Origin of the sequence: Caldicellulosiruptor bescii DSM 6725 (genome assembly GCF_000022325.1) — a bacterium.
GTDB classification, from domain to species: Bacteria; Bacillota; Thermoanaerobacteria; order Caldicellulosiruptorales; family Caldicellulosiruptoraceae; genus Caldicellulosiruptor; species Caldicellulosiruptor bescii.
The window spans coordinates 2,372,371-2,430,041 of record NC_012034.1 but is presented as its reverse complement, the minus strand read 5'-3'; the positions used below and the strand labels follow the sequence as shown (position 1 = coordinate 2,430,041).

59 protein-coding genes, 2 pseudogenes and 3 riboswitches (2 of these 64 only partly in view) are annotated in these 57,671 nt (G+C 35.1%); of the genes and pseudogenes, 44 read left to right on the top strand and 17 right to left on the bottom strand.

Translation table 11 applies throughout. From position 1 onward, the window contains the following. The 6 genes from ATHE_RS11565 to ATHE_RS11540 form a co-directional block, all read left to right on the top strand. Positions 1 to 219, top strand: the end of a protein-coding gene (locus tag ATHE_RS11565) for an ABC transporter permease (protein WP_015908623.1). The gene continues 960 nt to the left of window position 1, outside the view; the window shows 219 of its 1,179 coding nt (coding positions 961-1,179); its start codon lies off the left edge, out of view; the stop codon is at positions 217 to 219. 21 nt (positions 220 to 240) lie between these two features. Beyond that, positions 241 to 3,465, top strand: coding sequence for an S-layer homology domain-containing protein (locus ATHE_RS11560; RefSeq protein ID WP_015908622.1), 3,225 nt, complete (start codon positions 241 to 243; stop codon positions 3,463 to 3,465). A 134-nt stretch (positions 3,466 to 3,599) separates the two neighbouring features. Then, complete coding sequence (locus tag ATHE_RS11555; RefSeq protein ID WP_015908621.1) at positions 3,600 to 4,364, top strand: Rpn family recombination-promoting nuclease/putative transposase; 765 nt, start codon at positions 3,600 to 3,602, stop codon at positions 4,362 to 4,364. Positions 4,365 to 4,436: 72 nt separating this feature from the next. Continuing rightward, positions 4,437 to 5,639: an IS21-like element ISCbe3 family transposase gene (gene istA, locus ATHE_RS11550; protein WP_013429593.1), complete on the top strand. Its 1,203-nt coding sequence runs from the start codon at positions 4,437 to 4,439 to the stop codon at positions 5,637 to 5,639. Positions 5,640 to 5,659: 20 nt separating this feature from the next. Continuing rightward, entirely contained in the window at positions 5,660 to 6,424 is a 765-nt protein-coding gene (istB, locus tag ATHE_RS11545; protein WP_015906876.1) for an IS21-like element ISCbe3 family helper ATPase IstB, read from the top strand. A gap of 79 nt (positions 6,425 to 6,503) precedes the next feature. Next, on the top strand, positions 6,504 to 6,737 hold the full coding sequence (locus ATHE_RS11540) for a hypothetical protein (protein WP_015908620.1): 234 nt from the start codon (positions 6,504 to 6,506) through the stop codon (positions 6,735 to 6,737). Between the two features lie 80 nt (positions 6,738 to 6,817). On the opposite strand, the gene ATHE_RS11535 is transcribed toward ATHE_RS11540, so the two are convergent. After that, a complete protein-coding gene (locus tag ATHE_RS11535) occupies positions 6,818 to 7,198 on the bottom strand; it encodes a Uma2 family endonuclease (RefSeq protein WP_015908619.1) in 381 nt (126 codons plus the stop codon). A gap of 247 nt (positions 7,199 to 7,445) precedes the next feature. On the opposite strand from ATHE_RS11535, the gene ATHE_RS11530 reads away from it, so the two are divergent. After that, positions 7,446 to 8,447, top strand: a complete 1,002-nt coding sequence (locus tag ATHE_RS11530; RefSeq protein WP_015908618.1) for an Rpn family recombination-promoting nuclease/putative transposase — start codon at positions 7,446 to 7,448, stop codon at positions 8,445 to 8,447. Positions 8,448 to 8,510: 63 nt separating this feature from the next. On the opposite strand, the gene ATHE_RS11525 is transcribed toward ATHE_RS11530, so the two are convergent. Together ATHE_RS11525 and ATHE_RS11520 are read right to left on the bottom strand one after the other, a co-directional pair. Next, positions 8,511 to 9,275 carry a tRNA (adenine-N1)-methyltransferase gene (locus ATHE_RS11525; RefSeq protein ID WP_015908617.1) on the bottom strand — a complete coding sequence of 255 codons (765 nt, stop codon included), beginning with the start codon at positions 9,273 to 9,275 and terminating at the stop codon, positions 8,511 to 8,513. Positions 9,276 to 9,348: 73 nt separating this feature from the next. Then, complete coding sequence (locus tag ATHE_RS11520; protein WP_015908616.1) at positions 9,349 to 9,720, bottom strand: CBS domain-containing protein; 372 nt, start codon at positions 9,718 to 9,720, stop codon at positions 9,349 to 9,351. 183 nt (positions 9,721 to 9,903) lie between these two features. Here ATHE_RS11520 and ATHE_RS11515 point away from each other — a divergent pair, with 183 nt between their 5' ends. The 8 genes and pseudogenes from ATHE_RS11515 to ATHE_RS11480 all read left to right on the top strand — a co-directional run bounded on the left by ATHE_RS11515 (position 9,904) and on the right by ATHE_RS11480 (position 16,539). Then, positions 9,904 to 10,692 carry an Mrp/NBP35 family ATP-binding protein gene (locus tag ATHE_RS11515; protein WP_015908615.1) on the top strand — a complete coding sequence of 263 codons (789 nt, stop codon included), beginning with the start codon at positions 9,904 to 9,906 and terminating at the stop codon, positions 10,690 to 10,692. Between the two features lie 206 nt (positions 10,693 to 10,898). Beyond that, the gene (locus ATHE_RS11510) at positions 10,899 to 11,129 is read left to right on the top strand and encodes a hypothetical protein (RefSeq protein WP_015908614.1); all 231 of its coding nucleotides are present in this window, start codon (positions 10,899 to 10,901) and stop codon (positions 11,127 to 11,129) included. A 93-nt stretch (positions 11,130 to 11,222) separates the two neighbouring features. Beyond that, positions 11,223 to 12,185: pseudogene (locus ATHE_RS14810) on the top strand (SLAC1 anion channel family protein). 21 nt (positions 12,186 to 12,206) lie between these two features. Then, the gene (locus tag ATHE_RS11500) at positions 12,207 to 12,689 is read left to right on the top strand and encodes a hypothetical protein (protein WP_015908613.1); all 483 of its coding nucleotides are present in this window, start codon (positions 12,207 to 12,209) and stop codon (positions 12,687 to 12,689) included. Then, entirely contained in the window at positions 12,661 to 13,059 is a 399-nt protein-coding gene (locus ATHE_RS11495) for a NifB/NifX family molybdenum-iron cluster-binding protein (protein WP_015908612.1), read from the top strand. The genes ATHE_RS11500 and ATHE_RS11495 overlap by 29 nt, the downstream gene beginning before the upstream one ends. Positions 13,060 to 13,248: 189 nt before the next feature. Continuing rightward, positions 13,249 to 13,671: a DUF134 domain-containing protein gene (locus ATHE_RS11490; protein ID WP_015908611.1), complete on the top strand. Its 423-nt coding sequence runs from the start codon at positions 13,249 to 13,251 to the stop codon at positions 13,669 to 13,671. Positions 13,672 to 13,852: 181 nt separating this feature from the next. Continuing rightward, a complete protein-coding gene (locus ATHE_RS11485) occupies positions 13,853 to 16,282 on the top strand; it encodes a heavy metal translocating P-type ATPase (RefSeq protein WP_231503443.1) in 2,430 nt (809 codons plus the stop codon). Positions 16,283 to 16,329: 47 nt separating this feature from the next. Then, complete coding sequence (locus ATHE_RS11480) at positions 16,330 to 16,539, top strand: heavy-metal-associated domain-containing protein (RefSeq protein ID WP_015908609.1); 210 nt, start codon at positions 16,330 to 16,332, stop codon at positions 16,537 to 16,539. 51 nt (positions 16,540 to 16,590) lie between these two features. Here ATHE_RS11480 and ATHE_RS11475 read toward each other — a convergent pair whose 3' ends face one another. Beyond that, a complete protein-coding gene (locus ATHE_RS11475) occupies positions 16,591 to 17,670 on the bottom strand; it encodes a DUF1646 family protein (protein WP_015908608.1) in 1,080 nt (359 codons plus the stop codon). Positions 17,671 to 17,685: 15 nt separating this feature from the next. Next, positions 17,686 to 17,883, bottom strand: a complete 198-nt coding sequence (locus tag ATHE_RS11470) for a hypothetical protein (RefSeq protein WP_015908607.1) — start codon at positions 17,881 to 17,883, stop codon at positions 17,686 to 17,688. A 184-nt stretch (positions 17,884 to 18,067) separates the two neighbouring features. Between ATHE_RS11470 and ATHE_RS11465 the strand changes: the two genes are divergently transcribed. From ATHE_RS11465 to eam, 3 genes are all read left to right on the top strand, one after another. Then, positions 18,068 to 18,376, top strand: coding sequence for a hypothetical protein (locus tag ATHE_RS11465; RefSeq protein WP_015908606.1), 309 nt, complete (start codon positions 18,068 to 18,070; stop codon positions 18,374 to 18,376). Then, a complete protein-coding gene (locus ATHE_RS11460) occupies positions 18,349 to 18,630 on the top strand; it encodes a type II toxin-antitoxin system RelE family toxin (RefSeq protein WP_015908605.1) in 282 nt (93 codons plus the stop codon). Before ATHE_RS11465 ends, ATHE_RS11460 begins: the two co-directional genes overlap by 28 nt. 39 nt (positions 18,631 to 18,669) lie before the next feature. Then, a riboswitch (cyclic di-AMP (ydaO/yuaA leader) is annotated at positions 18,670 to 18,817 on the top strand. A gap of 151 nt (positions 18,818 to 18,968) precedes the next feature. Beyond that, the gene (eam, locus tag ATHE_RS11455; RefSeq protein ID WP_015908604.1) at positions 18,969 to 20,192 is read left to right on the top strand and encodes a glutamate 2,3-aminomutase; all 1,224 of its coding nucleotides are present in this window, start codon (positions 18,969 to 18,971) and stop codon (positions 20,190 to 20,192) included. Between the two features lie 180 nt (positions 20,193 to 20,372). On the opposite strand, the pseudogene ATHE_RS14125 reads toward eam, so the two are convergent. Beyond that, positions 20,373 to 21,351, bottom strand: a pseudogene (locus ATHE_RS14125) (transposase). Between the two features lie 196 nt (positions 21,352 to 21,547). Between ATHE_RS14125 and ATHE_RS11445 the strand changes: the two are divergent. The 4 genes from ATHE_RS11445 to ATHE_RS11430 all read left to right on the top strand — a co-directional run bounded on the left by ATHE_RS11445 (position 21,548) and on the right by ATHE_RS11430 (position 23,526). After that, entirely contained in the window at positions 21,548 to 22,072 is a 525-nt protein-coding gene (locus ATHE_RS11445) for a DUF3794 domain-containing protein (RefSeq protein ID WP_015908603.1), read from the top strand. Positions 22,073 to 22,103: 31 nt separating this feature from the next. After that, positions 22,104 to 22,625, top strand: coding sequence for a DUF3794 domain-containing protein (locus ATHE_RS11440; protein ID WP_015908602.1), 522 nt, complete (start codon positions 22,104 to 22,106; stop codon positions 22,623 to 22,625). Between the two features lie 75 nt (positions 22,626 to 22,700). Next, entirely contained in the window at positions 22,701 to 23,171 is a 471-nt protein-coding gene (locus ATHE_RS11435; protein WP_015908601.1) for an SPOCS domain-containing protein, read from the top strand. A 7-nt stretch (positions 23,172 to 23,178) separates the two neighbouring features. Beyond that, positions 23,179 to 23,526 carry a hypothetical protein gene (locus tag ATHE_RS11430; RefSeq protein ID WP_015908600.1) on the top strand — a complete coding sequence of 116 codons (348 nt, stop codon included), beginning with the start codon at positions 23,179 to 23,181 and terminating at the stop codon, positions 23,524 to 23,526. A 42-nt stretch (positions 23,527 to 23,568) separates the two neighbouring features. On the opposite strand, the gene ATHE_RS11425 is transcribed toward ATHE_RS11430, so the two are convergent. Further along, the gene (locus tag ATHE_RS11425) at positions 23,569 to 25,056 is read right to left on the bottom strand and encodes a sugar ABC transporter ATP-binding protein (protein WP_015908599.1); all 1,488 of its coding nucleotides are present in this window, start codon (positions 25,054 to 25,056) and stop codon (positions 23,569 to 23,571) included. A gap of 7 nt (positions 25,057 to 25,063) precedes the next feature. Further along, positions 25,064 to 25,843 (bottom strand): DeoR/GlpR family DNA-binding transcription regulator, encoded by a 780-nt coding sequence (locus tag ATHE_RS11420; RefSeq protein WP_013429442.1) that lies wholly within the window; start codon positions 25,841 to 25,843, stop codon positions 25,064 to 25,066. Positions 25,844 to 26,132: 289 nt separating this feature from the next. Here ATHE_RS11420 and ATHE_RS11410 point away from each other — a divergent pair, with 289 nt between their 5' ends. From ATHE_RS11410 to ATHE_RS15285, 17 genes are all read left to right on the top strand, one after another. Beyond that, positions 26,133 to 27,632, top strand: a complete 1,500-nt coding sequence (locus ATHE_RS11410) for a sugar ABC transporter ATP-binding protein (protein WP_015908598.1) — start codon at positions 26,133 to 26,135, stop codon at positions 27,630 to 27,632. A gap of 37 nt (positions 27,633 to 27,669) precedes the next feature. Continuing rightward, the gene (locus ATHE_RS11405) at positions 27,670 to 28,656 is read left to right on the top strand and encodes an ABC transporter permease (protein ID WP_015908597.1); all 987 of its coding nucleotides are present in this window, start codon (positions 27,670 to 27,672) and stop codon (positions 28,654 to 28,656) included. 115 nt (positions 28,657 to 28,771) lie between these two features. Continuing rightward, entirely contained in the window at positions 28,772 to 29,809 is a 1,038-nt protein-coding gene (locus ATHE_RS11400; protein ID WP_015908596.1) for a substrate-binding domain-containing protein, read from the top strand. Between the two features lie 154 nt (positions 29,810 to 29,963). Beyond that, complete coding sequence (locus ATHE_RS11395) at positions 29,964 to 30,224, top strand: hypothetical protein (protein WP_015908595.1); 261 nt, start codon at positions 29,964 to 29,966, stop codon at positions 30,222 to 30,224. Positions 30,225 to 30,285: 61 nt separating this feature from the next. Further along, the gene (locus tag ATHE_RS11390; protein WP_015908594.1) at positions 30,286 to 31,569 is read left to right on the top strand and encodes an HD domain-containing protein; all 1,284 of its coding nucleotides are present in this window, start codon (positions 30,286 to 30,288) and stop codon (positions 31,567 to 31,569) included. A gap of 18 nt (positions 31,570 to 31,587) precedes the next feature. Next, a complete protein-coding gene (locus ATHE_RS11385; protein WP_015908593.1) occupies positions 31,588 to 32,169 on the top strand; it encodes a hypothetical protein in 582 nt (193 codons plus the stop codon). Positions 32,170 to 32,260: 91 nt separating this feature from the next. Then, positions 32,261 to 32,339: riboswitch (Fluoride riboswitch) on the top strand. A gap of 83 nt (positions 32,340 to 32,422) precedes the next feature. Next, entirely contained in the window at positions 32,423 to 33,049 is a 627-nt protein-coding gene (locus tag ATHE_RS11380) for a DUF6062 family protein (RefSeq protein ID WP_231503442.1), read from the top strand. A 39-nt stretch (positions 33,050 to 33,088) separates the two neighbouring features. Then, positions 33,089 to 34,423: a dynamin family protein gene (locus tag ATHE_RS11375; protein WP_015908591.1), complete on the top strand. Its 1,335-nt coding sequence runs from the start codon at positions 33,089 to 33,091 to the stop codon at positions 34,421 to 34,423. A 31-nt stretch (positions 34,424 to 34,454) separates the two neighbouring features. Next, positions 34,455 to 35,219 (top strand): hypothetical protein, encoded by a 765-nt coding sequence (locus tag ATHE_RS15060; protein WP_015908590.1) that lies wholly within the window; start codon positions 34,455 to 34,457, stop codon positions 35,217 to 35,219. Next, positions 35,216 to 35,620, top strand: a complete 405-nt coding sequence (locus tag ATHE_RS11365) for a HEAT repeat domain-containing protein (RefSeq protein WP_015908589.1) — start codon at positions 35,216 to 35,218, stop codon at positions 35,618 to 35,620. The genes ATHE_RS15060 and ATHE_RS11365 overlap by 4 nt, the downstream gene beginning before the upstream one ends. 444 nt (positions 35,621 to 36,064) lie before the next feature. After that, positions 36,065 to 37,012, top strand: coding sequence for an Rpn family recombination-promoting nuclease/putative transposase (locus ATHE_RS11360; protein ID WP_015908588.1), 948 nt, complete (start codon positions 36,065 to 36,067; stop codon positions 37,010 to 37,012). Between the two features lie 71 nt (positions 37,013 to 37,083). Further along, positions 37,084 to 37,162: riboswitch (Fluoride riboswitch) on the top strand. A gap of 127 nt (positions 37,163 to 37,289) precedes the next feature. Continuing rightward, positions 37,290 to 37,424, top strand: coding sequence for a hypothetical protein (locus tag ATHE_RS15160; protein ID WP_256861290.1), 135 nt, complete (start codon positions 37,290 to 37,292; stop codon positions 37,422 to 37,424). 168 nt (positions 37,425 to 37,592) lie between these two features. Next, the gene (gene gltX / locus ATHE_RS11355; protein WP_015908587.1) at positions 37,593 to 39,050 is read left to right on the top strand and encodes a glutamate--tRNA ligase; all 1,458 of its coding nucleotides are present in this window, start codon (positions 37,593 to 37,595) and stop codon (positions 39,048 to 39,050) included. Positions 39,051 to 39,091: 41 nt separating this feature from the next. Continuing rightward, complete coding sequence (gene epsC / locus ATHE_RS11350; protein ID WP_015908586.1) at positions 39,092 to 39,796, top strand: serine O-acetyltransferase EpsC; 705 nt, start codon at positions 39,092 to 39,094, stop codon at positions 39,794 to 39,796. Beyond that, entirely contained in the window at positions 39,753 to 41,150 is a 1,398-nt protein-coding gene (gene cysS / locus ATHE_RS11345) for a cysteine--tRNA ligase (RefSeq protein WP_015908585.1), read from the top strand. The genes epsC and cysS overlap by 44 nt, the downstream gene beginning before the upstream one ends. A gap of 164 nt (positions 41,151 to 41,314) precedes the next feature. Continuing rightward, positions 41,315 to 41,680, top strand: a complete 366-nt coding sequence (locus ATHE_RS11340; protein ID WP_015908584.1) for a type II toxin-antitoxin system Phd/YefM family antitoxin — start codon at positions 41,315 to 41,317, stop codon at positions 41,678 to 41,680. Between the two features lies 1 nt (position 41,681). After that, a complete protein-coding gene (locus ATHE_RS15285) occupies positions 41,682 to 41,819 on the top strand; it encodes a type II toxin-antitoxin system RelE family toxin (RefSeq protein ID WP_015908583.1) in 138 nt (45 codons plus the stop codon). 302 nt (positions 41,820 to 42,121) lie between these two features. Here ATHE_RS15285 and ATHE_RS11330 read toward each other — a convergent pair whose 3' ends face one another. Genes ATHE_RS11330 through ATHE_RS11320 form a run of 3 tightly spaced genes read right to left on the bottom strand, consistent with a single transcriptional unit; the run spans position 42,122 to position 45,388 of the window. Continuing rightward, complete coding sequence (locus tag ATHE_RS11330; protein WP_015908582.1) at positions 42,122 to 44,131, bottom strand: DUF6449 domain-containing protein; 2,010 nt, start codon at positions 44,129 to 44,131, stop codon at positions 42,122 to 42,124. Continuing rightward, on the bottom strand, positions 44,106 to 45,005 hold the full coding sequence (locus ATHE_RS11325; protein ID WP_015908581.1) for an ABC transporter ATP-binding protein: 900 nt from the start codon (positions 45,003 to 45,005) through the stop codon (positions 44,106 to 44,108). The genes ATHE_RS11330 and ATHE_RS11325 overlap by 26 nt, the downstream gene beginning before the upstream one ends. Further along, positions 45,002 to 45,388: a GntR family transcriptional regulator gene (locus ATHE_RS11320; RefSeq protein WP_015908580.1), complete on the bottom strand. Its 387-nt coding sequence runs from the start codon at positions 45,386 to 45,388 to the stop codon at positions 45,002 to 45,004. Before ATHE_RS11320 ends, ATHE_RS11325 begins: the two co-directional genes overlap by 4 nt. Before the next feature lie 216 nt (positions 45,389 to 45,604). Here ATHE_RS11320 and ATHE_RS11315 point away from each other — a divergent pair, with 216 nt between their 5' ends. Beyond that, complete coding sequence (locus ATHE_RS11315; RefSeq protein ID WP_015908579.1) at positions 45,605 to 46,111, top strand: DUF421 domain-containing protein; 507 nt, start codon at positions 45,605 to 45,607, stop codon at positions 46,109 to 46,111. A gap of 9 nt (positions 46,112 to 46,120) precedes the next feature. Here ATHE_RS11315 and ATHE_RS11310 read toward each other — a convergent pair whose 3' ends face one another. Further along, on the bottom strand, positions 46,121 to 46,477 hold the full coding sequence (locus tag ATHE_RS11310) for a gamma-glutamylcyclotransferase family protein (RefSeq protein ID WP_015908578.1): 357 nt from the start codon (positions 46,475 to 46,477) through the stop codon (positions 46,121 to 46,123). Between the two features lie 55 nt (positions 46,478 to 46,532). Next, complete coding sequence (locus ATHE_RS11305) at positions 46,533 to 46,919, bottom strand: winged helix-turn-helix transcriptional regulator (protein WP_015908577.1); 387 nt, start codon at positions 46,917 to 46,919, stop codon at positions 46,533 to 46,535. Between the two features lie 146 nt (positions 46,920 to 47,065). On the opposite strand from ATHE_RS11305, the gene ATHE_RS11300 reads away from it, so the two are divergent. Continuing rightward, positions 47,066 to 48,253 (top strand): iron-containing alcohol dehydrogenase, encoded by a 1,188-nt coding sequence (locus ATHE_RS11300; RefSeq protein WP_015908576.1) that lies wholly within the window; start codon positions 47,066 to 47,068, stop codon positions 48,251 to 48,253. Positions 48,254 to 48,336: 83 nt separating this feature from the next. Here ATHE_RS11300 and ATHE_RS11295 read toward each other — a convergent pair whose 3' ends face one another. Next, positions 48,337 to 50,226, bottom strand: a complete 1,890-nt coding sequence (locus ATHE_RS11295) for an APC family permease (protein ID WP_015908575.1) — start codon at positions 50,224 to 50,226, stop codon at positions 48,337 to 48,339. Positions 50,227 to 50,588: 362 nt separating this feature from the next. On the opposite strand from ATHE_RS11295, the gene ATHE_RS11290 reads away from it, so the two are divergent. Beyond that, entirely contained in the window at positions 50,589 to 52,547 is a 1,959-nt protein-coding gene (locus tag ATHE_RS11290; protein ID WP_015908574.1) for a glycoside hydrolase family 127 protein, read from the top strand. Positions 52,548 to 52,559: 12 nt separating this feature from the next. Here ATHE_RS11290 and ATHE_RS11285 read toward each other — a convergent pair whose 3' ends face one another. The 3 genes from ATHE_RS11285 to ATHE_RS11275 all read right to left on the bottom strand — a co-directional run bounded on the left by ATHE_RS11285 (position 52,560) and on the right by ATHE_RS11275 (position 55,320). Continuing rightward, complete coding sequence (locus ATHE_RS11285) at positions 52,560 to 53,453, bottom strand: polysaccharide deacetylase family protein (protein WP_015908573.1); 894 nt, start codon at positions 53,451 to 53,453, stop codon at positions 52,560 to 52,562. A gap of 210 nt (positions 53,454 to 53,663) precedes the next feature. Continuing rightward, on the bottom strand, positions 53,664 to 54,716 hold the full coding sequence (locus tag ATHE_RS11280; RefSeq protein ID WP_015908572.1) for a DUF2092 domain-containing protein: 1,053 nt from the start codon (positions 54,714 to 54,716) through the stop codon (positions 53,664 to 53,666). Positions 54,717 to 54,792: 76 nt separating this feature from the next. Then, positions 54,793 to 55,320 carry a UPF0236 family transposase-like protein gene (locus ATHE_RS11275; protein WP_015908571.1) on the bottom strand — a complete coding sequence of 176 codons (528 nt, stop codon included), beginning with the start codon at positions 55,318 to 55,320 and terminating at the stop codon, positions 54,793 to 54,795. A 363-nt stretch (positions 55,321 to 55,683) separates the two neighbouring features. Here ATHE_RS11275 and ATHE_RS11270 point away from each other — a divergent pair, with 363 nt between their 5' ends. Both ATHE_RS11270 and ATHE_RS11265 read left to right on the top strand, forming a co-directional pair. Beyond that, entirely contained in the window at positions 55,684 to 57,399 is a 1,716-nt protein-coding gene (locus tag ATHE_RS11270) for a putative bifunctional diguanylate cyclase/phosphodiesterase (protein ID WP_015908570.1), read from the top strand. Positions 57,400 to 57,547: 148 nt separating this feature from the next. Next, a protein-coding gene (locus tag ATHE_RS11265; protein WP_015908569.1) for a methyl-accepting chemotaxis protein crosses the window boundary here: on the top strand, positions 57,548 to 57,671 show its 5' end (the start). 1,772 nt of this gene lie beyond the right edge of the window; only the first 124 of its 1,896 coding nucleotides appear in the window; it begins with the start codon at positions 57,548 to 57,550; its stop codon lies off the right edge, out of view.

Here is a 57,671-nt window from a genome sequence, read left to right as displayed (position 1 = left end):
GCATCTGTTGTGACAGGACTTGGTGGAGTGGTGGGTATAATACTGGGATTTGTGACAATAAGAGTAATGTCAAAACTTAATATTGCAACAGCCATATTCTCAATACCATGGGCTATTCTTGCGTTTACAATTTCACTTGCTATAGGGATAGTCTTTGGACTGTTCCCGGCATCAAAAGCATCGCGCCTCAACCCGATAGAAGCGTTAAGATACGAATAAGCTTGGAGGGGATATGAAAAGATGAGAAAAAAGTTTTTAGCAGTCATTTTGTTACTTTGCTTTGTGGTTGTAAACTTTGGTTTGTCTTCTGCTTTTGCTGCATACAAAGACATTCCATCAAATGCAAGTTACAAGCAGGCAGTAGAAAAGTTAAATAAGCTTGGGATTCTTGTTTACAAGGACTATTTCAAGCCAAATGCTGCTGTCTTACGCGGTGAGTTTGCAGCTGCGATTGTAAAGATTTCAAACGTAGAGGATGAGGTGAATCTGCTAAAAGGATATTCTCAGTATCCAGATATAAAGCCAAACACCACACTTTGTGGATATGTCAACTGGGCGGTAAAGAAAAAATACATGACACCAATGGCAGACAATAAGTTCCATCCAAATGACCCGCTTACCTTTGCCCAGGCAACAACTGCTATTGTGAGGATGCTTGGGTATTCCGACTCAGATCTTTCTGGCATCTGGCCGCAGAATTATATCGACAAAGCATCAGAGCTTGGGCTTATAAAAGGAATAAACCTTTCTGCGTCGCAAAAGGTTCCGCGCTGGGCTGCGGCACTGATGCTATCAAGGCTTCTTGATACTTATGTCAAAAGCGGTGGAAATCAAGCTCAATCTGGCCAGTCAGCTTTAAGTGGAGTATCAGCTTCATCCCAAAGCAACGGCACAAAATTTTCTGAGTATGTTGGGCTTTACAAATCGTATGTTGTGCTTGATACCGGCAAAACTTCTTCAAAGCTTCTTCCAAATGAGGTTTTGACAGACAGCGGAGTGCTTGTGAATGCAACAAAGACGCAACTTGAAGTTGGGAAAAAGTACATGCTTCAGGTTGATACCAATAAAATCACGAAAGTGTTTGGCACTGAAGCTGATTCTTTCCAGATTGTCAGCACAAAGGTAAGCAGCAGGACTGTATATTACAAGGAAAGTGGAAAGACAAAATCAATAACTTTGCCATCTTCGGCAACATACTATTACAACGGCTCAAAGCAGAGCTATGATGCAATAGAAAATGTACTTAAACCGAACCAGAAAATAAGCTTTATCTATTCTGAAGATAGGAGCAAAGTGGACTATATTGTAATTAAAGACATATATGCACAAGAGGTTTATGGAAACTACGATGAGGTGCTGATTTTGGCAACTCCTAAAACATCATCGTCGTTAGAGGCAAACCAGGTTCAGACAGACAAGGGAATATACTTTGTTGCATCTTCAATAAAACCTGAAAACCTTGAAATTGGAGCAAAGTATGGAGTGTATATAAAAGATGATACAATCACTGCAGCTTTGCAAAAAGTGTGGGTATCAGAAAAGTTTACAATTACAAATATAGATGATTACACACTTGATGCTGCTCAAAACGGCAAAACACAAAGGATTCAGCTGACAAGCAAACCTTTATATTACTATCAAGGAACAAAACAGAGCTATGAAAATTTACCAAACATTTTAAAAGAAGACCAGATACTCTATGTATCAAAAGACCCTGACACAGGCAAGGTTATGGCATATGTTATTCAAGACCCATACGGCACCCAGTATGGAAACTATATTGAGGCAATAATCCTGCAGGATGCACTTTTAAACCCTGCTTTAGAAAACAATCAGGTTTTAACAGACAAAGGTATATTTTATTTACCTAATATAAACACAAAACTGGAGATTGGCTCAAAGTATGGTGTTTATGTTAAGGATGACAAGATAACATTAGTTGTAAAAAAATTAAATACTGTGAATTTGTATGAGATTACAGATGTTGTTAGTGATACAAATGTAAAGTTAAAATCATCAAAAGGCCAGGAGAACATAATCCTGCCACAAAAACCTGTTTACTACTATAACGGCAATAAAATTAGCTACAGTGATTTGAAAAACGCGTTAAAATCAGGTCAAAAAATCTATTTTGGATACTCAAAGGATGGGAAAACTTGCGAGTATATTGTTCTTCAGGACCCATATTCATCTGAGTACGGTGCATATACTGAGGTTATCGTTCTGGCAGATGCGGTTGTATCTGATAAGTTATCTACAAACGAGGTTTTAACAGACAAAGGGATATACGCGGTAAAGTCCACAGCAGGCAAGCTTACAGTTGGTGCAAAATATGGGGTATATATCAAAGATGATACAATCACAAAGGTTGTAAAGAAGCTCAACAGCGTCGATACAGCAGAGATTACAGAGGTTATAAGCGATACAAATGTTGTTCTCAAAAAAGGCAGCACAAGCAGCTCTACTTTCCTGCCACAAAAACCTGTTTATTATTACAATGGAAGTAAGGTTGACTACAATAGTTTGAAAAACATAATAAAATCAGGGCAAAAGATTTATTTTGGATACAACGCAGCAGGAAATTCCTATGAGTATGCAATAATTCAAGACCCATACTACGACAGCTATGGAAAATATGTAGAGACAGTGATTTTGGGGACATATTCAACTACAAAAGGGCTTGATGTGAATGAAATTTTGACAGACCAGGGAATTTTAACATTGCCAGAAAACCAAAATGTGAATTTAGAACTTGGTGCAAAATATGGGTTTTACATCGACCAAGACAATCAGATAACCCTTGTGTACAAAAAACTAAATTCAACCGAAGGTGTGACAGTACTTTCTGCCATTTCAAACAAAGTGACAGTTGACAAGGGTGGTAGTCAACTTGATATGATATTGCCTCAAAATATAACATATTACTATAATGGTTCAAAGATTGATTTTTCAACAGCACTTAGCAGACTTCAGATGTCAACATCGCTTGTGTTTGGACTGTCAAGTAAGAAAAAAGGATATGACTACTGTGTAATATTTGACCCTGTATACAGCAAGCCATACATTGCAAATGAGCAGACATACTTAACGCTAAAAGCAGGTGATCTGGATATAAGTGGTAGTAGCAAAGTTATAAAAGATGGGGATGTTGTGGACTACAGCTATATTCAGAAAAACGATGTTGTATATGCTGTGACAGATATCTGGGGCGGCAACAAGTTCATACTTGTTGTAGATAGCAAAGTTGAGGGTTACGTCAAGAGCTACCAACCAACAAGGTTTACACCAAAGTCTATTGTTGTGAACGTATATGACCAGGTATCAGGAAAGCTTGTAGACAAGACATATGAGGTGAGCGAAGACTTTGACCCATCTGTGCTTTTGGCAGATACATTTAAAGTTGGTCAGAGAGTGTACCTCATCTTAGGATACGATGGCAAGGTTGTGAGCATTGTAAATCCGTAAGTGAATTGAACAATTGCTTTCAAAAGGCCGCCAATTCGGTAGAGAGGGCGGCCTTTTCTCTTAAGACAAAATAAAGAATTTGTGGTATAATAATAATTGTGTAATAAAATCAGTTTGGAGCAAAAAATGTAAAAATGAAAGGAAAAAATGTTTTGAGTGAAAATTTGCCTCCAAAAGAACATGATTCCACATTTAAATTTTTATTTGAAGAGAAAAAGGATATACTTCTTTTAATAAAAGATATACTAAAGTACAAATGGGCAGAGATGATAGATGAAGATTCAATTAAGCTGGTAAAAACAAACTATGTAACACAGGATTTTATGCAGATAGAAGCTGATGTCATTGCAAAAGCAAGGTTGAGGGAACGGGAAGTATATTTTTACATATTGATAGAGAATCAGTCAACAGTAAAGAGGGATATGCAACTTAGAATATTAAAATACATGATAAGCTTATGGGCACAAGAGATAAGAAAAGGAGTAGAAGTTTTGCCCGCAATTATACCGATAGTTGTTTATAACGGAATTGACGAAAGATGGAATATATCAACAAACTTAATGGAGGCTTTTGATATATTCAGGGATGATATATTTAAATACCGGGTAGTTGATATTATAGAGCTTGATATGAAAAAGTTTTTGGAAAAACAAGAAGATGTCCTTGGTCCAATAGTATTCTATTTAGAGCAGGTAAGAGAAGACAAAGATGAGCTTGTGAAGAGGCTATACGAAATAGAAGCAAATTTAAAGAGTTTGAGCAGAAGAAATATTGACCGATTTTTTAACTGGGCACATTATATTATACGGCCAAGACTTGCAGAGGATCTCAAAGCAGGGTATGACAAAATAGTAGCAAGGATAAAAGAAGGTGTTAATGATAAAATAAAAATGTACTGAAAGTGGAATATAATGATGTACAAAATTGTACATTGATATGATATCCTTTCTCATAGTGAGGAGGGATATCAAATGCAGAACTTAACAGCACATTTAAACATGATAAGGGCGATGAAAATGAAACCTAACTTTTCAGAACTTGCAAGAATATATGGGATGGATAGAAGAACAGTTAAAAAATATTATGAGGGTTATGAAGGAAAACCTAAGAATAGAAATAAACCAAGTAAATTGGACAAATACTATGATGAGATAAAATCAAAGCTTGCTATCAAAGGAGTTACAGTCAAGGGTGTTTATGAGTATTTAAAATCAAAAGATGAGACAATAGGAACATATTCAAACTTCAATAAGTATGTTAAGAAAAAAGGATTAAAGCCAGAGAAGAAAATAAAAGGTCACCCAAGATTTGAGACAGATCCAGGTGAGCAAGCGCAAGTTGATTGGAAAGAGAATATAAAGCTTGTCTCAAGAAATGGAGAGGAGTTTATCATTAATGTTCTTGATTTTAAATTAGGTTATTCAAGGTATTGCTGCTTTGAGATAAACAGGACAAAAACTCAAGAAGAATTAATAGAAACTCTAATAAGAATATTCAAAGATATAGGCGGAGTACCGAGAGAGATTTTATTTGACAATACAGCAGCAGTTGTTGATATAACAGGTGAGAAAATTAAAGTAAATTCAAGATTTAAAAGTTTTGCAAAAGACTTTGGGTTTGAAGTAAAACTGTGCAAACCAAGACATTCGTACACAAAAGGAAAAGTTGAAGCAGCAAACAAGTTTATAGATTGGATACTGCCATATCAGGGTGAATTTGAAACAGAAGAGGACTTAGTAAGGATAATAAAAGAGATAAACGCAAAGGTCAATATGCAGCCAAATCAAACAACTCAAGTTCCACCTGCTCTTCTGTTTCAAAAAGAAAAAGAGTATTTACAACCCTTGCCAGACAAAAGGTTAATAGACAGTTACCTAAATTCCTACAAGTCAGTTAAAGTCCAAAAGGACTCTCTGATTTACTACAAGGGAAGTAAATACTCTGTTCCACCCGAATACATAGGAAAGACAGTCCAAGTAAAGGAGGTGGAAAACAAAATTTATATTTATTATAACACAAACCTGTTAAGGATACATGTTATTGATGAAAAAAATATCAATTATCACGATGAAGATTACAAGCAGCTAATGCTAATGAGAGTTGGTCAAAGAGAAGAGCTTAACAAGATATGTGAGGAAAACCTAAAGAAATTTGATAATCTGTTGAAAACCTAAAGAAAGGAGAAAATCTAAAAATGAGCAACTATGTGAAACTACTTAACAACTTAGAAGAGTTAGGTCTTCACAACATAAAGAATAACCTTGACAAATACTTAGATTTAGTGGCAAGCGGAGAAAAAAGTATGACAGATGCATTATATGAACTTAGTAATTTAGAGATAAAAGCCAAAGAAGAAAGGGCGATATTAGGATGTGTGAGGGTGGCAAATTTCCCATTTATAAAAGGTATAGAAGATTTTGATTTTTCATTTCAGCCAAGTATAAACAAGCAACAGATAATGGACTTAATGAGTTTGAGATTTTTAGAGGGTAATGAAAATATACTATTTGTCGGAACACCAGGGGTAGGGAAAACGCATCTAGCCACAGCAATAGGTATAGAGTGTGCAAAACGAAGGTATTCAACATATTTTATACATTTTCAAGAGTTAATAGCCCAGCTAAAGAAAGCATTATTGGAGAACAGATTAGAGTACAGACTTAAGCATTTTTCGAAATACAAAGTTTTAATAATAGATGAGATAGGTTATTTGCCAATAGACAATGATGGAGCAAATTTATTTTTCCAGCTGATATCGAGCAGATATGAGAAGAGCAGTACAATAATAACAACTAATGTTGTATTCTCAGAATGGGGAGAGATATTTGGTGGAGCGACAATAGCAAATGCAATTTTAGATAGGCTACTGCATCATTCTTACGTGATTTTCATAAAAGGTCCTTCATACAGATTACAGTCAAAAACAGCATATTTTAGCAATACAAACCAGCAAAGTTAAGTTTATTTTTTGTACATTTTTATTTTCGATTTTTTGTTCATTTTGATATTGACATTTACAAGAAGGGGGTGCAGGCAGAATGGGTGATTTTGTATCCAATGTTGCAAGGCTGCTTGATGAGACAAAGACAAAAGAGTTTAATATGGGAATTCAGCAGGGAATTCAGCAAGGAATTCAGCAGGGAATTTACAGAGCCAAGGTTGAAATGGCAAAAAAGCTTGTTAAAAAAGGTTATAGCGATGATGAAATTGCAGAACTTACAGAGCTTGAAGTTGAAGAGATAAGAAAGCTTCGAAGAGAGCTTGTTCCTTGATGGCCGCTTTGCCATCAAGGGGTTTATTTTTAACATTACTTTGAAAATAACCTTTTTTGGAAAGTCCATTGTCTTTTTGATTACTTTATCACACTAAATATTTCATCAACATCCAAAACAAGATCATCAAATACTTTTATTGTCATACCTTTTTTGTATTTATTTATTGAGCAATATTTCCCATTGATATTGTTGCTATAGACTTCAATGCACTCATTTGAAATGTCAACTATCCAGTACTCAGGTACTTGAAATTTTTCATACACAGACAGTTTAATTGTTCTGTCGCGGTGTTCTGTCGAATATGATAGTATTTCAACAATCAAGCGGGGAATTCCCTTGTATTTAGGTCCGTGGAAAAGTTTAGGGTTGCAGCATACCATTATATCTGGCTGAAATTCGTAAATTTCATTTTGATTTTCAAAAACAACAGCAATATCACTTGTGAAAACTTCACACATGCCACCAAACCCAAGATGATTAATAGACGTTGGTGCGATTATGTTGTAAGTTTTTGCTGGAAATATTTTGATTTTCTAAATGATATTATGTAGACTTTCACCGCAGTCAATTGTTAAGTTGCTATGTCAAAAAGCAGGAGAGTGTGGTATAATAAAATTGAAAATACAAAGGAGCTTTCAGCGGCAGCTCAGACTATCATCCAGTGTTTAATTTCAGTTTATTATTTGAAGATGGGAGTAAATGAAAGTGGAACAAAAACCTCCTCACAACCAGTATGATCTGACTTTCAAAAGGATATTTAGTTTCAAAGAAGTATTCTTGAACTTTCTAAAATCAACTATCAAAAGACCATGGGTTGATAAAATAGACCTGCAGAGTCTTGAGTTTGTAGACAGAAGCTTTGTAAAAGATGAGTTTGTTGAAAAAGAGGCAGATGTCATCTACAGGGCAAAGATTGAAGATACTGACATATATTTTTACGTCCTTTTAGAAGCCCAGTCAACAACAGACAAAACTATGCCAAGAAGACTTTTTGAATATATGAACCTGATATGGCAAAGGCATATTGAAGAGACCAAAGATGATCTTCTGTCCCCAATTGTCCCAATAGTTTTGTATAACGGCAGAAGCAATTGGAATGTACCAACGCTTATATTCAAAGGCTGGGAAATTTTCAAAGATGACATGTTCAACTATTTTCTTGTTGATGTGAACAATATTGATGATGAAACACTTAAAAATAGACTTGACCTTTTGAGTGTAATATTGTATTTAGATAGGTCAAGGAAAACAGCAAAGGAATTTATAGAGAAGCTAAAAGAGGTGACAGAGTACATTAGTTGTTTGCCGACAGAACAGGTGAAGGTATTTGCGATGTGGCTTTTGAGGGTGATAAGACCGCAGATGATGGAAGAGGTGCAAGGGGAGATAGATGAGCTACTTAAAAGAATAGAACAGGAGGGGGTGACTGATGTGGGTGATTTTGTATTTAATGTTCAGCGACTGATGCAGGAGTATTACAAAGAAGCTGAAGAAAAAGGAAAAGAAAAAGGGTATGAGGAAGGAAAGCTTGAAGGAAAACTTGAAGGAAAACTTGAAGGAGAACTTGAAGCTACAATCAGAATAGCAAGAAACATGATATTGGCAGGAGCAGAAGACAGCTTTATTTCAAAAGTCACAGGACTTGACATTGAGAAAATAAAAGAATTGAGGCAAAACATGACAGATAAAGAATTTGGGCAATTTTGACAAAAATTAGCCACAGATAGCTTGCCGTGGCAAAACTATCTGTGGCTTTTATTTTTGGCAGTATCACAAAATCTTCCTTGCAAAAATCATATAAGCAGTATGCCCTATCATTCTATCGTCAGGTCTAAGGCGCTCAGGCACAGGCTTGTACTGGCGCATCATAATTTCAACAACTTCGGAGACATAAAATCTGTGCGCTTGCAAGGCTGTGAGCGTCTCTGCCACTTGATTTGTTGTTGGAACAAGTATTCCCAAGTGCCCAGCAGGTTTTAGAGCCTCTCTCACAGCGCTAATTGCTTCTTCAGGTTCTCTGATATCTAAAAAGAATGCATCCAAATCCTTCTCTTCAATCCCTTCTACGATTGATTTGTTGTGCATAACCACATTGTCAAACTTTGAAAAGTTTTTTATATTCTTCACAGCCATTTTGTAAAACTCTTCTCTTTGTTCATATGTATACACTTTTCCCTCTGGGCCAACAGCCATCGAAAGGTAAAGCGTAAACGCACCAGAGCCTGTCCCAGCCTCACCTACTCTTTTTCCAGGGTGTATGTCAAGTCTCATCAGAATATATGCTCCATCTTTTGGATAGACTATCTGTGTGTGTCTTTTCAAAAAGTGCATAACATAATCAAAAGTGTCACATGGGAAGACGTAATACTCAATATCGTTTGCAAAAAAGCTTCCGCCAGGCGAAATCTGCGCAATTTTGTCTGTTTCAATGTATCCTGTTGGAAGGTTAACTCTCTTTGGTACAGATATATCAACAACCTTTTTAAACCCTTCTGGACCAATGATTACTCTCTTTGTATCAAATGATTGCTCCATCTTATGCCTCCTTTAGCACAATGTACTAATATATTGCTTTTGAATTTGCAATGTTTTCTGAGAATATTTAATACTACTTGTTGATAAAATAGTCAACTATGTCTTCAAGTCCAATTAGTCCAATAACTTTGCCATTATCCACAACAGGAACAGCAGAGATATCATGTTCACGCAGAAGTTTTGCCACCTGTTTTATATCATCATTTTGGGAAGCTGTAATAACAGCTTTTGTCATGGCAAGCTCAACAGGGTATGTTTCGTAGTGTCCCGGCTGACTTAAAAATCTGTAAATATCTACCTTCACTATAATTCCTTTGAGAAAATTATTCTCATCAACAACAACTGCAACACTTTTTTTTCTTTTTTGCATCTGTTCAAGTGCATATTTGACTGTGTCAGTTGGCAAAAGCTTTATAAAATCATGGTTAATGATATTTGAAAGCATTTTTTCTCCCCCAAAATCGATATTTCATTTACTGAAAATTTTTTATCCTGCTATTTATTATATACCCAAATTAATCTTGGAAGACAAAAAATTTTCCTTATAAAATGTGGCAATAATTATTATTGACATATGCCAAAAACAAGAGTAAAATAAAGAGAAAAACAAATAAGGGAGAGAGAAAAATTGCGACAAAATACAATGCACCCAATTCCCAAAAATGAATTTACAGATATAAAAAAGATGTATGCCATTGTCAGCGGCAAGGGTGGAGTAGGAAAAAGCTTGGTTACATCTTTGCTTGCCGTGGGTTTGAGAAGAGAAGGATTTGAAGTTGGAATCCTTGATGCAGATATAACTGGACCGTCCATTCCCAAGATGTTTGGTGTGAGTGGTGCTAAAATTGACTCAGATTCAAAAGCAATCTATCCTGTGAGAACTCACAATGATATAAAAGTTATGTCAATGAACCTGCTTTTAAGCAAAGAAGATGCTCCTGTTATCTGGAGAGGACCGCTCATTGCAAAAACAATAGAGCAGTTTTGGACGGAAGTTGGCTGGGGTGTTTTAGATTATCTTTTTGTTGACATGCCCCCCGGGACAGGTGATGTGGCACTCACAGTTTTTCAATCTTTGCCAATTGACGGGATCATTATTGTAACATCGCCTCAAGACCTTGTTTCTTTGATAGTCAAAAAAGCTTATAACATGGCAAAGCAAATGGATATACCAATTATAGGTATTGTTGAAAATATGAGTTATGTAATATGTCCTCATTGTGGAAAAGAATTTGATATTTTTGGCAAAAGTAAATTGGAAGATGTGGCTGAGCAATTGGATTTGAGGATTTTAGGGCGGATTCCAATAGATTCGGAACTGACCAAACTTTGTGATGAGGGCGAAATTGAAAAGGCGAGGAACTTGTACTTGGATTCCTGTATAGGGGTTTTAAAAAGGGACGTTGTAGAAGGATAAGAAAATTTTTGACAACTTTTGTATTATAGAACTGCAAAATTTCTGGGACAGGACAATAATTTCTTTTTTGGTAGAATTATTACCCTTGTGAAAAGCAAGGGTAAAAATTTTTCAAAAAAGTTATTGACATATGCCAAAAACAGAGTATAATTATAATTAGCATATGCTAATAACAAAAATAAAAATGGTTTTGGAGGTGAAAAACGATGCCTTGGGGTTTTGGACCAGGATTTGGCGTGGGTAATGCTGCAAGAGGCTTTGGCAGAGGTTTTGGCGGTGGCTTTGGCAGAGGTCTTGGGATTTGCAAATGGCTGTATTTGACAGGCTCAGGTGAGGTTCCTTTTGCTAAGGAAGCTTTGGAGTATGAAAAGCAGGTTTTAGAGCAAAGGTTAAAACTAATTGACAAGCTTCTTTCAAAAGAACAAAAACAAGAATAAAAAAGTAGAATTGCTTTGAAGGGGGGCTTTCAGAAGGCAAATTTTTCATGCCCCCCATCTGTTTTCAGAGTTTTGAAAGGAGGCAAAATTGTCATGGAAGCTAAAACAAGCAGGATAAAATATTTTCCCGTATCATTTTTTTCAGTAGTCATGGGTTTAGTAGGATTTACTATTGCCTTGCAAAAAGCTGAGAAAGTTTTAAAAATAAGTAGTTATATCCCCAAAATAATCTTATACGTAAGTATAATGGCTTTTGTTTTAATTGCTTTTATTTATGCGTTAAAAATATTAAAATTTCCTGAAGAATTCAAAAAAGAACTTTCCCACCCCGTAAGAATAAATTTCATACCAACTTTTTCAATAAGCATTCTGCTTTTTAGTATTGCTTATTTAGAATATTCAAAAGTAACATCCAAACTTCTATGAATAGTAGGCACTATTTTACATTTAATGATTACTCTTTTTGTTCTTTCACAGTGGATTGATCAAACTCATTTTACTATTCAGCATTACAATCCTTCCTGGTTTATACCAGTTGTTGGCAATATATTAGTACCAGTTGCAGGAGTTGAACATGCAGACAAATATTTTTCATGGTTTTTCTTTAGTGTAGGAATAGTTTTCTGGATCGTGTTGTTTACAATACTATTTTATAGAATAATTTTTCATCATCCAATACCTCAAAAGTTAATTCCCACATTTTTTATAATGATTGCACCACCGAGTGTAGGACTTATTTCTTATGTTAAGTTAACAAATAGTCTTGATGCTTTTGCGAAGGTTATTTATTTCTTTGCAATGTTTTTGATACTTCTTTTGATAGTCCAAATTAAGAAATTTCTTAGCACAAAGTTCTATCTTTCCTGGTGGGCATATTCTTTTCCGCTTGCAGCCTTTTCTATAGCAACTTTTGTGATGCTAAGTAAGACCCACTTGAGTGTTTTCAAATATATTTTTGGTGTTTCTTTGGTAGTTTTAAGTTTTGTAGTTATTACATTAGCAGGTGCAACAATTGCGAATATTTTAAAGAAAAACATTTGTATTGAAGAAGAGTAGGGTTAGCTATGGTGAGAGTATATGTCAAATTATAAAAAAAGAAATTTAAAGAATAATCAGATATGTGAAATGATAATATACTATTTAAAAGAAAATAACAATTTTGAGAAGAAACAAAGTCTTATTCGGAGCCTAATAAAATGGGCAAGTTTGAGCACTATTTATAGAGGTATAAGTAGATTAGAGAAAAAAGGATTGACAGTAGCGTTTGATGTAGACAATGATAAATATATTGCCTATATCGGTAGTAGACCAAATAAAAGTTTAAATTTAGTCTTCTTTGTATGCGATGTTTGCAAGCAGAAATTTTGGCTAAAGTTGAACGATAGCGCGCTTGATAAGATTTGCAGAAAGATGAAAAAATTTTATGATTTTGATTCAAAATTTGTATTGTACGAATTTCACGGGGTTTGCAGAAGTTGCTTGCTGTCCAAAAGTTCAAATCCATTGAGTTTAAAAAAGGAGGAGACAAATTATGAAAATAGCAGTTATGCTAATAGGTGACAAAATAAGCCCTCACTTTGGTGGGAGCGAAAAAGTTTGCGTTTATACAATTGAAGATGGTGCTATTGTAGCAAAAGAATATTTTAACATGCCAGAGCACAGGGCTGGACTTTTTGCAAAGTTTATAAAAGAAAAAGGTGCAGACGTTGTAATTGCAGGGTCAATTGGTGAGCGGGCAAGATATATATTTGACAATCTTGGTATTAAGTATTTCATCGGTGTCTTAGGCAATCCAGATGAAGCAGTTGAAAAACTATTAAAAGGTCAGCTAAAGTCAAATGAAGCACTTGCAAATGAGATACATGAGCATGAAGAGGAATTGCATCATCATTTGCATGAACATTCTCACCGGCACCGTCATATTTCATAGTCATTATAAATTACTGTTAGAGACGTTTTGAAAATAGATGAGAAAAATTAATGACATCGGCTCTTTAGTTTATGGTATAATTGAAATGAGCCGAAAAGAGATAAGAAGAAAACACAACAATTAAGAGGGGCAGGGTTAAAATCCTGCCTTTTTGTTCATAATAATTTTCAGACAAAGGAGGCATTTGACTTGCCACGACCAATAAGATGCAGAAGAGTAGAGTTTTTGCCAAGGTTTAATTATTTTTCACCACGTGAAGGTTCAAACGATGAGGTTCAGCTGAAGGTTGAAGAGCTTGAAGCAATAAGACTTAAAGACTTAGAAGGGCTCATGCAGGAAGAATGTGCGCAAAAGATGCAAGTTTCCCGCCAGACATTTCAGCTCATATTAGAAGAGGCGAGAAAGAAGGTTGCCGATGCGCTTGTCAATGGCAAAGCTATCAGAATTGAAGGTGGGAACTACGTTTTTGGAAACTGCAAGTATACTTGCTTAAATTGCGGAAAAGTTTTTGAATTAGACAAGGATGAATGCCCAGAATGCCACTCTTCTCAGGTTGTATGTCACAGAGGAAAAGGAAGAGGACACTGCTTCAGGCACCACAGAGGGTGGTGATGATAAGCAAAGATAGCTGATAGTATTTTTTAGTAGTTGGGTATAATAAAAGCGAAAGAAAACTTTATTTTTTAAATAATTCCTACTTGACATATAGAAATAGTTGAGTATAATGAAATTGGGTTGGCATATGCTAAAAAAGAAGGTGTTACATGTGAAAAAAACTTTGAGTATAACGGGTATGACATGTAGTTCTTGTGCAAGGGCAATTGAAAAAAGTGTAAGCAAATTAGAAGGAGTGTGTAGTGCGTCGGTTAATTTTGCCACTGAGAAACTTATTGTTGAGTTTGATGAGAACAAAGCCAGCATTGAGATGATAAGAGAAGCTGTTGAAAGAGCCGGCTATGGTGTTTTGGATGATGAGGAGACAACTATCAGGGAAGTAACTATTCCCATTTCAGGCATGACTTGTGCTTCATGTGCAAGAGCAATCGAAAAATCAATTTCAAAGCTAAATGGAATAAAAGAGGTAAGTGTTAACCTTGCAAGTGAAAAAGCAAAAGTTGTGTATGATTCATCTAAGTTGAGACTGTCTGAAATAAAAAATGCGATAATAAAAGCCGGATATACGCCACTTGAGATTGAGAAGACATATTATGGAGATTTGCATCAAGAACGAAAACAAAAAGAAATAAATAGTCTTTTTAGAAGGTTTGTCATTGCAAGCATATTTGCAGTTCCACTTTTATTGATTGCTATGGCACATTTAGTGGGACTTCCGCTGCCAGAGATAATTTTGCCTGAAAAACATCCTTTGAATTTTTCTCTTGTACAAGCAATATTGGCAATTCCAATTGTCATTGCAGGGTATAAGTTCTACACGGTAGGCTTTAGCAGGCTTTTCAAGTTTCACCCAAACATGGACTCATTAATTGCAGTTGGGACAGGAGCTGCTTTTCTTTATGGACTTTTTGCTATATACCAAATTGCAATTGGTCACTACCAGTATGTAAAAGAACTGTATTTTGAGACTGCAGGTGTAATTATAGCCCTTGTTTTACTGGGCAAATACTTAGAAACAGTTTCCAAAGGCAAAGCCTCGGAAGCCATAAAAAAATTAATGGGACTTGCCCCAAAAACTGCGGTAGTTATTCAAGGTGATAATGAAATAGTCATTCCAATAGAAGAAGTTGAAGTAGGGGATATACTCTTAGTAAAGCCCGGGGAAAAGATTCCCGTTGATGGAGAAGTAATTGAAGGTAGAAGCTTTGTTGATGAATCAATGCTGACAGGTGAAAGCATCCCAGTTGAAAAAACACCTGGAAGCAAGGTTATTGGGGCTACAATAAACAAAAATGGCACGCTAAAGATAAAAGCTACAAAGGTCGGCAAGGATACAGTCATAGCACAGATTATAAAACTGGTTGAGGATGCTCAAAGCTCTAAAGCACCAATCGCAAGGTTGGCAGATGTAATCTCAGGGTATTTTGTACCAATTGTCATTTTCATTGCTGTAATTTCAGCTCTTGCATGGTACTTTGCTGGCAGTTCATTTATTTTTGCTTTGAGAATATTTATTACCGTCTTAGTTATCGCATGCCCGTGCGCTTTGGGACTTGCAACACCCACTGCTATTATGGTCTCAACAGGAAAAGGCGCAGAACATGGAATTTTGATAAAAAGTGGTGACGCATTAGAAACCTTGCACAAGATCACAATGGTTGTATTCGACAAAACGGGAACAATCACTGAAGGTAAGCCAAAAGTAACTGACATAATTCCAGCAAATGGGTGGGAAAGAGAAATGCTGCTGCAAATAGTAGCGTCGGCAGAAAGGCTCTCTGAACATCCTTTAGGTGAAGCAATAGCTTTGGCAGCAAAGGAAAAGAATCTGCAGCTTTTTGAAGCAAGTCAGTTTGAAGCAATTTCAGGGCATGGAATAGAGGCAGTGGTAGATGGACAAACAGTTCTTGTTGGTAATGAAAAACTTATGAAAGATAAAGGCATTGAGATAGATTTCTTACTTGATGTAGAAAAGCTTTCACAGCAGGCAAAGACGCCTATGTTTATAGCGCTGAATGGAAAGTTTGCTGGAATCATAGCAGTATCAGACGTGATAAAGCCAAATGCTAAACGGGCAATTGAACTTTTGCATAGCATGGGTATTGAGGTAGCAATGATAACAGGGGATAATAGCAGAACAGCAAAAGCAATTGCAAAACAGGTTGGAATAGATAGGGTTTTACCAGAGGTCTTGCCACAGGATAAGGCAAATGAAGTAAAAAAACTTCAGGGAGAAGGTAAAAAGGTTGCGATGGTGGGCGATGGTATCAACGATGCACCAGCTTTAGCTCAAGCTGACGTGGGTATAGCAATTGGGTCTGGAACAGATGTTGCAATCGAGTCTGCTGATGTGGTTCTTATGAAAAGCGATATATTGGACGTTGTAAATGCAATACTGCTTAGCAAAAAGACAATACAGAACATCAAACAGAATCTATTCTGGGCATTTTTCTACAACACATTGGGCATTCCGATTGCAGCAGGAGTTTTACACATATTTGGTGGCCCACTTTTGAATCCAATTATAGCGGGTCTCGCTATGGCGTTTTCTTCAGTCTCTGTGGTTTCAAACGCTCTGAGGCTAAAAAGATTTAAGCCTGTAAGTTAAAATTTTAATATAATATAAAAAAAATAAAAGAAAGGATGAGTCTTGAAATGACAAAGAAAATTTATATTAAAGGCATGACTTGTGACCACTGCGTAAGAAGAGTGGAAAACAGTTTAAAAGCCATAGAAGGTGTAAGCTCTGTGAAGGTTGATCTGCAGGGCAAAGTTGCAACTGTGGAGCTAAATAAAGATGTAAAAGATGAAGAGTTTGTTCGAGCAATTGATGATGCAGGGTATGAGGTTGCGAGGATAGAATAGAGGCTGGCAATAAGCCAGCCTCTATATTTTTTAAACTATTCTTCTTCCCATTTAAACTACAAAAAGGAGCAAGTAGAATGCAAGGAGCAATATTAGTCCCAGTGGCAGTCCCAGCTGTACCCATTCCTTGCTCTTTATTTCCAATTTATTTGCTGCAATTATGTTTGGAATGTTGCCCTGAATTAAAATACCGCCACTTGCAAGAAGGCTGAGCAGTATTGCTTTTACTTGACCAGTTGAAAGGCTTGGTGTGATCTCAGCAGCTGCAATGGTTGCATTGTCGAGGGCTGCTGAGATGATGTTTATCCAGAACAATAGTCTATCTCCCAGCTTCACAATGTACTTATCAATAAAAGGCTTAAAACCATTGCACAATAGTTCCAATGCAACTATGAACATAAAAATTTTTCCAGCACGCAGTATCACATCTTTCCTTGCTTCAAGCGCTAAAATAGCACTCTCTTCAGCTTTCACAATAGCCTCTTCTTCTGTCAACAGTTGTTCGTAAGTAGGTAAAATATGCCCTTTTTTTCTTTCATGCAGCAGAATAAAGTAGCTTAAAAGTGATAAGATGATTATTGTGGGTACTATATACATTCCAAGATTTTTAAGTATATACAAAAATTCAGCATTCAATGAACTTACCACAATTGTTGAAAGTGGCTCTCCAAGGGGAGTTAAAGCTGCACCAAATCCTATAGAAAAGCAGCCTATTATTGCTACTTTAACCTTTGTTTTGTGTTTCAGTGGCAGAAGGTGAATGATTTCCACCAGTATCAATGTGGCAACAATTGCAGTGATGATACTTGATATAAGCCCAAGAAATAAAATCACAAGGGACACGAAGAGCTCTATTTTTATCCTGCTCAAAATAGAGTTTATTGCAGTTTTAAGTTTGCTGACTGTGAGGTTAAACACAAAACCCATTACAAGAACAACTGCGGTAACAAGATAAAGAAGATAATTGCTAAATACATGTCCCAGAAGATGAAATGATAAGGTTTTAGAAACTACAGTTGCCAACAAACCCATTACAAGCAAAAATAGCTCCAAATTGTGCTCAATTTTCCGAAAAATAAACGGCAGTAAAAAGACAAGCAACAGGATTATTATCAGCAATATGTCAACCATGGTAGGGAATCCTCCTTATCTATATTGAGACTCATGATGATTTCTCTCCTTTAATTCTTCATAGAATTTCCTGTAAAAGTACTCATGGTCTTGATACAAACCCAGGACTACTTCTTCAAAGTCTGCCTCCCCCACTATCCAAACGGCTACTATATCATCTCGCGCTTTGAAAAAACTAATAAGATCAGGAAGTTTATTATCTACGTTTAGCATGGTCTCTTCAACTCCATATTAAGAATCTTATATAATGATACCATGAAAAAATTATGCGTTGCAAGATATTGGTAGACAGAGTTTTATTCAAAAACTATATGATTTGCAGAGGGTTGTTAATTGAGCTTCAAATGTGGTATAATTAAAATTAAAAGAAGTCAACTTATTTTTTGAGGTGTTTAAATTGATTTCAAGAAAAAAAATGAAGATTCACATTGCAGAATCAGACGTACCAAATTTGGAATTGATTAAGAAATATTTAGAAACTGAAACGAAGGAAAATCTCCTTTCTTTTGTAATTTCCTTGTTAGATACTTTGAAGGAGATACCTTTTGATTTACTCCCTGCAAGCCTAAAAGATATGTTAATTGAATGGGCGGAGACAGCTGAAATTTGCCTTGATGATAAACTTATGGACAGAATAAAAGAAGCAGAGGAAGAGTTCAAATCAGGTGGCGGTATTAAATGGGAACATCCGACAAATTCAATATAATACTTTCTAAAAGTGCATATAAATATTTGCAAAGGTTACCGCAAAATATCAGGAAGAGAATTGCAACTATTATAGAAGAAGAATTATCACAAGATCCATTTTCCTCCTCTAAAATTAAACCATTACATGGTAAATTAGAAGGTTTTTATAGATACAAAGAAAGTGATTTAAGGATAATATATAAGGTGGAAAAAGAACAGCTTACAGTTTACATATATGAGATTGGTCCAAGAGGGGATATATATAAAAAGTAGAGACCAAAAATATAAAAATAAATATAAAATCTTAGCACTCCTTTTGAAAAGCTGAATTCCCAGGTAAGCCCTGGGATACGGGGGACCCAACCTTTTTGGGGTGAATCAGAAGCCAAAAGCTTCTGTAGGGCTAACCCTTTCGGCCCGAACCCGTCAGCTAACCTCGGAAGCTTTGAAAGGGGAGGCAAAAGGAGTTTTTTTATGCCTTTTTTTAAAAGGGAAGGCATTCCTTTGCCTTTGATTTCAAAGCAGCCAAATTCCGAGGTTATGGAGTTTGGCTGCTTTTATTTTTGCTGATAAACCTGTGTGTCAAGATTTTGAAAGGAGGTATTTAGCAAATGGAAAGGTTAGATATTGTTAACAACAAGGAGAGGTTTGAAAAGCTAAAAGAAGCAATTCAAGACTATTTAGATGTCAAAGACACAATCAAGACTGGTATAGAGGATGAGGAAAAAATTGAATATCAAAAGAAAAAAATACTTTCTTACTTTGGTGCCAGTGAAAATGACTGGGGAAATTATAAATGGCAACTGAAAAATAGAATTGCCTCAGCCAAAATATTAAAAGATCTTCTAAACCTTGATGAAAAAGAAGCACAGCAAATAGAGCAAGTGGGTAAGATTTATCGCTTTGCAATCTCACCTTACTATTTGTCGTTAATTGACCCAAATGACCCAAACTGCCCAATAAAAAAGCAATCTGTTCCAAGCAGTTTAGAGCTGATAGAAAAAGGAGAGCTTGACCCAATGGACGAAGAGCACACATCACCTACCAAGATAGTAACTCAGCGCTATCCAGATAGGCTCATAATAAAGGTTACAAATATATGTGGGATGTTTTGCAGGTTTTGCCAGCGAAGAAGGCTCATTGGTGAGACTGACACACACGCATCCTTAGATGACATTACTGATGCAATTGAATATGTGGCACAAAATCCAAATATCAGAGATGTACTTATCACAGGTGGCGATGCTTTGATGCTTTCTGATGAGGTTTTGGAGTGGATTTTAAGGTCACTCAGGCAAATACCTCATGTTGAGATAATCAGAATTGGTACACGAGCACCTGTGACTTTGCCACAAAGAATTACAAAAGAACTTGTTGATATGCTAAAAAAGTATCATCCTATTTATATAAACACTCACTTTAACCACCCACGTGAAATAACAAAAGACTCAAAAAGAGCTTGCGAGATGCTCTCAGATGCTGGGGTGCCACTTGGCAACCAGATGGTTTTGTTAAATGGGGTCAACAATGATATGTATGTTGTTCGAAAACTCAATCAAGAACTTTTAAAAATCAGAGTAAAGCCATACTATATCTTTCATCCAAAAAGAGTAAAAGGGACATCCCACTTTTGGGTGACAATTGAAGAGGGTATGGAGATTATTGAGAGCCTTAGAGGAAGAACCTCAGGCATGGCAGTTCCAACATATATCATAAATGCACCAAAGGGCAAAGGAAAAACTCCAATCATGCCAAATTATCTTCTTTACTTTGGTAAAGACAAAGTGGTTTTTAGAAACTGGGAAGGTGAGATGTTTGAAGTGGAGAATGGATAGAAGTTTGTAAATCTGTGTTAAAAGTATTACAGTAATATTACAAAAATGTGAAAATATTAATGCGAATTATGCAAAATTATGCTTAAAAATGGTGCTTAGTGTAAAATATTTATAGGACATTAGATGGAAAAAAGCTCCCTCCTCTTGGTAGAAGAGAAAAAATGAAGTAGAAGAGACTTGTCAAGAATTTTGTGTTTCCACATCAATAGCGCATATTGTAGAGCTGTAATATATTGTAACTGCATTTTTTAAGAATAGGTATTCCGTTTTTCCACTTGCCACGACGCAAGTTTTCTCTTTGTAAGTAAATGTTTATTTCTAAAATTTCTACAGATTGAAAATAACCGCCTGATTTTATTCTTATTTTTTCAATTATACTGTTAACACTTTCTACTGCACAGGTAAGTATAGATATGCTTTCTTAAATCTTCAGGATACTTCATATGTGCAAGATAGAACTCTGCTTTTTCGCAAATACCCTTTAAGAATCTGGGGTATTTTGAGGAATATTGATTACAAAGTTCTTTAAACTTTAAAACTGCAGAAAGAGCAGAATACGAAGATATCTTTTTTGCCTTCTAAATCAATACCGAGGACAACATAGCAAGTAGCTTGTTTAACTTTTGAGTTATCTTTAATTTCGCTTTTGAATAACCGTCAATGATGAGAGCAAAAGTACTTTCAGGAAGTTCTCTTTGTTTAAAGAGTTGAAGCTCGTTTTTTAGATCGTTTTTGATTTTTTCGATTTCGTCTTCAGAATAAGGCAAATTCATGCTTTTAAGAGTTTGGACAAGAGAACGCTCAAGAGTAACCATTGAGGTACTTGCGACATAAGCAGGGAAGTAGATAAGCTATCAACTCTTTTGTAGCGGAAAGAAGAGAATAGAAGGTCGGAAATTCTAAGGGCGTCTGCGAGGGACAGAAATTTCAAACTACATAGCAGGTGTTGCAAGTTTTCTTTCATAGAAGCCATTGCCTTTGTCGTTTTCGTTTTTAGCAAGGTAAACAGTTCTTTCTGATAACATAAAGCAATCGAGCAAGTTTTACTTTTAGCTGTTTTAGAGCTGGGCGAGTAGGATCATCACAGGAAGCAATACATATTTAGCACTTGTTCGATAGCCATATTTTTAGCGGTTTCAAAAATTTCATTTTTCTCCATAATCGTGAACCCCCTTTGGTGATTATTTCAATACTCATTATACAGTGGACACAATTTTATTTTAACTCCCAACCCATTTCATTTTTTATGCTATTTTAGAATTATATTTTTTCTTTCTAAAAATTCCTATCACACATTTTTGCTCCATTTCATATTATGCTTATGTAAACACAATAAAAACGGAGATGATGGTTTGATGCTCAAAAACTTTATCAGTATCGAAGGGATTGCAAATGTATCTGAGTTTCCCACACTTACAACTCTTGACAGATACAACCAGTTTGAGGTAGAGGAACAAGTTACAATACCTGCAGAAAAGCCTGAGATGGAACAAATTGTCTCTGTTATGGTAGAGGCAAGTATAAAAAACTACTATGCAATTGCAACACCAACCGGGCTAAAAGTAATTATCGAAGGTGAACTTAAGCAAAAGATAACATATGTTGCAAATGAGCCAACACAGTCTATTCACTCAGCAATGTTTATAACAGGCTTTTGCAACTTTATAGATATACCACTCAATCTTCCATCTGGTCAGAATGTGCTAAACCTTTTACAAACCCTTGGAATTACCTTAGATGATGTAGTCAGCGCACCACCAAATATCATTATAGAAGACTTTTCTATATCCCAGATTGACACAAGAAAAGCCAAAAAATGTGCAATACTTTTTGCATGGGTAAGAGTAAACGCGCTATTGGCAACCTACTTGCCAGCTTAGAACAATTGATTTTATGGAGGTGTGAGAAAGAATGCTTAGAAATTTTGTTGACATAATCGGAATTGCTGATGCGTCAAGCTTTCCAACTTTACTTCCGACAAATCCTAACACAGAATATATTGTAGAAGAAAAACTCACAATTCCTCAGGAAAAACCTGACGTTGAGCAAATAAACACAGTTTTGATTGAAGCAAAGGTGACAGACTCGAGAGTAATTCCAACACCTGTTGGACTGAAAATTGTTGTTGATGGTGAGCTCAAACAAAAGATCATATACACAGCCAATGTCCCTGAGCAGTCTGTTCACTCAGTTTTGTATGTTGAACCATTTTGCACATTCATTGAAGTGCCACTTAAGCTTCCTGCTGGTACAAACACATTACAGCTTCTGCAGACATTGGGTATCACTTTAAACGATGTTTTGGTTGGGAAACCTAACGTGCTGATTGAAGATGTGACAGTATCACTTCTTGACCCAAGAACAATTGAAAAATGCACAGTCCTTTTCATCTGGGCAACATTAAATAGCGCACTATCATCTGTACTTGGCTAAATTTAGTATCATAAAATAGGAGAAGTTGCCATAAAATCAACATTAGAACAATGTTAAAAAGGTCTATAGGAAAAGATGGAAATACAAAAAGGTTGTGCATACTTAGGGATAATTGAGCCACATGAGTATGACGATGTAAAAAAGACACACGTTTATAAACAAGTGCTGACAAAGGCAGAGTTTGAAATTCCAGAGTCAAAGCCAGAGATAGAAGATTTTTCGTCGGTAGTGATGCAAATTACAAGAAAAAAGTGCAAGCTAATCTGCGGGCCACTTGGTGACAAAATAGTTGTCACAGGGACAATAAACTTAAATGTGATGTACACAGCTGCAAATCCACAGCAATCTGTCCACAATGTACATTTATGCCATGATGTTGATGCTTTTATAAACATCAAATGCTTGGAAGAAACTCACAAAAGCTTTTGTGGCTGCTGCGATGTTAAGATGTATATTGAGTGGGCTGATCTTGAGGTAGTAGACAAAAGAAGAATCAAAGGATGCTTTTTAGTGTTGATAACTGCCAAGTGCAAGTCTGTAAAGTAAGGAAGTGATGATAGCTTTGAGTGGTCCAGAGTTTGTCAGAAAGCCAAGGGATGAAATTATAAATGAGATTTTAGAGTCTATTGCAAAGGAAGAGATGGCTATTGCAAATCTTATGAACGCTGAGGCTGAGAAGATAAAAAGAGTTGTTGGGAGCCATGATCTTCCAAAAGCTGAGGATTTTTCGCAGCTACTTAGTCTTCAAAAGCTTGTTGCAGAGATTTTAGAAAAGCTCATTCAAAAGCAAAATATCATAATCAAAAAGCTTGATATGATAAGAGAGTTTAAGGCAACTATAATAAAGAAAGAAAAACCTCATCCTTATCATGCTATGCCGCAATATGACAATGAAGAGTGAAAAGTTTTAATCTTGGTGGTGTTATACCATCAAGATTTTTTGTTATTTGCTTTCTAAAATTCCCATCGCACTTTTTAAAATTCTATCATAATCCATTTCCTTCTTAGAAAACTCATGAACTTTTTTGCCTTCTCTCAAAACCAAAATCCTATCGCACATGCCAATTAGCTCTGAAAATTCAGAGGAGATGAAAATAATTGCACAGCCAATTCGCGCAAGCTCGTTTATGATGTTGTACACCTCAACCTTAGATGCCAAATCCAAACCCTTTGTTGGCTCATCAAGAATAAATACTAAAGACTGGGAAAATAACCACTTGGCGATCAAAACCTTTTGCTGATTACCTCCAGATAGAGTTGCTATCTTTTGTGAGATTTCCTTTGGCTTTATCCCAAGCCGCTTTATAAAAAAATTTGCAATCTTCTCTTGACGTGATGAGTCAATGAAAAACCCATTTACAATATTCCAAATATTAGATGAGATGATGTTATCTGCAATGTTCAAAGTCTTAAAAAGTCCTGTGCCAATCCTATCTTCGCTCATAAATGCAATGCCATTTTTTATTGCATCAGATGGGCTTGAAAGCTTCAAAAAATTTCCTTTAATAAAAATCTCTCCCGAGTCTACTTTTTCAGCACCAAAAAGTGCTTTTGCCAAAAAGCTTCGACCAGAGCCAACAAGCCCTGCTATTCCATACACCTCGCCGCTTCTTACATCAAATGATATGTCCTCAATTATCCCAGACTTTGTTAAATTTTTGACGCTAAAAATGACCGGCCCCTTTTCTACTTTTAGCTTTGGATATGTTCTGTTTATGCTTCCAAAGATGAGGGAAATTGCCCTGTTCAGATTAAAGCTTGTTACTTTATCAGATGCCACAACCTCGCCGTCGCGCAGGATTGTTATTCTATCAGCAATGGAGAGTGCTTCCTCTACCATATTTGTGACAAATATTATGATGATTCCTTTTTGCTTTAGCTCCTTGATAATTCTAAAAAGGTTTTCTATCTCATACGAAGTAAGACCGGCTGTTGGCTCATCGAATATAATAGCCTTTGCATCTTGCACAAGTGCACGGCAAATCTCTATCACCTGAAGCTGAGATGTGCCAAGGTTTTTGCAACTTGCCTCTGGATTTATGTTAACACCCATTTTAGCAAGGATTTCAGAAGAGAGCTTTATCATCTTTTTAGTGCTAATAAATCCAAGGCTATTTTTCGGCTTGTTTTCAATGAAGATATTTTCTGCAACAGAAAGGTGCGGAAAGTACAAAAGTTCCTGATGCACAGTGAAAATCCCAAGCGACTTTGCCAAAAGCGGATTTAGACTTGAAAAAGCCTTGCCGTTTATTATAACTTTTCCTTCAGATGGCTGGTATGTTCCGTTGATAACCTTTGTTAGAGTAGTCTTGCCAGAACCGTTTTTACCTAATATTACATGCACTTCGCCCTCAAAAAATTCAAGGTTAATTCTCTTTAAGGCATAAAATTCTTCAAACTTCTTTGATACGTTTTCTAAGACAATTGACATAACAGCTTCAAACCTCTCTTTCAAGGTCAGAAAAGTCAAAACTGCAAAATATCTGTGTGCCGTTTTCAAAGAAAAATGATTTATACTCATCAGGTACATTTGTGTCGCTTATAACCTTTTTGATCTCATCAACCTTTGCAATCTGAAAAAGTGAAATTTTATCAAACTTGGAGGAGTCAGCAACAATAATTGTTTCTTTGGCAATTGACTTAAAATACTTATATGCATTTGCAAACTCAACATTGTTGACAGTAAAACCACGCTCTAAAGACACTCCGTCAACCTCAATAAATGCCTTGTCAACAAAAATATCAAGATTTGGATTTACAAGCATAGGCCCTGCCAAGGTGAAGGTATTTCCAACAATATAACCACCTGTCACAATTGTCTGGATGGAAAGCTTTCCACACTCTATTGCCAAAAGAAGGTCGTTTGTCAAAACTATTATGTTTTGTTTTTCCTTTATATACTTTGGAACAAGCCTTAATATATTTCCACCAGCAAGGATTATCGCCTGATTACTTTCTATCATGTAAGAGCATACTTTTGCTATTGCTTCTTTTTCAGAGTCTTCTGATATTGTAGGTGATAGAATCTTTGCTGCCTCTTCTTTCAAGATTGCCCCGCCGTAAGTTTTTATCAAAAATCCTTCGCTCTCAAGCCTGTCTAAGTCACGCCTGATTGTTACCTCTGAAACGCTCAGAAGTTCTGCAAGTGTTGCAACGTCAATGTGCTTTTTCTGAAGAAGTATTTCCTTTATCTTTTTTAGCCTTTCTGCAACAAGCATCAATATTCACCACTTTTGCAAGTTATATGAAAATTATATCACCGAAAAAGTTGTATGTGAACAAGTTTAATACGTTTTCTTTTCTTCAGTGTATTACATTTTATCAAGCCTGTCAACAATCTGAACACTTTTGATAACATCGTTCAAAATAATAAAAATTTTTTGATTAAAAAAGAAGGATTTTTGATTTTGGTGTAGAATATATATAAATAGAAAAGCAAATGATAAATCAGAGTAAATAGATTTACCAAAACTACAATAATTTTTAACAAAGCGAGGTGAGATTTGCATGAAAAGCTCCACTGATAGCGAACTTTTAAGGCTGCATGGAATTACAAAGATTTTTCCAGGGACAGTTGCACTTTCTGATGTTTCGTTTTCTGTAAACAAAGCTGAAATTCATGCGATAGTTGGTGAAAACGGTGCTGGAAAATCAACTTTGATGAATATCATATCAGGAAGTCTTCTTCCAGACAAAGGTGAGATATACCTTGAAAGCAAGAAAGTCAACATAAGGTCACCAAGGGATGCACAAAATCTTGGCATTAGCATAGTTCACCAGGAGCTTGCGCTCTGTCCGCATCTTACTGTTGCTGAGAATATATATATAGGGAGGCTTCCAGAAAAGTCAGCAAAGATTGTGGATTATAAGACGCTCAACAAGATGTCGCAAGAGGTCTTGTCTTTGTTTGATGAGGTGAACATAAAGCCAACTGACAAGGTTGCAAACTTGAACGTTGCGCAACAGCAGATTGTTGAGATTGCAAAGGCAATTACATTTAACTGCAAACTTTTGATTTTGGATGAGCCAACATCGGCTTTATCTGAAGCTGATGCAGCAGTGCTCTTTAAAATCATAAAAGATTTAAAGGCAAAAGGAATAAGCATTCTTTACATTTCTCACAGGCTACGTGAGATTTTTGAGCTTGCAGACAGAATCACTGTCCTTCGCGATGGCAGATACATCAAAACGCTGAATACGTCTGAGACAAACCCTGACCAGGTTGTAAGCCTGATGGTGGGAAGAGAAATCAAAGAGATGTACCCGCCAAAGAGCACATATGTTGGCAAAGAGATCTTCAGGGTGGAAAACATTAGCTCTGACAAGGTTTACAATGTTTCATTTTCGCTCAGAGAAGGTGAAATTTTAGGTTTTGCAGGGCTTGTAGGAAGCGGAAGAACTGAGCTTGCCCAGACAATCTGCGGAATTTTGCCAAAGCATTGTGGGGAAATTTATCTTGAAGGAAAAAGGATTGAGATAAGCTCGTTTGAAGATGCTATCTGGCATAAAATCGGTTATGTTACAGAAGACAGAAAACAGTTTGGTCTTTTTCTAAAACTTCCTGTTGCGCACAATGTCTCGGCAATACATCTCAAATATGATTACAAAAAGTTTTTGATTGACAAAAATCATGAACTTTCGCTTGCAGATAAGTATGTTAAAAAACTAAATGTAAAAACTTCATCATATGTACAGCTTGTTATGAGTCTTTCAGGTGGGAATCAGCAAAAGGTAATGATAGCAAAATGGCTTGCTATAAATCCAAAGATTTTGATTTTGGATGAGCCTACACGTGGAATAGATGTTGGTGCAAAGGCAGAAATTCATAGTCTTTTAAGAGAGCTTGCAAAAAACGGAATAGGGATTATTCTAATCTCATCTGAGCTTCCCGAGATAATTGGAATGTGTGACAGGGTACTTGTCATGAGAGAAGGAAGGATAACTGGAGAACTCTCTGGAGAAAAAATCACAGAAGAGAACATCATGCAGCTTGCTGCACACAAGTAATTTAACTTAATTGCGAGAAAGGAGGAGTATTTTAAAAATGTCAAATACTACTTTAAATACATCATCTAACAAAAGCTTACTAAAAAAATTGATGGGATTTAGGGAAATTACTTTGATTTTCATCATAATTGTAATAAGTGCTATTATATCGGTCCTAAGTCCAAACTTCTTGACTGCAGAAAACTTGATAACAACAGCTTTAGGTCTTGCAGCAGATGGTATCTTGGCAATAGGGATGACAGTTGTACTTGTCTCAGGCGGGGTAGATCTTTCTGTTGGTTCTGTTCTGGGGCTTTCGGCTGTCATTGCAGGTGGGCTTTATCTTAGCTATGGTGTGAACATCTGGATAGGTTCTTTGATAGCTCTTGTTATCTGTGCTCTGATTGGGCTTTTCAATGGATATTTTATAGCGCGAATTGGAATTCCACCTCTTATTGTTACGCTTGCTATGATGGGTATTGCAAGAGGTGCTGCGTATGTTCTGACTCAAGGTTCGCCTCTTTCACTTTACGGGAACTTAAAAGGCTTTGATTTTCTTGGTCAGGGTAAGGTTTTGGGGATTCCATTTTTCATCCTGTTTTTTATCATACTCATAATCCTATTTGACTTTTTGATGAGAAAGTCAGCACCGTTCAGGCTTGTGTACTATGTTGGTAGTAACGAAAATGCAGCAAAGCTTTCTGGTATAAATGTTCCAAAGGTAAAGATTTCTGTATATGTTTTAATGTCAGTCTTAGCAGGAATTGCTGGAATATTTACACTTTCAAGGTTTTCGGTTGCTGCACCAACAGCTGGAAATGGCTCAGAGCTCAATGCTATTTCAGCATGTGTCATTGGCGGAGCATCACTGGCAGGCGGTGAAGGAACAGTTCTTGGCGCAATTCTTGGTACAATCCTGGTAGGTATTATCAACAACGCGCTTGTGCTTTTGAACGTCTCTGTCTACTGGCAGAACTTAGTAAGTGGTGTAATTTTGATTGCAGCTGTGACAATTGACTATCTTACACATCAGAAAAAATCATAGAAGATTTTAAAATTAAAGGTTTGGTTTTAGCTTCTTGTTGCCTACATTGAGAAAAGTTTGTAGGCAACAGGGGTTAAAATAAATAAAAATTATATTTGAGGAGGTTTGGTAGGCTATGAAGAAGAATTTTTACAAGTACCTTTCGATCTTTTTGGCGATTGCGCTCATTGTGTCTTTAGCTTATGCTCTTGTTCCAAGCTCAAAGGACATTACTCAAGCAAGCAGCGGCAATCCAAAGTTAAAAGGAAGTCCAAATGAAGAGTATTACATGGTGACATTTGTTTCTGGTATTGAGTACTGGAAAGGTTGCTTTAAAGGTATGAAGGCTGCAGCAGACCTGTACGGTGTAAAAGCAATCTACACAGGTGCACCACAGTTTGATGTAAACCAAGAAGTTACTGTTCTTCGTCAGGTTATTGCTAAAAAACCAGCTGGAATTTTGGTCACTTGTGCAAACCCTGACGCTCTAAAAGCCCCAATTGATGAGGCGATTAAGAAAGGAATTCCTGTTATAACATTTGACGCAGATTCACCAAAGTCAAGCAGATATTCAGTTTTGGAAACTGGAAACTATAACGCAGGTGCAATGGCTGCAAGATATCTTGGCAAGCTTTTGGGTGGCAAAGGCGAGGTTGGCATCTCAACAGTTGCTGCACAGCTCAACCATGAGCAGAGAAAACAAGGGTTTATTGATACTCTCAAGAAAGAGTTTCCAGGAATTAAGGTTGTTGCAATTGTAAACGATGAAAACGACCAGACAAAAGCTGCAAGACAGATTTCTGCTATGCTCCAGGCTCATCCAAATATCAAAGGAATTTTCTGCACAGACGCACTTGGTGGTGTTGGTGCTGCAACAGCCATCAAAGAAGCTAACAAGGTTGGCAAGGTTAAAATAGTAAGCTTTGACACCGACAAAGGAACACTTGACCTCATAAAGCAAGGAATCATTGACGCATCAATCGCGCAAGGTACATGGAACATGGGATTCTGGGGCATGACATTCCTGTTCTATCTCAAACATGGTATAGTAAATCCTGTTGACAACTGGCAGAAGTATGGTATAAATCCACTCCCACCATACGTCGACACAGGTACAATGGTTGTAACAAAACAGAATGTGGATGCGTTCTATAAGGTTAATGTGATTAAGTAAATGAACTGAGATGTATCTTAAAAAGCCTTCTACCCATTTTGGGTAGTGAGGCTCTTTTTGTTATATGTTAAAAGTGTATAAAGGTTAATAATGTTTATTTTGGAATAAAAAGAGTTATAATAAAAGTGAACAAGAAAGATGGTGGTGAAAAGAAGTGCGTAATTTGTTGAAAAACAGGTTGATAGAAGTTATTGATAATGTTAGTGAGGGCGAATTTGTGGGAGTTGTTAATTTTATAAAAAATTTAAAATTTAAAGATGAAAAAGAAGAAAACGAGATTCTTAATGATGTAGAATTAATTGCATTTAATTTTACAACGAGCATGATAATTTTTTCTGTTTGTTTTTCAACAAACCTATTGCTCAGGTGTAAACCTTTTAGTATAATAAAAATAGTGAACAAATTTTCACTTTGATTTATGAACAAAATATTATAAAAATTGGAAATTTCTGAAAATTAAAAATTTGATAGAAAAAATGAGTGAAAAATTATATGAGTTTCGTGACCCAGTTCACGGTTTCATTTATGTTCGACCTTTAGAACTTAAGCTCATTGATTCTTTTCCATTTCAGAGATTGCGAAACATAAAACAGTTAGCCTTTTCACATTATATCTACCATGGTGCTGAACATTCGAGGTTTGGACATTCATTAGGAGTTATGCATCTTGTTACAAGAGCTTTTAATACAGTAACTGAAAAAACAAAAATCTTTGATATTGCTACGAAAGAGTGGTATACTCAAATATTGAGAATTATAGCATTAGTTCATGATTTGGGACATGCACCATTTTCTCATGCTTCTGAAGAGCTTTTGCCGGATGGTTTTTCACATGAAGACTATACCCATATGATAGTAACACAAACGGAAGTTGCTGATTGTATTAGTGAGATTGGGGAATGGTTTAAAAAGCAATATGGTGAAGAGTATGATATTACACCAGAATTGATATCTTCCATATATAAAGGAGAAAACATAGAAAATCCTGATTTTATATTTCTGAAGAAGTTTATGGATAGCGAACTCGATTGCGATAAAATGGATTATTTATTACGAGACTCATTATATTGTGGAGTTAGTTATGGAAAATTTGATTTAGAAAGGCTTATTAATACTCTCACTGTTTGGGAAAATGAAGAAGGAGTGCTTTACCTTGCTATTGAAAAAGGTGGAATGCATGCTTTCGAAGAATTTGTTCTTGCAAGATATTTTATGTTTACCCAAGTTTATTTTTATAAAACAAGAAGGTTTTTAGATAATGCTCTTTTGTATTTTTTAAAAGGAGTGCTTCCAAATGGAAAGTATCCAGAAGATATTCAAGAATTTTTGAAGTACGATGATATTTATGTGTTAGAACTTATGAAACAAAATATAAAACAAAATGAATGGGCAGAACGAATTTTAAAAAGAAAAATACTAAGCAAAGTCTATGAAACTCCTGTTCATGCTTCTGAAAAAGATCAACAAATTTTCAACTTAGTTAAAAACAACTTGGTGGAAAGGATTGGCGAAGAATATCTTATTTTAGATTCAGCCGATAAACTTGTACATCAAATGCCAGTGAGGTATGAGCTTGATAGCGAGAAAGCAATTCCTGTAATTACTGAAAATGACAAAAAAGTGATACCAGTTAGTGTTGCCTCTGAAGTTATAAGAAAAATGACAGAGCCTATAAACATAAAAAGAATATACGTTTACGAAGATAAGAAAGAAGAAGCAATAAAAATTGTGAATGAGATGATGGAAAAAATGAGTAAATAAAATGAGGGGGAGAAGCCCATGACAGATGTTCGCATAGAAAGACTTTTGGGATTAATAAGTGAAATTTCAAAGTATTGCACACATACAGGGAATAAAGTTGGGAAAAAACTGCTTCAAAAGATTATATATTTGCTCCAGAGGAAGGGTTTAAATTTGGGGTACAATTTTTCCATTCATTATTACGGACCATACAGTAGTCAGCTGGAATATGATGTTTATAGATTAGAGATACATGGTTTGGTAAATGTTGAAAATAATGGATATACTCATAAGATAACTCCTGCCCAAAATATAGTAGATAATTTAAAATTAGCTGAGGTAATGGAAGATAAAAATAGAGATCTGATAAAAAAATTATGTAGCTTTAGTGCTAGAGATTTAGAACTTATTGCGACTGTAGACTATATTATTAATCAAATGAGGATTAACAAAATTGATGAGGAGAATCAAAAAGTAGTTATAGAAAAGGTTATTAAATTAAAAGGCAATAAGTATTCTGAGCAACAAATAATGGAGGCAATTACATTTTTGAAGCAACAAGAGTTTATAAATGGTGTAGATAAAATTAAAAAGGGAAAGTTGCAGCCTTTGTCGAAGTAAAGAAGATGTTTAAACTAAATTTGTAAGTGGTAAAATGCCCATATTGATTTATCTTTCAAAACCTCATATAATAAATATAGAGGAAAAAAGTAAATACTAAGGCGATGGAGTTCGCCTTAAATTGCCACAAGAAGTTCAAATACCTTGTGGCTGATAACTCCTGTCCGTATAGGATGCGGGCAGGAGTTTTTTGCTTTCTTAAAGAGTTTTAAGCCTTTTTAAAGGCTTTTTGGGGGGATGGACCTTGGATATCGTGTATTTTGAAATGATAGAAAACTTTAAAGAAGATAAGTGTATTATATGCCATCTTAAAAACAAGGCAATGAACAAATTCTTTGACGATTTTCTGTACGAATCCGTAAATGACTATAGTCTGCGAAGCAGAATTAGGGAAGGTGGAATTTGTCCTATACATGCAAGAAAGTTAGAGTCGTTAGGTGATGTACTTGCCCATGCCATTATATATTCTGATTTGCTAATTAATTTTAAAAACAACCACCATATTGAAACATTACCCCGTAAAAGAAAAATTCAAGATCAAAATGTGTGTGTCTTTTGTGAAAAGGAAAGTGGCTTTGAAGATACTTACACAAAAGCGTTTTCTCACTACTTTACAGCACAGCCGCAATTTAAATCAGCATTTTCAGAAAAAGGTTTTATATGTCAAAGGCATTTAAAACAAGTATTAGTAAAAATTACATCAATAACTGCTCAAAAAGAACTATTATCAGTTGTAAGTCACAAAATTGATATAATCTTGTATCACCTTGAGAAAATAAAAGAAAAGAACGACTATCGAAACATTCATGAAAGCTATACTCCTGAAGAGGTAAGAGCATGGCACATGGCTGTTGAGTTTGTTGCAGGGTCTAATGAGTAAGTGTATTTGAGCTGACATTTCAAAATGAGGTGAGAGGCGATGAGGGACACAGCGTATGATATCATGCAGGAGAATATTAAAAACTTTCTCAAGCAAATTAAAAACCTATCAGAGGAGATTGATTCAGAATCTATCAAGAGATTGGCAAGTAGCATTGAGGAAAAAATAAAAAAAGATGCATTTTACCTTGTTGTGTTGGGTCAGTTCAAAAGAGGAAAATCTACGCTAATAAATTACATGCTTGGAACAAATTTATTACCAACAGGGGTTCTTCCTTTGACATCAAGTATAACAAAGATTTATTACAGTCCTGAGGTTAAAATAGATGTAATTTTTAACAATGGTGTAAAAAAAGAAATTCCAGTTGATAAACTTGAGCTTTACTGCACAGAAAAAAGGAATCCTAAGAATCAAAAAGGTGTTGATACAATTGAGATAGGGTATCCGTTTGATTTTTTGAACAGGGATGTTGTAATTGTTGACACACCAGGAATTGGTTCTATATATCAGCACAACACAGATGTGACATATGAATTTATTGACAAGTCAGATGCAGTCATATTTGTATTGTCTGTTGACCCACCAATTACTGAAGTTGAAAAACAGTTTCTACTTAAGATTGCTGAAAGTGTAGATAAGATATTCTTTGTAATTAACAAATGTGACTTGACAAACAGAAATGAATTAGAGGAGATAGTAACTTTTACAAAAAATGTAATCAGAGATATAACAAAGAAAGAAAATATAAATATCTTTCCTCTTTCAGCAAAGATGGCACTTGAAGGCAAGGTGCAGGATAGAAGAGAAGTTATCAAAAAAAGTGGCATAGAGATTTTTGAAGAGGAACTAAAACGATTTTTAAGAAATGAAAAAGAAAAAGTGCAATTCTTAAGTAATTTGAAAAGTTTAGATAGCTTTTTAGAAGTTTGCAGAACATTTTTGGAAAGTGATATGAAACTCAAAGTTATGCCATTAAAACAGCTTGAAGAAAACATTGAAAAGTTTGATGAGTTTTTAGATAAAATAAATCGGAACAAGATTGAAATCTATAAGTTATTTAAGGTGGAGATGAATGATATTCTGACAAGTTTTGATGAGCAAATAGAAAAAATAAAGAAAGAGATTACAATAAATATTACAAAAAAGGTAAAAGATTATTATCCCTCAATTGCAAGATTTAAAAGGCTCAAACAGAAAGAATATCTTGAAAGGTATCTTGAGGAGGCTATTGTGCAAGAGTTTGAGTTTCAAAAAAGAGGTCTTGAAAAGTATGTAGAAGACCAGTTTGCCTTTCTTCTTTCAAGATATTGCGAAAAGATAAATGAGCTGATAAAGAGTATCAAAGACACGGCAAAAGAGCTTTTTTTCTATTGAGATTAGCTACTATGAGGGACTGCAGAGGCTTGTGGCTCAGAGCAAGTTTACTTATAAAATAGGCTATGAAGCTGGTGCGCTTGAGATTGATCCTGTGTATTTTACTTATCTTTTGCCTAAAAAACTTGCTCAAAAGATTATTTTAAAGAGAGTACTTGACAGGGTTGAAATTGATGTTGACAGAAACATTGGCAGAATCAGGTATGATCTTTTGAGGAGAATGGAAGAAAGCTTCGAGGCTTTTAAAACTGATATGGAAGACAAAATATCACATGTTTGCTGTCTTATATCAGATCTTCTGAAAAATACAAGAGATGATCTTAACAAAAACAAAGATGAACTTGAGAGAAAAATGGTACATAATAGGAAAATTATAGAAAAAATTTTACAACTTAAAAACGGAATTTTCCAAGTAATTCTCGACTTAACAAAATATAAATTAACTGAGTTTAAGGTGGTAATTGTGGTAAGAATTTCTTTTGAAATTAGTGAGGAAGGCTTGGAAAAGATTAAAGAGTTGGTAAAAGATTTTGAAGAGGACTCGTACACTGAAGAAGATGCCTATCGAGCTATTTTTGAAATGGGGATAATGGCATATCAATTACAGCAATGTAATTATGAGGAAGATGATTTAAGAAGGCAGCTTCTCCTGCTTTCTTCACAGTATTCAGTTATCAAGTTTAAAAACTTTCAATTAGAAAAAGAAAATAGATTACTTGAAATGAGCTTAAGCAGCTGCGAGGCAGAAAACAGATTTCTTAGAAAGCTCTTAGGTATAAAGAGTGAGAAAAAATGAGATATATATGTCCTAAATGCTTTAAAGTAGCAGATGTTGGAGAAAAATTCTGTTCAAACTGCGGCTATGATTTTGAGCATATATCAAATGAAAAGTACACTGAAAAGCTAATCAAAGCCTTGAGACACCCAGACTATAATGTGGCTTATATGGCTGCAAAAATAATTGGAGAATTGAAAATAAAAAGAGCAGAAAAATCATTGATAGAACAGCTTTGCAAAAATCTTTTAAATAAAAAAGACCCCTACCTTGAACAAGTTATGGTCTTTGCTCTTGGGGAGATTGGTGGAAAAGAGGCATATAAGTTTTTATTAGAAAATAAGGATAAATTTTCAGTTATAACAAAAACTACCGCTGAGATTTCTTTGGAAAAAATTAAAGGCAGAATATACATTTCTTAAATTTTTGCACAAGTTCCTTTATTAATGGATTAAAATATTTATAAGGCTTTAGATGGGAAAACTTCCTCATTTTAAAAAGAAGAGAATAATATAAAATGATAGATAAAAAAGAAAAGTAAAAAGGAAACAAAAGGAAGAACAAATCAAAGAAAGGTGCAAAACGACTATGAATATTATAGCAAAATTTAGGAAACTTTAGATAATTTTTGAGAAAAGAAAGTTGAGATATTAAAAGGTGAGAAAAAATGGCGATGTATTCAATGAAATTGAAGGGAAGAGATATAAAAAAGATATGAGGTTGTAGGGCAAGATGATAGGAGTATTAAAATAATTTTTAAGACTTCCTTAGATGCAAAAGTTTATTGTTATCGATAATTGAAATGAGGTATAATAAAAATATCCTGGTTTTTGCAATAAATATGACTTTGCAAAAAGGAGAAAAGTATGAAGACTTATAAAAAGTATGATGAAGGATACAAAAAATTGTTTTCTAACAAGGAAAATCTAATTTGGTTTTTACAGAATGTTTTAAATGAAGAGAGATTTAAGAAAATAGAAAAAAGTGATGTAGAGATTATTGCAACCGAGTCGATAAATAAAAAGTGGCAAAAGAAAATCTCAGACATAGTGTATAAGATAAAATATAAAGATTCTTTCTTTTGTTTGACCATTGAATTTCAAAGTAGAGAGGACAAGAAAATTTTACACAGATTATATGAATATATGCATCTCATTCAACTCAAGAACAAAGTGAATGGTGAAATACCAGTAGTTGTGCCAATTGTGCTGTATAATGGTATAAGTCATTGGAAACCTAATGAACAGTATAACGAAATTATTCTATTTGCAAAAGATTTTCCAGAGTATGCACAAAATTTCAAGATAATATTCTTAGATATCAAAAGTATACCTGAGGAGAAGTTAATTAGTGCGGCAAACGTATTAGCAATAGCAGTGTATATTGACCAGGTATCTAATAATCCTGAAAGGGTACTAAATAGGATATTGAATTTAAGAGGGAAAATACATCTTAACTGGGAACAAAGAGAAGAATTAGCTGATTGGTTGTATGAGGTTATTTTAAGATCTTATGGTGTTAGTGAAGAAGAAGCAGAAGAAATGTTTAAAAAATCAGGACTGGAGGTGGATGAGTTGTTTTCGAGCACAGCTGAAAAGATAAAGCAAGGAATTGAGAGAGAAAAGAAAAAAATTGCTAAAGAGGCAATGAAGCAAGGCATGAAGCAAGGCATGAAACAAGGTATGAAACAAGGTATGAAACGCGCAATAAAATTAATCGCAAAACAGATGCTAAAAGATAATCAGCCTATAGAGCTTATTTCAAAGTATACTGGTCTTACACCTGAAGAGATAAAAAAATTGAAGAAGGTATAAATTGAAAAAACAAGTTCCTAAATTGACTTGTTTCTCAAAACTTGGCATAATTAATTTATAGAAGAAAAGTTAAATACTAAGGCGATGGAATTCGCTTTAAATTGCCACAAGAAGTTCAAATACCTTGTGGCTGATAACTCCTGTCCGTAAAGAGTGCGGGCAGGAGTTTTTTGTTTTCTTAAAGAGTTTTAAGCCTTTTTGAAGGCTTTGGGGGGATGAACCTTTGATATGTGTATTTTGAAATGATAGAAAACTTCAAAGAAGATAAGTGTATAATTTGCTATTTGAGAAGATTGAAGAAAAGAACGACCATCGAAACATTCATGAAAACTATACGCCTGAAGAGGTAAGAGCATGGCACATGGCAGTTAGGTTTGTTGCAGGGTCTAAAGAGGAGTCTCATTTGAGGTGATATTTCAAAATAAAGAGAGAGTTTTAAGTTTAGCCCTTATTTTTTTGATTGACTGCAGATTTTTCAAAGTTTATACTTTAAAAAGAGAGATGTTTTGCTCGTGCAAAACAAGATAAATAGCCTTTCGATAGTCTTTAAAATCTCAAGAAGAAAGGACTGAAGTATACAGTGGAAGTAAGAACAAGGTTTGCACCAAGCCCGACAGGGCACCTTCACATAGGAGGCGCAAGAACTGCTCTTTTTAATTACCTTTTTGCCAAAAGATATGCTGGAAAGTTTATATTAAGGATAGAAGACACAGACTTAGAAAGATCGTCTATTGAGTCCGAGAAGGTTATCATCGAAAGCTTAAGATGGCTTGGGATTGAGTGGGATGAAGGTGTTGAGGTAGGGGGACCTTATGGGCCTTATAGATCAACAGAAAGAGTGGATATTTACAAAAAATATGTTGATGTTCTTTTTGAAAAAGGCTACGCATACTATTGTTACTGCACAGAAGAGGAGCTTGAGGCTCAAAGACAAGAGCTTTTATCAAAAGGTCAGATGCCAAGATATCTTGGTAAGTGCAGGAATTTAACAGAGGAGCAAAAAAGAAGATTTGAGCAGGAGGGGAGAAAACCAACTGTCAGGTTCAAAGTGCCAGAAGGTGTTAAGATAGTTGTCCATGACCTTGTGCGTGGAGATGTTGAGTTTTTGTCAGATGACATAGGCGACTTTGTAATTGTCAAATCTGATGGAATTCCCACATATAACTTTGCAGTTGTCATAGATGACCACTTGATGAAGATTTCGCATGTTATAAGAGGCGAAGAGCATCTTTCAAACACTCCTCGACAGATTCTAATTTACAATGCGCTTGGATTTGGACTTCCGCAGTTTGCTCATGTTTCGCTTATACTTGGAAAAGACAGAACAAAGATGTCGAAGCGTCACGGCTCTACTTGGGTTGAGCAGTACAAAGAGCAAGGGTATTTAAAAGAAGGACTTATAAACTTCTTGGCTCTGCTTGGTTGGTCACCACCAGAGGATAAAGAAATATTTGACATGAAATATCTAATTGAGAATTTCTCATTAGAAAGAGTTTCTAAAAATCCTGCAATATTTGACATTGATAAGCTAAATTATATAAACTCTCAGCACATTAAACTAAAATCATTGGATGAACTTACCCAGATGTGCATACCGTACTTTGTTGAAGCAGGATATATCAAAGAGGATGAGGCAAAGTCCAAATTTGAATGGCTCAAGAAGATAGTAAAATCTGTGTATGAAGGACTGGATTATCTATCTCAGATCAAAGACAGGGTTGATATCTTCTTTAACAATGAAGTCAAAATAGAAGAAGATGAGGCAAAAGAGGTCTTAAAATGGGATCATGTGAATGATTTAATTAATGTGTTTGAAAATAAGATAAGGCAGATGAATGAATTGACTCCTGAAGCTATTAAGCTACTTTTCAAAGAGATTCAAAAAGAGACAGGTTACAAGGGCAAAAACCTGTTTATGCCAATAAGAGTTGCGTTGACTGGCAAAACTCACGGACCCGAGCTTGTTGAGATAATAGAGATTGTGGGTAAAGAAAACATACTAAAACGATTGGAATTCTTCAAAACGTGGTATAATTAAATTAAGAATTTTTATAGGTTTGTAAAGGAGTTTTTGAGAGTATGTTTAGATTTTTCAAGATGATTAAAGAAGAGATGGATGTTATCATGGAAAAGGACCCGGCTTGCAAGAGCAGGCTGGAAACTCTTTTATATCCAAGCCTGTGGGCTATTATATACCACAGAATAGCTCACTGGTTTTACAACCGCAGAATGTACTTCATTGCAAGGTGGATTTCCCAGCGTGCAAGGCACAAAACTGGTATTGAGATACATCCCGGTGCCAAGATTGGTCGAAGGGTATTTATAGACCATGGCATGGGTGTTGTAATTGGTGAGACAGCTGAGATTGGCGATGATGTGCTGATTTATCAAGGCGTTACATTAGGTGGAACAGGAAAAGAAAAAGGTAAGCGTCATCCAACAATTGGAAACAACGTCTTAATTGGTGCTGGTGCAAAGGTTTTAGGACCATTCAAAGTAGGAGACAATACCAAAATCGGTGCAAATGCAGTTGTTCTTCGTGAGGTTGAAGACAACTCAACAGTAGTTGGGGTACCAGGAAGAGTTGTAAGAAAAGAGAAAAAGGAAAAGCCAACTGTTGAAGAACAGCTTGACCAGATTAGATTTCCCGACCCGCTTGCAATGCAGATTTGCAGGCTTGAGGCCAAGATAGAGGCTTTGGAGAAAAAACTTGCCGAGTACGAAAGGAGATTAAAAGAGTATGAAGCTTTACAACACTCTGACAATGACAAAAGAGGAGTTTGAACCCTTAGAAGAAGGCAAAGTAAAGATGTACGTATGCGGTCCAACTGTTTATGATTTTATCCACATCGGCAATGCAAGGCCTTTGATTGTGTTTGATACTTTGAGGCGGTATTTTGAATACAAAGGATATGAGGTTATCTACATTCAAAACTTTACAGATGTAGAAGACAAGATGATAAACAGAGCAAACAAAGAGGGCATAACCGTCTTTGAACTTGCTGAAAGATTCATACAAGAGTATTACAAAGACGCAGACAGGCTAAATGTCAAGCGAGCAACCAAAAATCCAAGGGCAACAGAAGAAATTGAAGATATGATAGCCCTGATACAAAGGCTGATTGACAAAGGTTATGCATATGTTGTTGATGGTGATGTGTATTTTAGAACAAGAAAATTTGCTGAGTATGGAAAGCTTTCTCACAAGAACATTGAAGAGCTGATGGCTGGCGCGCGCGTTGACCCGAACGAAAAGAAAGAAGACCCGCTTGATTTTGCTCTGTGGAAGGCTAAAAAAGAAGGCGAGCCTGCATGGAGTTCACCTTGGGGTGAGGGCAGGCCCGGCTGGCATATAGAGTGCTCTGTTATGGCAATGAAATACCTTGGGCAGACTATAGACATTCACGCAGGCGGGCAGGATTTGATCTTTCCTCATCATGAAAATGAGATTGCACAGAGCGAGGCTGCAACAGGAAAACCTTTTGCACGTTTTTGGCTTCACAATGGGTATGTGAATATAAACAATGAAAAGATGTCAAAGTCGCTTGGGAATTTCTTTACTGTGCGTGAAATCATTGAAAAATATCACCCTGAGGCACTGAGGCTTTTTATGCTCCAGGCTCATTACAGAAAACCTCTTAACTTCAGTATAGACCTTATTGAACAGGCAGAGGTGGCACTCAAAAGAATTTATACCTGCTATGAAAATCTTGAGTTTTTGATTCAAAATGCAGCCTCTTCATCTGAAAATGATGATAAGCTAAAAGCTGCGATTGAAGAGCTAAAAGCAAAGTTTATAGATGCAATGGAAGATGACTTGAATACTGCCGAGGCAACAGGGTATTTGTTCGAAATGGTAAGAGAAATTAACACATATGCTAATTCTTGCTCAAAAGAAACTTTAACTTTTGCAAAAGATACATTGAAAGAGCTTTGCAGTATACTGGGAATCTTGGAGCAATATAGCGCAAAAGAAGAGGCTATTCCACAACAAATTCTGGAACTGGTTGAAAAAAGAAATCAGGCACGAAAGGCGAAAAACTTTGCCGAGGCAGATAGAATAAGAGATGAGCTCAAAAGCTTGGGCTATATCGTTCTTGACACCCCTCAGGGGACAAAGATTGAGAGGATAAAATAAAACAAAAAAAGGCTGCCAGTATATCAAATATCTTAGCTCTGGCGGCCTATTTTTTTAAAGTATTATCTTAAAAAATCATGAAAATTTTCATTAACTTTTTATTGAAATTCTTGTGTCCTTCATGTATAATTTCAAATAGAAGAGCGATGAATGGTGGTATGAAAATGTCGGAAGTCAAATTAAGTACTCAACAAATGAAATTCTACAACTTGAAAGAATTGGTTTCGCATATGATTTCGATAAGTGAACTTTCGAGAGGCAGAGCTTCAAAAATTATTGATGAAGTTGCTAAAAAGAAAAAGAATTTTCTCGTTATCAAAAACAACAAGCCACAGGCAGTTATAATACCTATTGATTTATATGACCAACTTATACAGGCACATGAGGACTATAAGCTCCTGCTTCTGGCCCTCAAAAGAACTGAAAATTTAAAACAAGAAGATTGTTCTACTTTCGAACAAGTGGTTGAAGAAGCTGGCTTTACACTTGAAGAAATTGATAAGTTAGCAGAATCGGTGGAGATAGAATAAAATGTGGCAAGTAACTTTTTTGCCAGAAGCTAAAAAAGAACTTTTTAAACTTGATAAACAAACTCAGAAAATAGTCTTGGCTGGTATATGGAAAGTTAGCAAAAATCCACTTTCTCACTTATTCCATCAAAGAAAGTAATGAATATTGTTGTAGTGTTGCCAAGAGAGGATGAATATTGCTATAAGGTGGCAGAAAAGCGAAAGAAAAAGTATGGTAAAGATTTGTTTACAAAAAGCTTTGAAAATTTAGAAAATAAAGATTTACACTGATTTTATCAAGTTTTAAGGGAGTTACAATAAAATAAAGAAAATAAACGGGGCTGTCCAAAAAGATAATTGGATAGCCCCTTTCTTAAAATATATAGTTTTTGATTTATTTAGTTTTACCTATATATTGCGAAATAAGAATTTTAAAATTTTGTTTTTAGACAGCCTCTTTTTTTATAAATCTTTCAAAATCCCTACGTGGAGGATTCTCGGAGATTTTCCAAAAAAGATAATGTAATATATCTCCTTTTTTGAAGTCATATAACTACCAAAATGATATGGATTTTCACACATGCGCAGATATTTGTCTATCAAGACTTTGTCTATTATCTTTTTCCCACCTTTGATTTTCTCCAGATTTATGTTACCCATTAGTGTATTTTTCAGTTTATCTGGATTGTTTGATTTTCCTATGATAGCATAACTTATCTCATCTGGCATGATGCGGGCAAATCTAATGTATCCTTTTTTAGTCAACCATTTTTCTAACTTTGTAAAGTTTTTTTCAAATAATATTGGAATGTACGAAAATGGAGTTTTGCCATGGTAAATAGGTGTTTTCAAGTCAATTACAATGTCACCCCATGGGTCTTTTGTATTGTTTATAATATCTTCAAATTTCCTATTGTATATCTCTTCTTTTAGAACCTCTAATAGTTCAGGTATATCAGAGGATTTAATAGTAGGTTTTGAAGAAGTATCTGATGTTGAAGAATAGTTACCGTATTTACTCAATGATACCGATTTAACATTTGTAGGAAATATCTTAAAAATACCGTAAAGGTTATATTTGAAAGTACGATTTTCATAAAGAGGTTTTAAATAATGAGAAAGCTTTTGAATATCAACATCATATATTCTTTGTATCTTTTTCCCATTTTTCAAGTTATAGCTTATATAAAGAGTAGTTTTGTATGGAGAATTTGAATCTTTTTCCTTTGTAATTTCCTGTTTTTGTTTAATAATCTGCCTGTGAAGGTTTACAACCATTTTTACTATTTCGGGATTTTCAAAAGTACTTATATCTTCAGAATAATTTCCTATAAAAAAGTAGTCTTTAAACACAACACTTTTTATTTCCCTTTCCTGCGGGACATACTTTTCAAATCCGAACAGGTCCAGTTTTATAATCCCTATTACAAAGAACAAAAATATTACAAAATAGCCATATCTCAAAAGAGATTTATTGAAAACATTGATTTTTTTGTTCAGAATCATTTCAGCAATTAAAAAGCATACGAAAGAAACAATCAAATATCCTGATATTGCCAAGCTGTAAGATTTTCCTTGTTCAATGTAAGGAAAATAAAGTCCTACCAAAAGTGCACCACACAGAGCAGCTCCATATCTGAAGATGTGTTTGAAAAACTCAAATACTATGGATTGCCCAGCACTTTCAATTTTGCGAAAATTATATAATATGCTACCGAGGACAATCAAAAAAAAGGCAATACTAAAGAAGCCGGTATATTCCATAGGCTTTAGTGGAGAAGAAGGTGGTACAGGTGTAAACATTCTTAAAAGAGGATTTATTCTTTCAACAACAGCGCTGCTTGGTGAGGGATAATAGCCATATAACCAGTTTTTGAGATTTGAAATGAAAGTATAGTATAAAAATGATGGCAGCATAAGTACAACAAAGCTCAAGAAAATTTGGACAAAAGGTGTGCCTGTGATAATTGCGCAGCACGTTGCAATTGAAAAAAATAAACTTGAGACGGCAGTTATATTTAAGCCCCAGAAGAATATCTCTTTTAACTGTATTTCAAATTTATCTGCCAGATTTAATTTCAATATTAATAAAATTACTGTGTTGAGTATAATGGGAAGTAAAAGCAATAAAAAAGAAGCTAAAGTGTTGGAGATATAAAGTGCTATTCGCTTTGGAGGAAGACTATGAAGCTGGTCTGCGGCATCTTTTGAATGAAGATAGTTAAATACAAGTGCACTGAGAGCAAAACAGATAAGTAAACTTACAAAAATACAGTATCCTTGAGTTTTTGTCACAATAGACTTAGAAACTATATAACTGTCGGGATATTTTGAAATTGAAGGCAAATCGAATAGAATAATAGAAAATGGAATTACTGACAAAGCCAAAAAATATATTACTCCTACGAACCAAAACCTTTTAAGAGTCACAAAAAAGAATCTTTTATTAATCCAAGATTTGGACAAGCTCATCTTTCAACCCTCCCATTTCGTAGATAAATATCTCCTCAAGCGAAAGGGGCAGTATATCAAGTACCATCGGTTCAAACTCTTTTAATGTATCTAAGATTTCTTCTCTGTTGCCCTTTATAATGATTACCTCAATATTACTTTTTTTAGAGTAAGAGATTACCTTGAATCTACTCAAACTTTCAGGTAGAAAATTCTTTTTGAACACAGCTTGAATTTTGCAAGTATCCAATTTCAACTCCTCTATATTGCTGCAAAGCAACACTTTTCCTTCATGAAGAATTGCAATAGTGTCGCAGAAATCTTCAAGTTCTCTTAAATTGTGGGATGATATTATTACTGTTGTGCTTCTATCGGCAACATCTTCTATTAGCAGCTTTTTTACACTCTGCCTTATAACAGGGTCAAGACCATCAAAAGGTTCATCCAGCACAAGCAGCTCTGGACGTGAAGAGAGAGCAAAGAGAATTGCGCATTGTTTTTGCATACCCTTTGAGAATTTTGAGATTCTTTTTCTCAATGGAAGATTAAAAATCTTCAAAAGATTTTCAAAGTGGCGGCTGTCCCAGCTATTATAAATTCCTTTATAAAAATTTGCCATATCATAAATTGAAAAGCTTCCAAAAAAGTATGGATTGTCTGGTACAAAAAATATTTTTGACTTTACCTGCGGATTTTCAAACACAGATTTGCTCTCAATAGAAACTGTGCCACTGTCCTGTTTGTACACCCCTGTCAGAATTTTTAACAAGGTAGTTTTGCCAGCACCGTTTCTCCCGGCAATCCCAAAGATAGAACCTCTTTGAATTTTCAGAGTTACTCCCTTTAATGCCTCAACCTCGTCAAATCTTTTATAAACATTTTCTACATTTATCAAGAGTTATCGCCTCCTTTTAGCTCTTTTTCAATTTCCTCAATAAGTTTGATAAGTTCATCCTTCGAAATTCCAATGAAAAATGCCTCAAAAACAATTTTTTTGAACTGAGATTTTATCTTTTCTTCCTTTTCGGCTTTTATCTTTGATTTTACAGGGGCAACAAAGTTTCCTTTACCAGGGATTGAGTAAATATAACCTTCTCTTTCAAGCTCTTGATATGCTTTTTGGATTGTATTTGGATTGATTGTGAGCTCTTTTGAAAGAGACCTCACCGATGGTAACTGTTCATTTTCTTTCAAAACCTCCTTTAAGATTAGCTCTTTTATCCTCTCTACAAGCTGTTTGTAGATAGGCACTCTACTTTTCCAGTCAATCTCGAACATTCACTTCACCACTTTTCTGTATTAACTGTACCATGAGTATTAATACAGTTATATTATAAATGATTTTTTGCAAAGTGTAAAGCTTTTTGTAGAAACTTTTTGAAAGTATTGTAGCTTGAAGGGCGATTTGATAAATTAGAAGAAAAAGAATATTTCAAAGTCAGACAAGATGAGAAGATCACCATTTAAAACTTGGGGAAGAGGAGTCAAATGAAAATGTTAAGATATCTCTATATAGCTTTTAGTTCAATTTCAATATACCTGTTTATTATCTTTGCCATCAGGCTGTTTGGCAAAAAAGATGTTTCGCAGCTCTCAATTAGCGATTTAGTTTTTGTCCTGCTTCTTAGCAATTCTGTGCAAAATGCCATGGTGGGAGCAGATTCGAGTCTGGCAGGCGGGCTTGTTGCTGCAACATCATTGTTTGTTGTAAACTATATTATAAAGCTCATTGTGTACAGGTTTCCCAAGATAGAACGTTTGATTGAGGGAGAGCCTCTATTATTGGTGTATAAAGGAAAAATCAATGAAAAAAATTTAGCTAAAGCAAAGATTACAAAAGATGAGCTGCTTGAGGCAGTTAGAGAGCACGGTGTTGCTTCACTTGACGATGTTGAGCTTGCTGTTTTTGAGATGGATGGCAATATCAGCATTATTTCTGAAAGAGCTGAAAGTGAGTATGTTAAAAAGAAAATACCAGTGAGAATAAAAAGGAGAGAATAAGGTATTTACCTATTCTCTCCACGGCTGTTTTTCAAAAGGAATGTAATTTTTTTCATCAACATCAAGTAAATACACATATGTCCACGTCCTCAGAACTTCAGCATCATTTAGAATGACATCTACCTCTTGCCGTCTGTAAAGCACACCTTCATCTTCAAAATTGTCTATTTCCTTTATTGTTTTCTCATCAACCTCATATACCTCTCCTGCTACTTTTGAGTCCTCTTTTGGTACAATTGCAGGGTACCAGCTGACTTTGTAGAGTCCATAGCCTTCTAACACCGCTTTTCCAATAAATTTACATCTGCTTAAAAGATAATTATGGCTGTTATGAGAAAGAAGAGAACCGTATACAAAAAGGTACATTTTTGTGAACTACCCCCAAATCTTCTTTGTTAAGATTTTTTGCATTTTAAAGAAACTACTCTTCTTGTAGATTGCACAGCTCTTCATTGCATAAATTGTACTTTATCTTATACCCAAAGTAATCATACTTGTCAGCCCAGTCGCACATCAAATCCAAAATTGGCAAGACTTCTTTTCCTTTTTCAGTGAGGCTGTACTCTACTTTCACAGGGACTTCAGGATACACCTTTCTTCTAATTAGTCCATGCTCTTCAAGTTCTCTCAGCTGCTTGGTTAATATGCGGTGAGTGATGTCAGGAATAAGGTGCTGAATCTGAGCAAATCTAAGTGTTCCGTATTCTCCCAAATACCACAAAATCAAAGGTTTCCATTTTCCACCTATTACTTCAAATGCAACTTCAATCTCGCACGTTGCTTCTTTGACCTTCTGCTTTTGGGACATAGAAAAAACACCTTCCTTTGGTATCATCTATGATACTTAATATTAAAAAAGTGCGCTCTTTGTAAATGACATCAAGTATATTATACTAAACTTAAAAGAGATTGTGTTTTGGCATTTACAGATTAAAAATTTGGAGGGAATACGTAATGGAAAACTTGGTTTTCAATTATTTTATACCCACAAAGATCTTGTTTGGACCAAGAAGTTTGAACAGACTCAAAGACGAAAATTTGCCCGGAAAGAAAGCTCTGATTGTAATATCTGCTGGAACATCTATGAAAAAGTATGGTTATCTGGACAGGCTTACAGCGATATTAAAAGAAAAGGGAATTGAGTATGTTGTATTTGATAAGATTTTGCCCAATCCTATCAAGAAACATGTTATGGAAGGGGCAAAATTAGCAAAAGAAGAAGGCTGCGACTTTGTAATTGGTCTTGGTGGAGGAAGTAGCATTGACTCTGCAAAAAGTATTGCTCTGATGGCAAAACACGATGGTGATTACTGGGACTATATAGTAGGCGGGACAGGCAAAGGCAAAGTACCTGTAAATGGTGCACTTCCAATTGTTGCAATAACCACAACAGCTGGAACTGGAACAGAGGCTGACCCTTGGACTGTTATAACAAATGAAGAGACAAACGAGAAGATAGGTTATGGCAACCAGTACACATTCCCAACTTTGTCGGTTGTAGACCCAGAGCTTATGCTAAGTGTACCTCCGCACCTTACTGCTTACCAAGGGTTTGATGCTTTCTTCCATGCAGTTGAAGGGTATATTGCAAAGATTGCAACTCCAGTCAGTAGCATGTTTGCACTCAAAAGCGTTGAGCTTATAGCAAAGTACTTGCCGATTTGTGTAAAAGATGGGACAAATATAGAGGCAAGAACATATGTTGCACTTGCGAACACGTTGGCAGGGTTTGTTGAGTCGACTTCCAGCTGTACATCAGAGCATTCAATGGAACATGCCCTCTCTGCATTTTATCCAGATTTGCCACATGGTGCAGGACTTATAATGCTATCTGAAGCTTATCATACATTCTTTGCATCAAAAGTGCCTAAAAAATACATTCAGCTTGCAAGAGCAATGGGTGTTGATGTAGAACAACTTCCAGAAGATGAAAGACCGTTTGCATTTGTCAAGGCAATGAAAAAGCTTCAGGAAGAGTGTGGAGTTGGGAATTTAAAGATGTCTGACTATGGAATTAAAGAGGATGAGATTGAAAAGCTTGCTGATAATGCTATAAAAACAATGGGCGGACTTTTTGAGGTTGATCCATATAAGCTTTCTTTTGAAGAGACAGTAGGAATTATGAGAAAGGCTTATAAATAAATGTGTGTAGAGAGTTGGCAGAAAAAATTAAAAAGACATAGCCAGCTTGCGCAAAGCAGTTGGCTATGTCCTTTTTTTATTACTTAGTCTTCCTCTAATATCTTCCACAAAGGTTTGTTCTTTTTCTTCAAAACCACATCATCATCTTTCAGCTGCAGTGGCATGACAGATACAACAATGTGCTTGTGTTTTAAAAGTTCTTTTTCTATAAACAGCCATGTATGGTTGTGCAAAATCTTTTGCCACCAGCGCTGTACGGTAAATTTGGGTATGATGACTGTTATCATGTCCCCCTTTTGATAGTTGTACTCTTCTGACTTTATATACTCTAAAAGCGGTTCTAATATTTTTCTATAAGGTGAATACCTTATTACAAGTGGGATGGAGCAGTTGAGCATTTTATATCTTTCTTGGAGCTTTTTTGCCTGCTCTTCATTTATTGATACATTAAAAGCAATTACATTGTCTGAGATTGTCTTTGCAAATCTCAAAGCACGAATGCTTGCCTTGTTTAAACTTTCAATTGGAACAATAACCCTGTTTCTATATATATTGTGTTCAACATCCAAAAGTTCTTTATCTTCAGGCGTTACTCTCAGCTGGTCGGCAACGGCAATATAATGAAGCTTTACCTTTATCATTGCAAAGACAAGTAGAGGAATTAAAAGAACAACAATCCACGCACCTTCTTTGAATTTAGTTATTGCAATTATAATGACAACAACAAATGTTGTGAGTGCACCAAATCCGTTTATAAATGCTTTTATGTGCCAATGACTGCCTTTGTTCTTAAGCCATCTTACAAACATACCTGATTGAGATAGTGTAAATGATATAAAAACACCAACCGCATAAAGTCCAATGAGTGCTGTGACGTTACCATTAAATGCTACAATCAAAAGGGCGGATACCAAAGCAAGGATGATAATTCCATTTGAGTAGCTAAGCTTATCACCTTTAAGGCTGAGCTGCCTTGGAACAAATTCTTCTTTTGCCATGACAGCGACAAGCATTGGGAAACCCGAAAATGCAGTGTTTGCAGCAAAAACAAGGATTATAAAGGTTGTTGCAGCAACAATGTAATACATAAAGCTTTTGCCAAAAATTTCTTGCGCCATCAAAACAAGCATGGCACCTTCAGTAGGAACTATATGGTAGTGTGTTGCCAAAAGTGTTGTTCCGCCAAATAACACGAGGATTATTAAAGATAATAAAAGCAAAACAGTTTTAGCATGTTTTGTTGCCGGGTCTTTAAAGTTTGGAACAGCATTTGATACAGCTTCAATACCAGTCAGTGCTGTGCACCCGCTTGCAAATGCCTTCAAAAGCAAAACTAAAGTAACAGGATGAGAGGAATAGTTTATCTTTGGCTCTGGCGGAACATATCCCATCTTTAGCTTTATATATCCCCCTATAATTAAAGCCAAAATTGAAAACATAAAAGCATAAGCAGGTATACCAAATATTCTGGATGATTCTCTTATTCCTCGCAAATTTCCAATCATCAAAAATAGAACTAAAAATAGACACAGGGCAATCTTATAAGGCTTTAAAAATTCAAGTGCGGTTACAATCTGGTCAACACCTGAAGAAATAGAAACTGCCACTGTCAGGATGTAGTCAACTGACAAAGCTGCTCCTGCCACAATGCCTGCCAAAACGCCGAGGTTGTCCTTCGCGACAATGAAAGCACCGCCGCCATTTGGATAGTTTTCAATAGTTTGTCTGTAAGAGAGCATTAAAATAAAAAGAAGTATTATAATTGCGGTAGTTACAACAGATATTTCTTTAAAAGCAAGAAATCCTATTGCAGGCAAGAGGACATACAAAATTTCTTGTCCAGCGTATGCAACAGATGATATAGCATCGCTTGACAAAATGGGAAGGCCCCACAGCACACCATACTTTTCTGTCTTTTCAGCTTCGTTTGGTAGAGGTTTTCCTATGAGAATTCTTTTGATCTTCTCAAACAAGCTAAAATTCCTCCTTTAACTTAGTGATTTAAGTTGATTTCAGATGATTACAAAATTATATTCCCCTGAAAGCTTTATTTCAATTGTTATTTTGATGTTTTAAGATGAGAGGAATACAAGGAATTGTAGAGATTTTGCACTAAGAATAAATAGTTTCAAAAGACGAGCAGAGGGCTTGATTTTACTTATTTTTTTCAAATAAAAGGTAAAATAAGGTAATAAAAATATGTACAAAAATTAAGAGGTTAGTTTGTCTAAAATTTATATTTTTCATTTAATTATTCATCTTGAAAAGTGAATAAAAATATTAGAAAATAAAATTAGTTTAGAAAAACAAAAAATATTTTAGGTAGGTGAAAAAGATGAGTGATAAAGATTTTTTAGTATATTTGGATTCTCCCAGAATAAAAGATATTTCAATCACAGAACCTTTTTGGGGAAAATATGTAGACCTTATAAAAGATGTTGTAGTTCCATATCAATGGGAGATACTCAATGATAATGTTGATATTCCCGTCAAAAGCCATGCAATAAAGAATTTCAAGATAGCAGCAGGACTTGAGGAAGGCGAATTTGAAGGGTTTGTTTTTCAAGATAGCGATGTTGCAAAGTGGTTAGAAGCAGCATCATATATTCTTGAAAAGTATCCAAATCCTGATTTGGAGAAAAAGGTTGATGAGGTCATTGATATAATTGAAAAGGCTCAATGGGAAGATGGGTATTTGAATACATATTTTACCATCAAAGAAAAGGGTAAAAGGTGGACCAATTTAGAAGAGTGTCATGAGCTTTACACTGCAGGGCACATGATAGAAGCTGGTGTTGCGCATTTTCTGGCAACTGGAAAAACAAGTCTTTTGGAGATTATAAAAAAGCTTGCAGACCACGTATACAGCATTTTTGGCAAAGAAGAAGGTAAAATCCCTGGGTATGATGGTCATCCGGAAATTGAACTTGCGCTTGTAAAGCTCTATGAAGTGACAGGGGACAGAAAATATTTAGAGCTTGCGAAGTTTTTTATTGATGAAAGAGGTCAAGAGCCGTATTACTTTGACATCGAATGGGAGAAAAGAGGTAGAAAAGAGCACTGGCAAGGATTCAAAAGGCTTGGCAGAGAGTATTTGCAGGTCTACAGGCCTGTTCGGCAGCAGAAAGAGGCTGTTGGTCATGCAGTCAGAGCAGTTTATCTTTATTCTGGTATGGCAGATGTTGCAGCATATACACAGGATAAAGAGCTTTTTGATGTGTGCAAGACTCTCTTTGATGACATAGTCAAGAGGAAGATGTATATCACCGGTGCAATTGGATCATCTGCTCATGGTGAGGCATTTACATTTGAGTATGATTTGCCAAATGATACAGCGTATGCTGAGACTTGTGCATCTGTAGGTCTTATCTTTTTTGCACATCGCTTAAACAAAATAGAGCCGCATGCTAAGTATTACGATGTTGTAGAAAGGGCTCTTTATAACACCGTTATTGGTTCTATGTCGCAGGATGGTAAAAAGTATTTTTATGTGAATCCTCTTGAGGTATATCCGAAAGAAGTGGAAAAGAGGTTTGACAGACACCACGTAAAACCCGAACGTCAACCTTGGTTTGGATGTGCGTGCTGTCCGCCAAATGTTGCAAGGCTTTTAGCGTCTTTGGGAAGGTATGTTTATAGCTACAACCATGATGGGATTTACGTGAATTTATACATTGGCAGCAGTGTCCAGGTTGAAGTAGGTGGTATTAAGGTTTTGCTCCAGCAAGTGTCAAGTTATCCTTTTGAAGACATGGTCAAGATAGATTTAAAACCTTCAAAAGAAGCAAGATTTAAGCTTTATCTTAGGATTCCAGGTTGGTGTGAAAGCTATGAGGTTTATGTAAATGGGAAGAAAGAAGAGCCAGAAGAACCGCCCAGCGGCTATGTTTGCATTGAGAGGTTGTGGAAAGAAAATGACCAAGTTGTATTAAAGATACCAACAGAGGTTAAAATGGTAAGTTCACACCCGCAAGTGAGGAGCAATGTAGGTAAAGTGGCAGTTGTGAAAGGCCCTGTTGTATTTTGTGCAGAAGAAGCAGACAATGGCAAGAATTTGCATCTGCTTTTTGTTGATGTAAACAGCAAGTGCAAGTTAGAATTCGATAGCAATATTTTAGGAGGTTTGTACACAGTTGAAGTAGATGGTTTTAGGATGGCGGAAGATGATTTTGGAGAAGAGCTTTACAAGAGCCACAGACCGAAGTTTGTTCCTGTAAGAATAAAGCTCATTCCTTATTATGCTTGGGCAAATAGGGGAGTTGGCGAGATGAAGGTGTGGCTATTTGGCAAGTAAAAAAGAGGCTTTTTAGCCTCTTTTTTGCAATAAGTTTTGTTTTGTCTTCTTTTCGGTCAATGTTTTAACAGACTGTTTTTCCTTGGAAGTTTTGTGACTGGGATTGTGAACATAGATATCAGGATATTCACCATTTACAATTTTTACAAACTGGTCAAAAGTAGTTTTCTGTGAGATAGTAAACCGCGGTACCTCATACGGGTCAGTAGAAGATGTTACATATCCTTTTTTAGTAGTAAAAGCTAATTTGTAGTTAAAAGACCTTAAAACTTCTATTACTCTTTCGTCATATGCGCCAAACGGATAAGCAAAATAAGGAGAATTTATAAGCATTTGATTGTTTACAAAATCAAAAATGATGTCCAGCATGTTAGCCTGAAGGAGAATAGGCATTCCATTTAGCAGCCTATGCATATCATATGTGTGGGAACCAAACTCAAAGACGTCCGTATATTTAAGAGTGTCTTCAAATGAAAGATACTCAAATTCATTTGAGAAATTTTTAGATATTAAAAATTTTCCAATTACAAATATACATGCTCTAAACCTATATTTTTTTAAGATAGGATATGCTAAGGTAATATTGTTTTTGTAACCATCATCCATTGTAATCACAACTGATTTTTTAGGGGGAGTATACTCGCCTTTCAAGAATTTGTATAATTCCTCCATTGTCAGTATTTTAAAATTATTTTTATACAAATATTCCATTTGTCCTTCAAAATTTTGAATATCTACAACTGTTGAAGAATTATAATCTTGAGCTTCTTTTTGGTCCTTTGCAAAATAGTGGTATACAAGTACTGGTATCTTTATTTGCTGAGGTTGTGCGAAAACTAAATCAGAAGAAATAAGTGTATAAATTAATATTACTGCAAAAAATGCTGAGACAAATCTAACTTTCATTTGCAATTTCACCTTCTTTTTTAGATGATCATATGTTGCCTCACAATTACAAGATTATAAAGATATTTTGTGTGATTATTTTTAAAAGAATGTTACAAAAAATAGATAATTTATCGCAATAGTTGTTTTATCTAAAAATAAAAAGACTGCCACCTTTTTTATTTGGTAACCTTATGTGGCAGTCTCCATGCTTTTTAATTTTCTACAGCTTTATTTAATTTGCTGCATTTTTGAAACAAAATTTTCAATCAGTTTTAAAATACCAACTATATCTACTTGGTTTGACTGAGTTTTTATTATGTTCTGAGGAATTTGAGGGAACTTTACATCGTTTCCTGTTTGAATATTTGAAATCTCCACTCTTGACAGAATGCCGCTACCGGTTGAAGGCAGATTTTTTATTATTAATTTAACAATTTTGCCTGTCTTTTCGTCAATATAGAAAATAATCTTATAGTCATCTAATTTTAATGAAGCGATAATCTTAGACAAATTAGTTTCAAGCTGTTTGGATATATCAGCAGATGATATTTTATTGACATCAATGTTCAGTGAAGTTAAAGCCTTTTTCTCATCATCAGTCAATGACTTTAAATAGATGTCAAACATAAGTTCAAGCTGAGAAATAACAGATTTTGAAGATGTAAATAAAAATTCTTTAAATGCAGGCTCTAATATCTTGCTTGGCAGGTTAGCGCTAAGCTGCCAGCAGGTTATATTTTTTGAACCTACAGATGTTGTTGTCTTTACTGCGCTTTTTACAATTGAAGATGACTGAGAACCAAGATAGTTTAAAATGTTCTGATATAGCTTATTCACAGGTTGAGAAAGTGTACTGTCAATCATAATTATGCTCATCCATAAATTTGCTGGTATGTTTGAAAGAGTATATTTATTATCTTTTGGGTCAAGCGTATAAACATTTTGCCCGTTTATAAAAACAGCTTGATTTACATTGTCTTTTTTAGTCTGCACATAAAGTTTTTTATTTTTTCTATCAAAAGCTATTTTGTATGTTTTCATATCGTTAATGGCAAGATTCAGACCATAACCAAGTGACTTTTGCCCGGATGATGAAGAAATTATGTCACAAGAAAGAGGCGAGTCAGGGTTTAGTATTTTTGCAAGCTCTGCTTTGAAACTTTTTTCAAGTAAAGATGTCTGTGATTGCTGATTTGATGCACCTAAAATGTAGGATACAGACATAGAAAGTAAAATTAAAACAACTAATAAGCTTGATATAAGTCTTGATAATCTTTTCATTTTTTCACCTCCCAAAATATCGATTGACTTAATTTTATCTTATATTTATTATATCACTTTTTCTGAAAAATGACTATTAGTTTTGTTTTTTTTCTTCTTTCTTTTTATCTTTAAAAACTTTATTTCTAATGGTTTGTGCACTTATTTCGGTAGAGCTTGAGGCTTTAGCAAGTTCTTTTAAAACGCCAGCAAAGGATTTGTGGACTCTAAAAAGACTTTTTATTTTTTCTTCATAATGCTGGCTGAGACGCTGATAACTATCAATTCCTAAAAATTTGTCTACGAGGTATGCATACTCACCGGTTTGTTTGTGCTGATAGTATCGTCTTTTGTAAACCACAACTGCATGAGGCATGAGGATAGTTCTATAATCTCTTTTTATATTTTTCCAATTTTCTTTGACATCTTCAGACTCCTTGATTTTGTCATCAAGTTTTTCAATTGAATAAACAATGATTTCAATCAATAGACTATAGAGAATTTTACTTACCTCTTCGGCAAACTTATCTAAGTCTTTTTGCCTTTCAAGCATCTGAGGTGCCTCTTTGAGCAAGTTTATGAATCTTTCCAGAATAACTGCCTCTTTTTCGTTCATTTCATACATACATCAAACCCCCATTTCAAAAGCAATCTTATTTATTCAAGGTTAGTATAACAGCCACAGTCTTGGAAAAAGCCCGGTCAGGCACTCACCTACAAAAATTTTGTTATCAAATTTTTTTGTTTAAGTTGACATAAGTCAGTGGATGTCATAAATAACCAATAAAGTTTAATAATAGATTAACTAAACAAAACAAATTGGTATACATAAGTTATAATTATAGTCAACTAATGTACTAATTCAAGAACAATATAAATTTCGAAACTATTTTAAAACCATTGAAATGGAATACAGAAAAGATTAAAATAAGTCTTGTATAAATAAAGAAAGTTTAAATTAATCATTTAGAAAGGATGAAAAAGATGTATGAGTGAATCTTCTAATGATTTTTGGGTTAATAATTTTAAAAACATAATAGAAGGTAATTATGAAAGATTAGTACAACTAATTAAATCAGAAAGAGGATTTTGGCTCTATGATATAGAAAAAAAAGGAGTTTACATTTCAAACGGCTTTGAATACATTTCTATCCAAATAAATGGTAGCATTAATTTTATCCAAGATGTAATGACTGAAAGTGAGTTTGAACATCTTAAAAAGCTTGTAAGAGACAGCATAGAAAAAGGGCAAAATGGTTTTTCGGGAAGAATAAAACTGAAGGATGGTAGATGGATTTTTGTATGTGCTACTATTTTGTATAGTGAACAGGAGCCTTTAAAGATAGTTGGGACATTTGAGGATGTAACTCCACATGTTTCGTGTGATTTGAGATTAAGTAGATATATTGAACTTATAGCATATTATGATGAAATAACCGGTCTTCCTAACAGGAACTTTTTGAATGAAGTCTTGAGAGAAAAAATTGATAAGAGCAAAAAAGATAATTCTGGCTTTTGGGTAATATTTATAGAGGTAAGTAACTTTGGGTATATAAATGAGCTATTTGGTCATTCAGTAGGGGACGAGTTTTTAAAAGCTGTAACATTTGAGATAAAAAAGTTTTTGCCAAGGGATTGGACATTTTGCAGATTTGGTGGAGATGAATTTGTTGTTTTGACATCAAACATACAGAGAACTTCTGTTGCAATGGTAGTTGAAAACCTCATAGAAAGATTTTCAAGACCATGGAATGTGATGGGAAAGTGGTTATATGCAAACATAAACGTTGGGATTTCAGGGTATCCGCAGGATGGAGAGTTTGCTGATACGCTTTTAAAAAATGCAGAGATTGCTCTGACCGCAGCTAAAAAACATGGAAGAGATTTTGGAAAGAGCCAATATGAATTTTATAAAATCTCAATGGAAGAAGAGATTTTGAGAAGAGTTGAGATTGAGTCAGAAATTTCAAGAGGAATTCAGGAAAGACAGTTCTTTTTGGTTTATCAGCCGAAGGTATCTTATGATGGTAGAACGGTAGTCGGGTTTGAATCACTTCTTAGGTGGAACTCCCAAAAAGGAATTTTAACTCCGGACAAATTTATTCAAATTGCAGAAGAGAGCGGGCTTGTGTATGATTTGAACAGGCTTGTGCTTGATATTGTTTGTAAAGATATAAAGTACATTAAGCAAAAAACTTCAAAAACTATTCCTGTTGCTGTAAATTTGTCTGGTAAGGAATTTGCAATGTACAATATGATTGGAGTTTTAAATGAACGTCTAAAAGCACATAGTCTTCTACCTGAAGATATTGAGATTGAAGTTACAGAAAGGGTAATATTAAACAATGTGGAATTAACAAAACAAATTTTAAATAGCTTACATGAGAAAGGTATAAAAATATCTATAGATGACTTTGGCACAGGATATTCTTCATTTGAACTTCTTCTGCAGCTTCCAATTTATGCTCTTAAAATTGACAAGAAATTTATTAATAAAATACACTTATTTGGCAATGAATATATAATTGTAAAGAATATAATTTACATGGCAAAGGAAATGAATTTAAAGACAATTGCAGAGGGTGTTGAAAATAAAGAACAATATGATATATTGCGAGAGCTTGGTTGTGACCAATTTCAGGGTTATTATTTTTCAAAACCTGTAAGTATAGAAGAGGTTGTAGTTAGCAATAATGATAACTAATAATAATATATAAACAAAATTCCATTATTGTAAAAAAAAAAAAAAAAAAAAAAAAAAGTTTACAGTAGCTCAAAAAGAGGGTATATATTTTTATGAGAAATATTTTTAAATTGTCAATAAAAATTTTTGTAGGTGGGGAGGTTTGTATATGGAAAAGAAGCTTTTGAAGAATGATATTGCTACAACAAAGAAGGTTGAAAGCAAAAAACAAGCAGAGGAAAAGGCAAAAACAAAAGTACTTCTTCGTCAGCAACAGCTTTCAGAAAGGCTTG

Coding starts and splice junctions, on each gene's coding strand:
- ATHE_RS11560 (WP_015908622.1), top strand. CDS start 241: ATGAGAAAAAAGTTTTTAGCAGTCATTTTGTTACTTTGCTTTGTGGTT.
- ATHE_RS11555 (WP_015908621.1), top strand. CDS start 3,600: ATGAAAGGAAAAAATGTTTTGAGTGAAAATTTGCCTCCAAAAGAACAT.
- istA (WP_013429593.1), top strand. CDS start 4,437: ATGCAGAACTTAACAGCACATTTAAACATGATAAGGGCGATGAAAATG.
- istB (WP_015906876.1), top strand. CDS start 5,660: ATGAGCAACTATGTGAAACTACTTAACAACTTAGAAGAGTTAGGTCTT.
- ATHE_RS11540 (WP_015908620.1), top strand. CDS start 6,504: ATGGGTGATTTTGTATCCAATGTTGCAAGGCTGCTTGATGAGACAAAG.
- ATHE_RS11535 (WP_015908619.1), bottom strand. CDS start 7,198: ATGTGTGAAGTTTTCACAAGTGATATTGCTGTTGTTTTTGAAAATCAA.
- ATHE_RS11525 (WP_015908617.1), bottom strand. CDS start 9,275: ATGGAGCAATCATTTGATACAAAGAGAGTAATCATTGGTCCAGAAGGG.
- ATHE_RS11520 (WP_015908616.1), bottom strand. CDS start 9,720: ATGCTTTCAAATATCATTAACCATGATTTTATAAAGCTTTTGCCAACT.
- ATHE_RS11510 (WP_015908614.1), top strand. CDS start 10,899: ATGCCTTGGGGTTTTGGACCAGGATTTGGCGTGGGTAATGCTGCAAGA.
- ATHE_RS11500 (WP_015908613.1), top strand. CDS start 12,207: ATGTCAAATTATAAAAAAAGAAATTTAAAGAATAATCAGATATGTGAA.
- ATHE_RS11495 (WP_015908612.1), top strand. CDS start 12,661: ATGAAAATAGCAGTTATGCTAATAGGTGACAAAATAAGCCCTCACTTT.
- ATHE_RS11485 (WP_231503443.1), top strand. CDS start 13,853: ATGACATGTAGTTCTTGTGCAAGGGCAATTGAAAAAAGTGTAAGCAAA.
- ATHE_RS11480 (WP_015908609.1), top strand. CDS start 16,330: ATGACAAAGAAAATTTATATTAAAGGCATGACTTGTGACCACTGCGTA.
- ATHE_RS11475 (WP_015908608.1), bottom strand. CDS start 17,670: ATGGTTGACATATTGCTGATAATAATCCTGTTGCTTGTCTTTTTACTG.
- ATHE_RS11470 (WP_015908607.1), bottom strand. CDS start 17,883: ATGCTAAACGTAGATAATAAACTTCCTGATCTTATTAGTTTTTTCAAA.
- ATHE_RS11460 (WP_015908605.1), top strand. CDS start 18,349: ATGGGAACATCCGACAAATTCAATATAATACTTTCTAAAAGTGCATAT.
- eam (WP_015908604.1), top strand. CDS start 18,969: ATGGAAAGGTTAGATATTGTTAACAACAAGGAGAGGTTTGAAAAGCTA.
- ATHE_RS11445 (WP_015908603.1), top strand. CDS start 21,548: ATGCTCAAAAACTTTATCAGTATCGAAGGGATTGCAAATGTATCTGAG.
- ATHE_RS11440 (WP_015908602.1), top strand. CDS start 22,104: ATGCTTAGAAATTTTGTTGACATAATCGGAATTGCTGATGCGTCAAGC.
- ATHE_RS11435 (WP_015908601.1), top strand. CDS start 22,701: ATGGAAATACAAAAAGGTTGTGCATACTTAGGGATAATTGAGCCACAT.
- ATHE_RS11430 (WP_015908600.1), top strand. CDS start 23,179: ATGATAGCTTTGAGTGGTCCAGAGTTTGTCAGAAAGCCAAGGGATGAA.
- ATHE_RS11425 (WP_015908599.1), bottom strand. CDS start 25,056: ATGTCAATTGTCTTAGAAAACGTATCAAAGAAGTTTGAAGAATTTTAT.
- ATHE_RS11420 (WP_013429442.1), bottom strand. CDS start 25,843: ATGCTTGTTGCAGAAAGGCTAAAAAAGATAAAGGAAATACTTCTTCAG.
- ATHE_RS11410 (WP_015908598.1), top strand. CDS start 26,133: ATGAAAAGCTCCACTGATAGCGAACTTTTAAGGCTGCATGGAATTACA.
- ATHE_RS11405 (WP_015908597.1), top strand. CDS start 27,670: ATGTCAAATACTACTTTAAATACATCATCTAACAAAAGCTTACTAAAA.
- ATHE_RS11400 (WP_015908596.1), top strand. CDS start 28,772: ATGAAGAAGAATTTTTACAAGTACCTTTCGATCTTTTTGGCGATTGCG.
- ATHE_RS11390 (WP_015908594.1), top strand. CDS start 30,286: ATGAGTGAAAAATTATATGAGTTTCGTGACCCAGTTCACGGTTTCATT.
- ATHE_RS11385 (WP_015908593.1), top strand. CDS start 31,588: ATGACAGATGTTCGCATAGAAAGACTTTTGGGATTAATAAGTGAAATT.
- ATHE_RS11375 (WP_015908591.1), top strand. CDS start 33,089: ATGAGGGACACAGCGTATGATATCATGCAGGAGAATATTAAAAACTTT.
- ATHE_RS11365 (WP_015908589.1), top strand. CDS start 35,216: ATGAGATATATATGTCCTAAATGCTTTAAAGTAGCAGATGTTGGAGAA.
- ATHE_RS11360 (WP_015908588.1), top strand. CDS start 36,065: ATGAAGACTTATAAAAAGTATGATGAAGGATACAAAAAATTGTTTTCT.
- epsC (WP_015908586.1), top strand. CDS start 39,092: ATGTTTAGATTTTTCAAGATGATTAAAGAAGAGATGGATGTTATCATG.
- cysS (WP_015908585.1), top strand. CDS start 39,753: ATGAAGCTTTACAACACTCTGACAATGACAAAAGAGGAGTTTGAACCC.
- ATHE_RS11340 (WP_015908584.1), top strand. CDS start 41,315: ATGTCGGAAGTCAAATTAAGTACTCAACAAATGAAATTCTACAACTTG.
- ATHE_RS15285 (WP_015908583.1), top strand. CDS start 41,682: ATGTGGCAAGTAACTTTTTTGCCAGAAGCTAAAAAAGAACTTTTTAAA.
- ATHE_RS11330 (WP_015908582.1), bottom strand. CDS start 44,131: ATGAGCTTGTCCAAATCTTGGATTAATAAAAGATTCTTTTTTGTGACT.
- ATHE_RS11320 (WP_015908580.1), bottom strand. CDS start 45,388: ATGTTCGAGATTGACTGGAAAAGTAGAGTGCCTATCTACAAACAGCTT.
- ATHE_RS11315 (WP_015908579.1), top strand. CDS start 45,605: ATGTTAAGATATCTCTATATAGCTTTTAGTTCAATTTCAATATACCTG.
- ATHE_RS11310 (WP_015908578.1), bottom strand. CDS start 46,477: ATGTACCTTTTTGTATACGGTTCTCTTCTTTCTCATAACAGCCATAAT.
- ATHE_RS11305 (WP_015908577.1), bottom strand. CDS start 46,919: ATGTCCCAAAAGCAGAAGGTCAAAGAAGCAACGTGCGAGATTGAAGTT.
- ATHE_RS11300 (WP_015908576.1), top strand. CDS start 47,066: ATGGAAAACTTGGTTTTCAATTATTTTATACCCACAAAGATCTTGTTT.
- ATHE_RS11290 (WP_015908574.1), top strand. CDS start 50,589: ATGAGTGATAAAGATTTTTTAGTATATTTGGATTCTCCCAGAATAAAA.
- ATHE_RS11285 (WP_015908573.1), bottom strand. CDS start 53,453: ATGAAAGTTAGATTTGTCTCAGCATTTTTTGCAGTAATATTAATTTAT.
- ATHE_RS11280 (WP_015908572.1), bottom strand. CDS start 54,716: ATGAAAAGATTATCAAGACTTATATCAAGCTTATTAGTTGTTTTAATT.
- ATHE_RS11275 (WP_015908571.1), bottom strand. CDS start 55,320: ATGTATGAAATGAACGAAAAAGAGGCAGTTATTCTGGAAAGATTCATA.
- ATHE_RS11270 (WP_015908570.1), top strand. CDS start 55,684: ATGAGTGAATCTTCTAATGATTTTTGGGTTAATAATTTTAAAAACATA.